Source organism: Hydrogenophaga sp. (genome assembly GCF_030373225.1).
Taxonomy (GTDB): domain Bacteria; phylum Pseudomonadota; class Gammaproteobacteria; order Burkholderiales; family Burkholderiaceae_C; genus Hydrogenophaga.
This window is the reverse complement of record NZ_JAUCZG010000029.1, coordinates 1-57671: the sequence shown is the minus strand read 5'-3', so window position 1 is coordinate 57671 and position 57671 is coordinate 1. Positions and strand designations below refer to the sequence as shown.

Genomic DNA, 57671 nt, shown 5'->3' with positions numbered 1-57671 from the left:
TCTAACCGAAATCCGTCCTGAAGACTTCGGGTTGAGTACCGGGGGTGTTTTGCCAGAGGGGCGGTTCCGGCCGGTTTCTCTGTGCGCTGAAGCGACGCGTCAGAGCGCAAGCGTGTTCGGTGCTGTGCAAACTTTGTCGGCGGCCGATCAGCGCGCTGCATTGAAGGGCTTGGCGCACTTCGTGAAGCTGTCCCATCTGGGTAAGCCGTTCAACCAGCTGGTGGATGAGAAGGCGGTCCATGAAGCGTTCGAGCCGTTTTACTGCGAGGTGACCAAGCGAAAAGAGACCGTCTGGCGGTACAGGCATGGCGATATCCGCATCCTGTTTTATTACGCCAGCGGCAAGGTGGTTCTGTTAACGGACGTGCTCGCAAAGCGCAAGGACAAGTTGTCCGGGAAAGAACAGAACAAGGCCGAGCGGGCCGTGGTGGATTTTCTGGAGGCCTCCCAATCTGCGGGTGGCATCCAGTGGGTTGAATGACTGATTGATCGAAGCGAGAACATGACATGGCACACAAACCGCTGTTTGGCGACCTGATTGCTGCCCACAAAGGGCTGGCCGATGAGCTGAAGGCCGTGGACGTGGCGGCCGACCTGACCCTGCTGCTGAATCACGCTGACGTGTCGCGCGCTGACCTGGCCCGCAAGCTGGGGTGGAGCCGGGCGCGCGTGTCGCAGGTGCTCTCCGGGCAAGAAAACATCACGGTGCAAACGATTGCCACTGTGGCTGGTGCACTTGGGTACACGTTTGATACGGTGTTTCGGAAGGCGGATGTATCGTCCGCATCGCAACCCTGGACCCAGCGCACGGCGCTGACCCTGGAGATGCAGGACGAGCCCGACATTCAGTCCTGGATGAGTCGCAAGACCATGAAGCCTGTTCAGCAGCGCTTCCACGGCGCGTATGAGGTTCAGCACATGGGCTTGACGTTCGACGCCTCGAACCACGAATTCATGGTGCTGGAGGAAGCCTGTGCAGCTTAGTCCTTTGCAACTGCTGGAGTACGTTTTTGACGGTGTCTCCGTACAGCCTGTTCAGGGCTACAAGGCCGATCCGGATGCCTCCCCAACCTTGGTTTTTTTCCCGGGAAAGCTGAACATCTCAGCCGAGGTTGGTATCGAGCTGTTTGCTGAGGAAGAGCGGTATTCCGACTACGGTGTCCGCCTGTTGCTGAAGGTTGGCCCCAAGGCCGACGAACAGGCGCCTTACGTGGTTCAGGTCAATGCGCGTGGGTTGGTTCGCATGCATCTGGTCCAAGCGGAAGGGCAGGCCGAAGAAAGACGGGTACGTGCGATGGTGAATGGTGTGTCCCTGCTTTTCGGTGCTGTTCGGGAATTGGTCGTGACCATCACAAGCCGCTCGGTACATGGGCCATTTTTGCTGCCGTCTGTGTCGTTTGCCGACTTGGCTTCGCCCAAAGGAGAGCGGGTCGCCAAGCTGGTTGCTCGCAAGCCCGCAGTCAAACGAGCCAAAAAGGCGCCTCAGTCCTCTAGCGATTGAAGGGCAGAGTTCCCCTGAGCTTGGCAGATGGTTTGAATAGGGCTCGCTGGCGATAGAATTTGTTCGCAATTCGCGAATAAAGACTAATGCTGCTGAAACCCCAAGACTTGTTGGTTGCGCTCAAGCTGGTTGCCATTGGCAGCGAGCGGTGGACCTACGCGCGGTTGGCCAGAGAACTGGGGCTGAGTGCGTCCGAGGCGCATGCGGGTGTGCAACGGTGTTTGCGATCCGGATTGCTGCTGGAGAACGGCACGGCGGACCTGTCGGGTGAGGGGGCTCGCTCGGAGCTGCTGGGCCAGGACATTCATCCGGTGAAGCAGCGGCGGCACCGGGGGCTTCAGGCAAATGCTTCTGGCAATCCGGTTCGTCCCCACGACCGCTTTCTTGCGGAGTTCGTCATTCACGGCGCGCGCTTCGTCTTTGTGCCAGACCGCATGCCAATGGCTGTTGGCGTTCCAACCAGCCACAGCGCCCCCGCTTTTGCAGGCGTGTTTGCACCTGGCTCCAACGACTACGTATGGCCTCACCCGAACGGCCAGGTTCGAGGTCTGGGTATTGAGCCCTTGCATCCCAACGTGCCGTTTGCGGCAACTAGCGACGCCAGGCTCTATGAGATGCTGGCCCTGTTCGACGCATTGCGCGTTGGGCGCGCCCGAGAACGGGGCATGGCGATGGACAGGCTGGCCGCTATCCTCGACCCGAACGCGCCCAGATCACCCAAGCCCGCCCCAAAGGGCTGAAACCGACATGAACACCAACACCCACTCCCTCGTCCAGAAGCTCTGGAACTACTGCAACGTGCTGCGCGACGACGGCATGAGCTATGGCGACTACGTGGAGCAGCTCACCTACCTGCTGTTCCTGAAGATGGCCGATGAGCGCAGCAAACCGCCGCACAACCAGCCGAGCATCGTGCCCGAGGGCTATGGCTGGCCGTCGCTGCTGGCGCGTGATGGTGATGCGCTGTTTGACCACTACCGCCACACGCTGGACCGGCTGGGCATGGAGCGCGGCACGCTGGGGCTGATCTTCGCCAAGGCGCAAAACAAGTTTCAAGACCCGGCCAAGCTGCGCCGTGTGGTGGCCGACCTCATCGACACCGAGACCTGGACCATCCTGGGCGCGGACGTGAAGGGCGATGCCTACGAGGGCCTTCTGGAGCGCAACGCGCAAGACACCAAGAGCGGCGCGGGCCAATACTTCACGCCGCGCGCGCTCATCCAGGCCATGGTGGACTGCATCGCACCGCAGCCGGGCGAGTCGATCTGCGACCCGGCCTGTGGCACCGGCGGCTTTTTGTTCACCGCGCACAACCACATCACCGCGCACCACAAGAACCTCACGCGCGACCAGCTCAAACACCTGAAGGAAAAGGCGTTCACCGGCTACGAGCTGGTGCAGGCCACAGCGCGTGTGTGCGCCATGAACCTGATGCTGCACGGCATCGGCTCTGAAAAGTCGGTGCCGGTGGTGGTGGGTGATGCACTGGGAACCGACCCCGGCGCGCGCTTTGACGTGGTGCTGGCCAACCCGCCGTTCGGCAAAAAAAGCAGCACCGTGATCGTGGGTGAAGACGGCCGCACGAGCACCGAGAAAGACATCATCGAGCGCGACGATTTCTGGGCCACCACGAGCAACAAGCAGCTCAACTTTGTGCAACACATCAAGACGCTGCTGGCCACCAACGGCCGGGCGGCGGTGGTGCTGCCCGACAACGTGTTGTTTGAAGGCGGAGCGGGCGAAATCATCCGCCGCCGTTTGATGCAGGAATGCGACCTGCACACGCTGCTGCGCCTGCCCACCGGCTTGTTCTACGCGCAGGGTGTTAAAGCCAACGTGTTGTTCTTCGACAAGAAGCCCGCCAGCGAAACGCCTTGGACAAAGAAGCTCTGGATCTACGACCTGCGCACCAACCAGCACTTCACACTCAAGACCAACCCGCTCAAGCGCGAGCACCTGGACGAGTTCGTTGCGCTCTACAGCGCGGCCAACCGCAACCAGCGCGCCGCTACCTGGAGCGCAGAGCCTTCGACAGGCTCAGGCCGAACGAGGCCGGAAGGCCGCTGGCGCGCCTACACCTATGAAGACATCGCAGCGCGTGACAAGGCGAGCCTGGACATCTTCTGGCTCAAAGACGACTCGCTGGCCGACAGCGACAACCTGCCAGCGCCGGGCGTGATCGCGCAGGAGATCGTGGAAGACCTGCAAGCCGCGCTGGAGCAGTTCAAGTTGATTGCGGGCGACCTCGGCGTCGAGCTGGCCGAAGCATCTGACGGACGCTGAACGATGGCCATCTTTCCCCAGGGACTCACCCACATTGACAAGCGATGTGCGAACGCGGGCGAGCGCCTGGTGTTGCACCAGCTCAAACGCAGCCTGTCCGACGACTACATGGTCTGGCACGACGTGCCGCTGGGCCCCAAGGCCAGGCAGCCCGACTTTGTGGTCTTGAGCCCGCGCCAGGGCATCCTGATCCTGGAGGTGAAGCACTGGAAGCGGGCCACGCTGTCCAAGGCCAACCGCGACAGCGTGGAGCTCAAGACCGAGCGTGGGCTGGTTACCGAGGCCAACCCGCTGCGCCAGGCGCGCGACTACGCCATGGAGCTGGTGGACCTGATGGCGCGCGACCCGTTGCTGGTGCATGCCGACGGTCCATTCAGGGGCAAGTTGCTGTTTCCTTACGGCTGGGGCGCTGTGTTTTCGGGTTTGGCCGACAAGGATGTGGCTGGTCTGGAATTTCACAGTCTGTTCCCCAGGAACCAGGTGCTGATGCGGGACGATCTGGACGAGGCGGTGGATGAAGCCAGCTTCCAGAGCAAGCTCTGGGGCATGTTCACGGTGAACTACCCGCACACGTTGTCGCTGCCGCAGCGCGACCGCGTCCGCTGGCACCTGTTTCCTGAAATCCGCGTGCAACAACAGCCTTCCCTGCTTGAAGACGGGGAAGCTTCGCCTGCACTGGCATTGCCCGACCTGATGCAGGTGATGGACCTGCAGCAGGAGCAGGTGGCGCGCACCCTGGGCGAAGGGCACCGGGTCATCCACGGCTCGGCCGGGTCGGGCAAGACCATGATCCTGGTGTTCCGGGCGCAGCAACTGGCGGCTGCGGCGCAAGCCGACCGACCGATCCTGGTGCTCTGTTTCAACCGCACGCTGTCGCAACGCATCGAAGGCCAGTTGCGCCTGCGGGGTGTGGACGAGCGCGTGGCGGTGCGCACCTTCCACAGCTGGTGCCAGGACTTGGTGCGCGCCTACCAGCTGGAGGTACCCGCTGGTTTGTCGGGCAGCGCCTATTTCGAAGCCCTGGCCGACACCGTCAACCGCTCGGTGGCCTCGGGCTTGGTGCCGGCGGGTCAGTACACGGCGCTGTTGATCGACGAGGCACACGACTTTGAGGACGCCTGGTTGCAGATGGCCGCGCGCATGGTGACGCCGGCCACGAACTCGCTGCTGGTGCTGTACGACGACGCCCAGTCGATCTACCAGAAGAAGCGCCGCAAGTTCAACTTTGCCAGCGTGGGCATTCAGGCCCAGGGGCGCACCAGCGTGCTCAAGCTCAACTACCGCAACACGGCGGAGGTGCTGGCGCTGGCCATGCACTGTGCGCAGAGTTTGCTGTCCGATCGGGCTGAAACCGACGAGGCGGTGCAGTCGGTGCTGCCCGCAAGCGCTGGGCGGCGCGGGCCAGTGCCGGTGCTGATGCTGGCGGGTAACGCGCGTGAAGAGGCCGAACTGGTGGCCGAGCGCATCGAGCAGGCGCTGGCCGCAGGGCGGGCACTGGACGACGTGGCGGTGCTGTTTCGCATCAAGCGGCACATGGACGATGTGGCTGCTGCGCTGCGGCGCAGGCGCATCGCAGTGCAGTCCATGAACGACCAGAACTTCAGGGCGTTCAACTGGACCAGACCGAGCGTCAAGCTGTTGACGCTGCACAGCGCCAAGGGGCTGGAGTTCCCGCTGGTGATCGTGGCCGCACTCGATGCCATGCCCTTCAAGGACGAAGCCATTGAAGAAGAAGTCCGGCTGCTCTATGTGGGCATGACCCGGGCCACGCACGAACTGGTGTTGTCAGCGGCGGGCCCGTCTGCCATGGTGCAGCGGGTACAAAACTCGCTGGAAGCGGTGGCGCAGCAGTTCGGTGCTCCCTGACCCGGCCACTGACCTGTTCCGAGGCAAAAAAAAGGGAGCCAGCGGCTCCCTTTTTCTTGAGCGACCCCGCCTTACAGCGTGTCGATGAAGCTGCGCAGCTTGTCCGAGCGGCTGGGGTGCTTGAGCTTGCGCACCGCCTTGCTTTCGATCTGGCGGATGCGTTCGCGGGTCACGTCGAACTGCTTGCCCACTTCTTCCAGCGTGTGGTCGGTGGACATCTCGATGCCGAAGCGCATGCGCAGCACCTTGGCTTCGCGGGGCGTGAGGCTGTCGAGGATTTCCTTGACCACTTCGCGCAGGCCGGCCTGCATCGCCGCCTCGATGGGAGCGGTGTTGGCCTGGTCTTCGATGAAGTCGCCCAGGTGCGAATCGTCGTCGTCGCCGATCGGCGTTTCCATGGAGATCGGCTCCTTGGCGATCTTCATGATCTTGCGGATCTTCTCTTCCGGCATCTCCATCTTCTCGGCCAGGATGGACGCATCGGGCTCGAAGCCGAACTCCTGCAGGTGCTGGCGGCTGATGCGGTTCATCTTGTTGATGGTCTCGATCATGTGCACCGGAATCCGGATGGTGCGCGCCTGGTCGGCGATCGAGCGGGTGATGGCCTGGCGGATCCACCAGGTGGCATAGGTCGAGAATTTGTAGCCACGGCGGTATTCGAACTTGTCCACCGCCTTCATCAGGCCGATGTTGCCTTCCTGGATCAGGTCGAGGAACTGCAGGCCGCGGTTGGTGTACTTCTTGGCGATCGAGATCACGAGACGCAGGTTGGCCTCGATCATTTCCTTCTTCGCGTCGCGCGAGGTGGACTCGCCCGAGTTCATGCGCTTGTGGATGTCCTTGAGGTGCGCCAGCGGCACGACCACGCTGCTCTGGATGTTCATCAGGCCGGTCTGCAGTTCCTGCACCGGCGGGATGTTGCGCTCCATCACCACGCTCCAGGGCTTGCCGGCCGCGGCCTGCTTCTCCACCCATTTCAGGTTGAGCAGGTTGGCCGGGAAGTCGGCAATGAACTTCTCCTGCGGCATGCCGCACTTGTCCACGATGATGCGGCGCAGCTCGCGCTCTTTCTTGCGCACGTCGTCCACCTGGTTGCGCATGGTGCTGCACAGCTTCTCGATGGCCTTGGCGGTGAAGCGGATCGACATCAGCGTTTCGGTGATGGCCTTCTGCGTCTTGAGGTAGGTCGGCGTGCCGTAGCCTTCCTTGTCGTAGGTCTTGTGCAGCTTCTCGAACAGCGTGCGCATGGTGTCGAAGCGGGTGAGGGCTTCGCGCTTGAGTTCTTCGAGCTTGCGTGTGAGGGCCTTGGAGCCGCCCTTGCCGTCGTCGTCGTCGGCTTCGTCGTAGTCGTCGAAGTCTTCCTCGGCCACGTAATCGTCGGCTGCGTCGGCGTCGGCAAAGCCGTCGACCACGGTGGAGATGACGACCTTGCCGCTGCGGATGTCTTCGGCCATCACCAGGATCTCGGCGATGGTGGCCGGGCTCTCGCTGATGGCGGCCATCATGTCGTTCAGGCCGCCTTCGATGCGCTTGGCGATCTCGATCTCGCCTTCGCGCGTGAGCAGCTCCACCGTGCCCATTTCGCGCATGTACATGCGCACCGGGTCGGTGGTGCGGCCGAACTCGCTGTCGACGGTGGACAGCGCGGCTTCGGCTTCTTCTTCGGCTTCTTCTTCGGTGGCGGCGGTGGGGCCGGTGTTGTTCAGCAGCAGGGTCTCGGCGTCGGGCGTCTGTTCGTAAACGGCCACGCCCATGTCGTTGAGCAGCGAGACCACCACTTCAAGCGTTTCGGCCTCGACCAGCTTGTCGGGCAGGTGGTCGTTGATTTCGCCGTGCGTGAGGTAGCCGCGGGTCTTGCCCAGCTTGATCAGCGTCTTGAGGCGTTCGCGGCGGTTGCGGGCCTCTTCTTCGGACAGGACGGTTTCGTCCAGGCCGAATTCCTTCATCAGCGCGCGCTCCTTCGCCTTGCTGATCTTCATGCGCAGGGGCTTGACCTTTTCGGTCGTGGTCGACGTGGCGTCCACCGCTTCGACTTCGACCTCACCGGTCAGGTCGTCTTCGATGTCGCTCAGGTCGGCGTCGTCGATGTCGCCACCGCCGGAGGACTTGCCCTTGGCGTCGGCCTTGGGCTTGCGGCCGCGTTTGGCGGCTGGCTTGTCGTCACCGGCAACAGCGGCCTTGGCCGGACGGCCTGGCTTCTTCTTCGCTGGCGCGTCGTCGAGCAACTCGGTGTCGGGTGCCTTGGCAACGGTTTTTTTGGCGGGTGCGGCCTTGGCGGCGGCTTTGGCGGGGGTCTTGTCGGTCACTGCAGGGGCTTTCTTCGGAGGCAAAGCCGGGGCGGTGGCGCGTGTGGGTGCCTTTTTGGCGGGTTTTGTGCTGGACGAGACGGGCGTGCTGGATTTCTTCGCGGGCATGAGGACCTCAGAAAAATGTCGAACTTGGAACCGGCAGAACACACAAAAAACGCCTGAAGGCCGCGCGGCGCGGTCCGTCCCGGTGATTTTGTTGGGCACAACGCCTGCCTTTCGCCGGAAAGGGCAGGCCTGCAAGCTGTTGGGGCGAACATTTGGTGTGCAGTCCTTGCGGGGTTCCGTCAGGCCCGGGTCGGGTCGCTGAGGTGGCCAGGAGGAGTGTCCTTGCAGCCCTTGTCAAAGGGCCGGGCCGATGCCGGAGGTGCTGCTGTCGCGCTTGCGGTGCAAAGCCGCGGATTATACCCCGCGGGCCGCTTTTGGCTAGTTGGCGGCGCTGGTTTTCAGTGCGGCGAGCTGGTCCCGGACCCGTTTGTAGTCGCTCAGGGCAGCCGCGTCGCCCTCGGCCACCCGGGTGGCCAGCTGGCTCGCCTGCTCTTCCAGCGCGTCGCGGCGCAGGCGGTTCATCACGTCGGTGAGTTCCGATTGCTCGGAGGCGGGGTCGTCACTGGGCGGCACCTGCTCCACCTGGGTGCAGCCGAACGCCTCGTGTTCGTGCCCCCGCAGCGCTTCGCGCAAGGCGGCCCAGGGCTGGGGGCCGTGTTCGTGCAACTGGGCCTCGAGCCAGGCGAACAGCGCTCCGTGCGGCGCGGGCAGGTGGGCCAGCAGGCTGTGGTCGTCGGCCGACAGGCCGTCCCACGCCTGCGCGTTGGACAGCAACAGGGCCACCGCGCGGTCGGCCCGGCTGCCACCCGCACGGCGCGTGCCGAGCATGCGCGGTGGCGGGGGCGGGGCCTTGCGCCATTTTCCGTAGCCCTTCCTGCCGTGGCCGCCGCTGTCGCCGCGGTAGCTGCCGGCGCTGGATTCGTAGCCCCCGGCGGAGGCCTCGAACGAAGGGCTGCCGTCGTGGCCCGGGTCGCCCGACGCCGGCGCCGGGGTGTGCCCGCCTGCCCGGGCCGTGCGCGAACCAGCGCCGGTCTGCTGCCAGAGCTGCAGCAGGTCGGCGCTGCCGATGCCGATGCCGCTGGACAGCTCGCCGATCAGCTGGCGCTTGAGCGCGCCATCGGGCAGGGCGCTCCAGAGGGGTCGCGCCTGGCTGGCCATGCGGGCGCGGCCTTCGGCGGTGGACAGGTCGCAGTCGGCGCTGGCCGCTTCGATCAGAAAACGCGAGAGCGGCACCGCCTCCTTCACGCACTGGGCGAAGGCGGCTTCGCCGTTGGCGCGCACGAAGCTGTCGGGGTCGTGTTCGGCGGGCAGAAAGAGGAACTTCACGCTGCGCGTGTCGGTGGCCAGGGGCAGGGCGGCGTCGAGCGCCTTGCGTGCGGCCCGCCGGCCGGCGTTGTCGCCGTCGAAGCTGAACACCACGCTGTCGGTGAAGCGAAAGAGCTTCTGCACATGGTCGGGCGTGCAGGCCGTGCCCAGCGTGGCCACCGTGTTGGCAAACCCGAGCTGGGCCAGCGCCACCACGTCCATGTAGCCCTCGGTCACCAGCGCATAACCCGCCACACGGATGGCGGTGCGGCCTTCGAACAGACCGTAGAGTTCGCGGCCCTTGCTGAACACCGGGGTTTCGGGCGAGTTCAGGTACTTGGGCTCACCCTTGTCGAGCACACGACCGCCAAAGCCGATGCACTCGCCCTTGACGTTGCGGATCGGGAACATGATGCGATCGCGAAAACGGTCGTAGCGTTTCGACTGGCCGTCAGCCCCTTTTTCGTCTTCGTGTTCGATCACCATGCCGGACTCGACCAGCAGCGGGTCCTGGTAGTCGGGGAACACGCTGGCCAGTGCGCGCCAGCCTTCTGGCGCGTAGCCCAGGCCGAAGGTCTTGGCGATCTGGCCCGAGAGGCCGCGGCCCTTGAGGTAGTCGACCGCGCGCGGCGCAACCTTGAGTTGTTTCGCATAGGCCTGCGCGGCCTTCTCCAGCACGTCGGTCAGCGTGACCTGCTTCTGTCGCTGCTGTGCGGCGCGCTCGCGGTCTTGTGGCGAGGCATCGTCTTCGGGCATCTGCATGCCGGTTTGCTGGGCCAGGTCTTTCACTGCCTCGATGAAACTCATGCCGGCGTGTTCCATCAGGAAGCCGATGGCATTGCCGTTGGCCCCGCAGCCGAAGCAGTGATAGAACTGTTTGGTCGGGCTGACGCTGAACGAGGGCGACTTCTCGCCATGGAACGGGCACAGGCCCATCAGGTTGGCGCCGCCCTTCTTGAGCTGCACGTAGCGACCCACCACATCGACCACGTCGACGCGGTTGAGCAGTTCCTGGATGAAGGTCTGGGGGATGGCCACGGGAGTATTCTCTCGCACGGGCCAAAGAGCCATCCACCCCAGGAGACAAACCGCCATGACCAGCATCTTCGACCAGGACCTGCCGCGCAACGAGGCCAACTTCGCGCCGTTTTCCCCGCTGTCGTTCATCGAGCGAACCGCCGAGGTCTACCCGGATCGCCTGGCGGTGGTGCACGGCGAGTTGCGCCAGACCTGGGGCGAGACCTTCGCGCGCTGCCGGCGCCTGGCCAGCGCCCTGCAGCGCGCCGGCATCGGCAAGAACGACACCGTGGCGGTGATGCTGCCCAACACGCCGCCCATGGTGGAGGCGCATTTCGGCGTGCCCATGGCGGGAGCCGTGCTCAACGCGCTCAACACGCGGCTGGACCCGGAGGCCATTGCCTTCATGCTCGACCACGGCGAGGCGAAGGTGGTGATCGTGGACCCGGAGTTCTCGCTCACGCTGAAGCAGGCGCTGACGATGCGCCGGTCGGGCGCACCCCTGCTGGTGATCGATGTGGAGGATGCGCTGTTCACCGGCGCGTCCGAGCGCATCGGCAGCAGCACCTATGAAGCCTTTCTGGCCGCTGGCGACCCGGCGTTTGCCTGGAGCCTGCCGGCCGACGAGTGGGACGCCATCGCGCTGAACTACACCAGCGGCACCACCGGCAACCCCAAGGGCGTGGTGTATCACCACCGCGGGGCGGCCATGAACGCGGTGTCCAACGTGATGGAGTGGGACATGCCCAAACACGCGGTGTACCTCTGGACGCTGCCCATGTTCCACTGCAACGGCTGGTGCTTTCCGTGGACGGTGGCCGCGCGCGCAGGGGTCAACGTGTGCCTGCGCCGGGTGGAAGCGCAGGCGATCTTCGATGCCATGCGCCGCCACGGGGTGACCCACTACTGCGGCGCGCCCATCGTGCACGGCATGCTGGTCAACGCACCGGCGGCCATGAAGCTGGGTCTGCCGGCCGGGGTGAAGGCGATGGTGGCGGGTGCTGCGCCGCCGGCTTCGATGATCGAAGGCATGGAGCAGATGGGCTTTGACCTCACCCATGTTTATGGCCTCACCGAGGTCTACGGGCCGGCCACGGTGTGTGCGAAGCACGAAGCCTGGGACACGCTGGACATCGGCGAACGAGCCCGGCTCAACGCGCGCCAGGGTGTGCGTTACCACCTGCAGCGCGACGTTCGCGTGCTCGATCCCGAGACCCTGCTGCCGGTGCCGCAGGACGGCGAGACCATGGGCGAGATCATGTTCAAGGGCAACATCGCGATGAAGGGTTACCTGAAGAACCCGAAGGCGACCTCCGAGGCCTTTGCCGGCGGCTGGTTCCACAGCGGCGACCTGGCGGTGCAGTACGCCGACGGCTACTTCAAGATCAAGGACCGCAGCAAGGACATCATCATCTCCGGCGGTGAAAACATCTCGTCGATCGAGGTGGAGGACGTGCTCTACCGCCACCCCGCGGTGCTCGCAGCGGCGGTGGTGGCCAAGGCCGATGCGAAGTGGGGCGAGACGCCCTGCGCCTTCATCGAGCTCAAGGCCGGGGCCGACACCACGGCCGAGTCCATCGTGGCGCATTGCAGGCTGCACCTGGCCGGCTTCAAGGTGCCGCGCGCGGTGGTGTTTGGCGAATTGCCCAAGACCAGCACCGGCAAGATCCAGAAGTTCGAGCTTCGCAAACGGGCGGGCTCGGCCGCCGCCATCGACGTCTAGTCGCCGGCAACGACGCCCTCGCGGCGCGGATCGGCGCCACCCAGCCACGCGCGGTTGCGCCGAACAAGGGCTTGCGCACCGCTGGTGAGTTCGCCCTGCTGCACGGTGTGACCACGCTGCTGCAAAGCCTGCAGTGTTGCTTGCGGGAAGCGGCCTTGCTCCAGCACCAGCGGCCCGCCCAGCGTGCCGAAGTTGGGCAGATCCACGGCGGCCTGCGGCGTCAGGCGCCACTGCAGAACACCGTGCAACACCTTGGCCGTGTAGTGAATGATGAAGGCGCCGCCGGGGCTGCCGGTGCTCATGAGCAGCTCACCCGAGGCCTTGTCGAACACCAGCGTGGGCGACATCGAGGAGCGCGGGCGCTTGCCGGGCTCGACCCGGTTGGCCACTGGCCGGCCTTGCGCGTCGCGCGGCGCAAAGCTGAAGTCGGTGAGCTGGTTGTTGAGCAGGAAACCCCCGCTTCGGCCCGGGTCGGTGGTGACCATGAGGCGCGAGCCGAAGGCCGATTCGATGGTGGTGGTCATGGCCAGCGCGTTGCCGAAACCGTCCACGATGCTGATGTGGCTGGTGCCGTGTTCGGCCTGGTCGGGCATGGGCGCCCAGCTGCTGCGCAGGCCACCAGGCTGACCCGCGGGGGCTGCGGGCATGCGCGTGCCGCTGATCAGCCGGGCCCGATCGTCGAGGTAGGGCGCATCGAGCAGGCTCGTCCACCGGCCGGCCGGCGGCGCCACGAAATCGGGGTCGCCGAGGTATTGGGCGCGGTCGGCGAATGCCAGCCGTGAGGCCTCGTTGTAGCTGTGCAGCCAGTCGGCATCGGGCAGGCCATCGATCAAGGGGGACGTGCCCTGGGGTGTGCGCGCCAGCAGTCCGAGGATCTGCCCGATGGCCAGGGCGCCGGAGCCCGGCGGCGGGAAGCCACAGATGCGAAGCACGCGCAGCGCGGCCGCGTGGTCGTGGCAGATCGCCTCGCGTTCGCGCGGCCGGTAGCCCTTCAGGTCGTCCAGGCCCAGCGTGCCCGGATGCCGGGGGTGCCGGCGCACCTTGTCGACGATGGCTTGCGCGAGCGGACCTTCGTGCAGCGCGACCGGGCCGGTGGCTGCGATGTTGCGCAGCACCTGTGCCAGCTCGGGGTTGCGCAGCCGGTGGCCCGCCGGGTGCGGCTGGCCATCGGCCCGGTAGAAGTAGCGGGCGGCCACCGGGTCGGTCTTCAGTGTTGCGTCGGCCGCCAGCAGCGTGTGCAGGCGCGGGCTGATCGAAAAGCCTTGTTCGGCCAGGGCAATGGCCGGCTCGAACAGGCGCGCCCAGGGCAGTCTGCCGTGCTGCCGGTGGGCCAGCGCCAGCATCATCACCGTGCCCGGCACACCGACCGAGCGCCCGCTGTTCACAGCCTGCATGAAGGGCATCGGTTCGCCCTGTTCGTTCAGGAACAGCCGCTCGTCCACCGCAGCGGGCGCGGTTTCGCGTCCGTCAAAGGCCTGCAGTGTTCGCCCGTCGTGGTGCAGCAGGAAGGCGCCCCCGCCGATGCCGCTGGACTGCGGCTCCACCAGCGTGAGCACCATCTGCACCGCCACCGCAGCGTCCAGCGCGCTGCCGCCGGCGCGCAGGATGTGCGCGCCCGCCTCGGTGGCCAGCGGGTTGGCCGCGGCCACGGCCTGGCGCTGCAAGGTCCAGCCGGGCTTCGCCGTGCGACCCGATGCGGCCTCGGGCTGCGCAAGGCCTGGAGGGCCCACGCCGCCGGGCGGCAGGGCACAACCGGCGAGCAGGCCCACGGCCATGCACAGGACGGCGACAGACCGGGGCCATGGGGTGCTGCTCAGCGATGTGTTCATGCGGTGTGATTTTCAGCACGGAGTCTGCACTGGCGTGTCGCATCGGTGCTGCGCACGCCATCGGATTTGCGAAAAATCAAACCCGGCCCGCCAGCGGCCTCCTACATTGAAATGAAGCAACCGCCTGTTTTCAAGTGAAAGGACCCTTCAGGTGTCACCCGATTCCATGTCGTTCTCCCCGGTTTCCGATGCCCAGCCCGAGCCGTGCGCGCGCAATCTTCCGGAGCTGGTCGCGGCCGTCGAGGCGGTGCGGCGCCGTCCGGTGATCGACCTGGGTCAGGCCCTGGTCGAGTTGCGCGCCATCGACCCCGACACGCTGGCCAGGCTCAGGCGTGACGATCCGGAGCGTCTGCGCGCACGGGCGCACGAACTGGTCGAGCAGGTGCTCGTCAGCGAGGACGATTTTCAGCGCGCCATGGCGCGCGTGGCCGGGGTGGTGGAAGTCGATGCAGCCCGCTTCGAGCTGGACCGGCATGCCTTCGAGGTGTTGTCGATGCGGGAAGCCCGCTGGCACGACGTGCTGCCGCTGGGGCCGGCGCTGGACCACTTTGTCGTGGCTTCGTGGAAGCCGACCAGCACCGACCTGCAGCGCCAGTTGTCCACGGTGACCAGCCATGCCGTGCTGCTCGTGTGGGGACAGCGCGAAGCCATTGAGGGCCGGCTCGCATGAGCCGCGTGCCGTTTGAAGCGTCCCGCCAGGCGCAACACACGCGCGAGGGCGCGGCGCGAAGTCTGGAGGCGCTGGACGACGCTGCGCGAGCGCTTCGGGCTCAGCCGATCCTCGATCTGGGCCACGCACTCGCCGCATCGGGTTGCCTGGCGCCGGAACGGGTCGACCTGCTGCGGGCGGAAGATCCCTCTCTGCTGCGTTCCCGCTCGCACGAACTGGTCGACCGGGGACTGATCAGCGACGAACAATGGCACCACGCCATGGCCCTGGTGGCCGGTGTGGTGGCGGTGGACCTCGCGGGCTTCGACGCCTCGACCACCGCCTTTGCCGAACTGCCGTTGCCAAGGGCTTGCGAGCTGGAGGTGGTTCCGCTGGGCATGGCCAACGAACAGTTCGTGGTGGCGGCCTGGAATCCCACCAGCGAAGACTTGCGCCGCCGCCTGGTTTCGCTCACGGGCCACACGGTCTGGCTGGTCTGGGCGCAGCGTGCCGCCATCGTGCAGCGCCTTGAGCGCCAGACGCTGCAGGAGCGGGGGCTGAGTGCCGGCGTTGCCGCGCCGATGGGCATGGCGCGCGACGCCCACACCGGGATGAGCGTCGAAGAACTCGTGATGCAGGCCATGAGCGAGGTCGACACCAGCGGGGATGCCGAGCAAAGCGGCAGCGGGGCCGAATCGGCCGGCATGGTGCGGCTGGTCAACGAAATGATTGCCGAAGCGCGGCGTGTGCAGGCCTCCGACATCCACATCGAGACCAATCCGGGCGATGCGCTCACGCTGATCCGGTTCCGGCGCGACGGGGATCTTGAACCGTATCTCTGGTTGCCCTCCCGCCTGCGCGGCCCCCTGGTGTCGCGCATCAAGATCATGGCCCGGCTGGACATCGCGGAGCGGCGCCGACCGCAGGACGGCAAGATCGATTTTTCGCTCTTCGGCGGTGTGCCCCTGGAGTTGCGGGTGGCCGTGCTGCCCACGCACGACGGACTCGAAGACGTGGTGCTGCGCCTGCTGGAGTCGGCCAAGCCCCTGCCGCTGGCCCGCCTGGGGCTGCAGCCGCGCGACCTCGACCTGATCTCGGGCTTTTCGGCGCGCACCTTCGGACTGGTGCTGGCGGCCGGGCCCACCGGATCCGGCAAGACCACCACCCTGCATTCGATGCTGGCGCAGATCAACACCGCCGAGCGCAAGATCTGGACCGCCGAAGACCCGATCGAGATCACCCAGGCCGGCCTTCGGCAGGTGCAGATGAACGAGAAGATCGGCCTGAACTTCGCCACCGCCATGCGCAGCTTCCTGCGCGCCGACCCCGACGTCATCATGATCGGCGAGGTGCGCGACGCGGAGACCGCCAAGATCGCGATCGAGGCGTCGCTCACTGGCCATCTCGTGCTCTCCACGCTGCACACGAACAACGCCTGTGAAAGCGTGGTGCGACTGCTCGACCTGGGCATGGACCCGATGAACTTCGGCGATTCGCTGCTCGGCATCGTGGCCCAGCGCCTGGTGCGCAGCCTGTGCCCGGTCTGCGCAGAACACCGGCGCTTGAGCGCGTCCGAGTGGGACGCGCTGCTCGACGAATACCGCGAAGGCAGCCAGCTGACCCGGGAGCAGGCGCTGCAGCGTCTGCTCGCGGCAGCGGGGGTGGACTCACCCGACGGCGTGCAGGTGGGTCACGCGGTGGGTTGCGAGCATTGCAAGTCGAAGGGCTACAAGGGACGCACCGGCGTGTATGAAATCCTGCAGAACCACCGCGAGATCCGTTCGCTCATCCAGGACCGTGCACGCCCCAACGTGATCTTTGATGCGGCCGTGGGCCTGGGCATGCGCAGCCTGCGCCACGATGCGCTGGAGAAAGTGGTGCAGGGGCGCATCGATTTCAAGCAGGCCCGCACCGCCTTCCTCTGACGAGGTCCGGGGAGGGCCTGACGGTGGGCGCGCGTCAGCGGGGCGCCAGACGGATCGCGCCGTCCAGGCGAATCACCTCACCATTGAGCATGTCGTTTTCGATGATGTGTCTGGCCAGCTTGGCATAGTCGGCCGGCGTGCCCAGGCGGCTGGGAAAGGGCACGCTGGCGGCCAGGGCGTCCTGCACTTCCTGCGGCATGCCGAACAGCATGGGCGTGCCGAAAATGCCGGGCGCAATCGTCATGTTGCGGATGCCGTTGCGCGACAGGTCGCGCGCGATCGGCAGCGTCATGCCCACGATGCCGCCCTTGCTGGCCGCATAGGCCGCCTGGCCGATCTGTCCGTCGTAGGCCGCCACGCTGGCGGTGGAGATCATCACGCCGCGCTCGCCGGTGGCCTCGGGTTCGTTCTTGCACATCGCCTCAGAAGCGAGGCGGATCATGTTGAAGCTGCCCACCAGGTTGACCATGATGGTCTTGGTGTAGACGCCCAGGTTGTGCGCGCCGTTCTTGCCCACGGTCTTTTCGGCCGGTGCGATGCCCGCGCAGTTGATCAGGCCCATCAGCTTGCCCATCGACACGGCCTGAGCCACCACGGCCTGTCCGTCGGTCTCGCTGCTCACGTCGCACTTGACGAAAACACCGCCGATTTCGCCGGCGACCGCTTCGCCTTTCTCGACCTGCATGTCGGCGATCACCACCTTGCCGCCGTTGGCGGCGAGCATGCGCGCCGTGCCCTCGCCCAAGCCCGATGCGCCGCCGGTGACGATGAAAACCTTGCCTTGAATGTCCATGGTGTGCTCCTGTGGTGGTGGGTGTTTGACGTTGACGTAAACGTCAATCAGCAGGCGATTATGCGGCAGGCTGGCGTCACGAGACTGTCACCGTTCGGGCCTAGCCTGATGACCTTTGTTCTCACGGAGTCTCCATGTTCGACCGACAGGACGAGTTGCTGCGCCGCATTCACAACGATGTGATGGACGGCTACGACGAAGAGCTGGAAATGGAGATCGAAGACCGGGTGGACGAGCCGCAGGATGCCGAAGCCCTGAGGGAGCACAGGGCGGCCCGCCAGCAGTACTTTCGCGAACTGTTCCGCCTCCAGGCCGAACTGGTGAAGCTGCAGGACTGGGTGGTGGCCACCGGGCACAAGGTGGTGATCATCTTCGAGGGGCGCGATGCCGCGGGCAAGGGCGGTGTGATCAAGCGCATCACGCAGCGACTCAATCCGCGCGTCTGTCGCGTGGCCGCGCTGCCCGCACCCAACGACCGGGAACGCACCCAGTGGTACTTCCAGCGCTACGCCGCGCATCTGCCGGCAGCGGGTGAAATGGTGCTGTTCGACCGCAGCTGGTACAACCGCGCCGGCGTCGAGCGGGTCATGGGTTTCTGCAGCGAAGAGCAGTACGAGGAGTTCTTCCGCTCGGTGCCCGAGTTTGAAAAGATGCTCGTGCGATCGGGCATCCAGCTCATCAAGTACTGGTTCTCCATTTCCGACGAAGAACAGCACCTGCGCTTTCTCGGCCGCATCCACGACCCGCTCAAGCAATGGAAGCTCAGCCCGATGGACCTGGAGAGCCGCAGCCGCTGGGAGCTCTACACCCGGGCCAAGGAGGTGATGCTCGAGCGCACCCACATTCCCGAGTCTCCGTGGTGGGTGGTGCAGGCCGACGACAAGAAGAAGGCCCGGCTGAACTGCATCCACCACCTGTTGAACCAGATGCCTTACGGCGAAGTGGAGCGCCCCGCCATCACGCTGCCCGAACGCGTGCGCCACGAGGGCTACCGGCGCCACCAGGTGCCCGGCGAGATCCACGTACCGCAGGTCTATTGAGGCACCTTACCTGTAGCCGACGCGGTCCAGCATCTGCTGAACCTTGGTCATGTTCTTCGCCACCGCGGCCAGCGGCACGGTCTCGGCCTTGAAGTTGTCACCGCCCATGGCCTTGATGGCGGGGTTGGCAATCGTCAGGCCCTTGACGGCCGGGAACTCGTTGTTGCCGTTGGCGAAGTAGTCCTGGGCGAACGGGATGGCCAGGAATTCCATGAACTGGATGGCGTTGTCGCGGTTCCTGGCGTGCTTGGCGACCGCTGCGCCAGCGATGTTCACGTGGGTGCCGCTGGTGGCCTGGTTGGGGAACACCACGCGCACCTTTTCCATCACGGCGCGGTCTTGCGGCTTGTCCGATTTGATGAGCCGCGCAATGTAGTAGGTGTTGGTCAGGGCCACGCCGCATTCGCCGGAGGCCACGGCCCTGATCTGGTCGGTGTCGCCACCCTTGGGCGCGCGGGCCATGTTGTCCACCACGCCCTTGAGCCAGGCTTCGCCTTTCTGGTCACCCATGCGTTCGACCATGGTCGAGAACAGCGACAGGTTGTAGGGGTGAGAGCCCGAGCGGGTGCAGACCAGGCCCTTGAGCTTGGGGTCGGAGAGCTGCTCATAGGTCGCCACGTCGGCAGCCTTCACCCGCATCGGGTCATAGACGATCACGCGGGCGCGGGTCGAAAATCCGGTCCAGGTCACGCCGCCTTCGCCCGGCGCGGCACGCAGGTTGGCGGGAATGGCCGCGTCGAGCCTGGCCGAGCGGATGGGCTGAAACAGGCCCTGGCTGTCGGCCGACGCCATGCGGGCTGCGTCAACCAGCAGGATCACGTCGGCCGGGGAAGCGGCGCCTTCGGCGCGCAGGCGGGCAATGATGCCGGCGTCGTCGGCGTCGACGCGATTGATCTTGATGCCGGTGGTTCGGGTGAAGGTGTCGTACATCACCTCATCGGTCTGGTAGTGGCGCGCCGAATAGAGGTTGAGCACCTTGTCCTGAGCCGCTGCCTGCCCTTGCAGGCCGAGCGTGGCTGCCAGCGCAGCCAGGGCAATCGAGAGTTTGCGGAACGCGGTCATGGAGATCCCCTTGGGAGTTGCAATGAAGGAAACAAGCGGTGCGGCGCCGTTTTCGGCTGTCGGGCTTGCGGGATAATGGAATGATGGTAACATTAACGCGAATTGTTCTCAATAAGTATTGCGCCCGTCGGAGTCTCCCGTTTTGTCTGGTGTTTCTTGGCGCCTGCAGCACGGTGCAGGGGCCGGTCGCGCCGCCGCCATCACCCGCGGTGCAGGCGCCTGTGGCCGCGCCCGTGGCCATGCGGGCGCCCCGCCTGGGACTGGCGCTGGGCGGCGGTGCGGCGCGTGGATTCGCCCATGTGGGCGTGATCCAGGTGCTGGAGGAAAACGGCATCCGGCCCGATCTCGTGACCGGTACCTCGGCCGGCAGCCTGGTGGCCGCGCTGTATGCCAGCGGCAAGACGCCGACCGAACTGGAGCGGGTGGCCATGGGCATGGACGAGGTGACCTTGACCGACTGGGCTTTGCCCATCCTGGGACGTGGCCTGTTGCGCGGCGACGCGCTCGCGCGGTATGTGAGCCAGGCGGTGGACGGGCGGGTGATTGAGAGCATGGCGCTGCCCCTGGGGGTGCTCGCGACCGACCTGGCGACCGGGCAGGGGGTGCTGTTCCGCCGGGGTGATGTGGCGCAGGCGGTGCGCGCGTCGAGCGCGGTGCCGGGCCTGTTTGCGCCGGTGGGCATCGCCGGACGGGAATATGTGGACGGAGGCCTGGTTGCGCCGGTGCCGGTGCAGCAGGCGCGCGAGATGGGCGCCGAGGTGGTGGTGGCGGTGGACATCTCCAGCGCACCCGAAGGCAATGTGGCCATGGGCAACATCCGCGTGTTGTTGCAAACCTTCGCCATCATGGGTCAGAGCATCAACCGCCATGAACTCGCCACCGCCGATGTGGTGGTTCGCCCTGCGCTGGCCGGCGTGGGTGGCGCCGACTTCGCCGCGCGCCAGCGCTCGATCGAGGCGGGCCGCGCGGCCATGCAGGCAGCGCTGCCGCAACTCAGGACGCAGCTGGCCCGCCTGAAACCGGTCTTTGGTGCCCGGCCATGAGCCCATGCACCGGGCTTGCAATGCGGGACACACAGAAAAAAAGCCCCCAGCCTTGCGGCGGGGGGCTTAAGGGGTCCGATGAAATCGAATTTCGAAAAGGACCCGAGGAGACAACCAGAAGAACGGGTTTGATCTGAAACCTGTTCCCGTGAGAGTCAGGCAGATCGTGCGCTGATCCTATTGGGAGACCCGGCGCGAAGGCCAGGGTCGCCGATCAACGGCACGATCGACCGCTTGTTCAGCGCTTTTTGGCAACCGTCTTCGACGCGTTCACGGCGGTGGCCGTCACGGTGTTGAAGTTGGCTTCGGCCATTTCGGTGGCTTGCTTGACAGCCTTCTGCACCGATTCCATGGCGTTGTTGGCGGCGGAGACAGCGCTCTTCATCACGGCCACGGCGGTTTCGGAACCGGCAGGCGCGTTCTTGGAGGCGTTGTCGACGACAGCCATGAATTTCTTCTGGGTGTCGCTGGCCTGGGCTTCAGCGGCCTTGCCGAATTCGGCGGTCGTGCCCTGGGCGATGTCGTACAGGTGGCGGCTGTAAGCCACGGTCTTTTCGGCCAGAGGCTGCATCAGGCTGGCTTGCAGGGTCAGCAGTTCCTGGGCGTCCTTGACGCTCAGCAGTGCCTGGGTGCTGTTGGCGGACTCGGACAGGGCAGCCTTGGTGGCTTGCACGTTGAGTTCAACCAGCTTTTCCACGCCTTCGAAGGCTTTCTGGGTCAGACCGAAAATGGTCTCGATGTTGGCTTTCTGGGCGGCAATCATTTGTTCGGCGGTCAGCATATTCGTACTCCTAAACTTGGGTGAAACAGGGTTTAGTTGAGGGCTGCGGGGAACAGGCGCTGTCTGGACGCTTTTGTTTTTGTTCACATTGCTGCACTGCAACATGAGCGCAATTATAGGGATAACCCGGTGCCACGCAAGCGTTTTTTGTTGCGCTGCACCATTCTAGATGGCGCGGCCTAATTGCACCCGCGCGCCCGGTGATGACCCGGGCCGGACACAATCGCCCGATCGTTCCGAACACCGCGCACCGTTTTGCAAGCCTTCTACGCCGATCACTTTGTTCTGCCCTTGCCGACGGGGCACCGGTTTCCGATGGCCAAGTACGCGCGGCTGCGGGAGCGCCTCGCCCGGGAGCTGCCGCAGGTGGCCCTGCTGGAAGCCCGGGCAGCCAGCGATGGCGAACTGGCGCTGGTGCACACGCCCTCTTATATAGATGCGGTGCGCACTGGCACCCTGGCACCAGCCCTGCAGCGCGAGATCGGTTTTCCATGGAGTCCGGCCATGGCCGAGCGCGCACGGCGTTCGGTGGGCGCCACGGTGCAGGCCTGTCGCCGTGCGATGGCCGGCAGCGGTCTGGCCGCCAACCTTGCCGGCGGCACCCACCACGCCCATGCCGACAAGGGCAGTGGGTTCTGCGTGTTCAACGACGCCGCCGTCGCCGCGCGGCTGATGCAGGCCGAGCACGCCCGCTCCCATCGGGCGCGCGGCATGTTGCGCGTGGCCATCGTCGATCTGGACGTTCACCAGGGCAATGGCACCGCGAAGATCTTTGCGCACGACGATTCGGTGTTCACGCTGTCGCTGCATGGGGCGAAGAATTTTCCGTTTCGCAAGGAGCCCGGCGATCTGGACGTGGAATTGCCCGATGGTTGCGGCGATGCAGAGTATCTGGAAGCCCTGGAGCGCGCGCTGGAGGAGATGGAGCGCCGGTTCGAGCCCGGGCTGGTGATCTACCTCGCCGGCGCCGACCCCCACGAAGGCGACCGCCTGGGCCGCCTCAAGCTCAGCTTCGACGGACTGGAGACGCGCGACCGGCGCGTGCTGGACTGGGCCTGGACGCGCCGCGTGCCCCTGGCTTTCGTGATGGCCGGTGGCTACGGCACCGACATGGAGGCCACGGTGCAGGTGCAGATGAACACCTATCGCACGGCCCTGGGGTACGCGGCGCGCTGGCAGTCCGCGTCGTTGGCGGCGATGCCGGGCGCGACAGTGGGTGCGGCTGCGCGCTGGCACAATGCCGCGCCATGAGCAGTTCCGCACCGGCCACGCGCCCGCAACCCTTGCCGCGCAGCGCCTATCGCGTGCTGCGTCCGATCACCACCCGCTGGGCCGACAACGATGTCTATGGCCATGTGAACAACGTGGTGTACTACAGCTGGTTCGACACCGCGGTCAACGCCCACCTGATCGAGCAGGGCGCGCTCGACATCCACCATGGGCCGGTGATCGGCCTCGTGATCGAGACGCAGTGCAACTACTTCTCGCCGCTGGCCTTTCCTCAGACCGTGTGGGCGGGCCTGCGGGTGGCGCACCTGGGAAAGTCCAGCGTGCGCTACGAGGTGGGGCTGTTTGCCGATGGCGAGGACCTCGCGGCCGCATGCGGCCATTTCGTGCATGTCTATGTCGACCGCGTCACCCGCCGGCCCGTGCCACTGCCTGCACCCCTGAAGACAACCCTGGAGACCCTGTCATGAGCCAGAACCCCGCAGCGAGCGTGATCGATGCCCACAGCGTCGACGCCGCGATCACCAGCCGCATGTCGGCACGCGCCTTCCTGCCGCAGCCGGTGCCGCGCGCCACCATCGAGCACCTGCTGCAGGTGGCCAGCCGTGCGCCCTCGGGCACCAACACCCAGCCCTGGAAGGTGTATGTGTTGCAGGGCCAGAGCCGCGACGCGCTGGTGGGCAAGGTCTGTGCCGCCCACGACGCGCTGCGTGCCGATCCGTCGCTGGCCGCCCAGTACCGCGAGGAATACGACTACTACCCCGAGAAATGGGTCAGTCCCTACATCGACCGCCGCCGTGAAAACGGCTGGAGCCTTTACGGCCTGCTGGGCATCACCAAGGGCGACAAGGACAAGATGCATGCGCAACACCAGCGCAACTACCGCTTTTTCGACGCTCCGGTCGGCCTGATGTTCACGCTGGACCGGGTCATGGGCCGAGGATCGCTGGTGGATTACGGCATGTTCCTTCAGAGCATCATGGTCGCTGCGCGCGGCCACGGTTTGCACACCTGCCCGCAGGCTGCATGGAACGGCTTTGCGAAGATCATCCTGCCGCACATCGGCGCCGGTGAGGACGAAATGCTGGTCTGTGGCATGGCCCTGGGCTTCGCCGACCCTGACGACAAGGTCAATGGTTTTCACACGCCGCGCGAGCCGGTCGGGTCTTTCACGACCTGGCTGGAGTGACCGCGCCTTTCTTTTCCTTTTCTTTTCAATCACAGGAGACACCATGATCACCACCCCCAGCGGCCTGCAATACGAAGACACCGTGGTCGGCAACGGCGAGGTCGCCAAGGCCGGGCGTCCGGTGCAGGTGCACTACACCGGCTGGCTGTTCAACGACGGCGTGCAGGGCGCCAAGTTCGATTCCAGCAAGGACCGTGGCCAGCCGTTCGAGTTCGCGCTCGGCGGTGGACAGGTCATCAAGGGCTGGGACGAGGGCGTGCAGGGCATGGCCGTGGGTGGCACGCGCCGCCTGGTGATTCCGGCCGCGCTGGGCTACGGCGCGCGCGGTGCGGGCGGTGTGATTCCACCGAACGCCACGCTGCTGTTCGAAGTCGACCTGCTCGCGGTGTGATCGCCATGGCAACCGGTACCGGCCGAGCGGCCGTCTTCGTCTCCCGCAAGGTCTTTCCCGAGGTCATCGCGAAACTGGGCGAACACTTCGACGTCGAGATGAACGACGCCGACGATGTGCTCACCCCGGCGCAACTGTCGCAGCGCCTGCAGGGCAAGGTGGGGGTCCTCACCACCGGCAGCGAGCGGGTGGACGCCGCAATCCTGGCGGCCAACCCGCAACTGCGGATCGTGGCCAACATCGCGGTGGGCTACAACAACTTCGACATGGCCGCCATCAACGCCGCCGGCGTGCTGGCGACCAACACGCCCGACGTGTTGACCGAGACCACCGCCGACTTCGGTTTCGCGCTGCTCATGGCCACCGCGCGGCGGGTCACCGAGAGCGAGCATTTCCTGCGTGCCGGCCTGTGGAACAAGTGGAGCCTGGACATGTTTGCCGGCGCCGAGGTGCACGGCAGCACGCTCGGCATCCTGGGCATGGGGCGCATCGGTCAGGCCATTGCACGGCGTGGCGCGCACGGCTTCGGCATGAAGGTGATCTACCACAACCGATCCAGGCTCGACCCTGCGCTGGAGGCCGAATGCAAGGCCAGCTACGTGGACAAGGACAGCCTGCTCAAGACCGCCGACCACGTGATGCTGGTGTTGCCCTACAGCGCCGAGGCCCACCACACCATCGGTGCGGCCGAGATCGCGCAGATGAAGCCCACCGCCACGCTGGTCAACGTTGCGCGTGGCGGCATCGTGGACGACGCCGCGCTGGCGCTGGCCTTGCGCAACCGCGTGATCGCGGCCGCCGGGCTGGACGTGTTCGAAGGCGAGCCCAAGGTGCATCCCGACCTGCTGACCGAGCCCAACGTGGTGCTGACACCGCACATCGCCAGTTCCACCATGGGCACCCGCATGGCCATGGCCATGCTGGCGGCCGACAACGTGATCGCCTTCCTGACCACCGGCCAGGCGCTGACGCCGCTGAACGCCGCAACGGTCAACCGGGCCTGACGCCGGCATGACGAGCGACACGCTGCTCTGGGGCCTGATCGCCCTGCTGGTGCTCAACACCGCGCTGGTGGTCTGGTTGCTGTTGCGCAAGGCGCCGGTGGATGCCGAGGCGCTGGCACACCGGCAGCTGCTGCTGGCCCAGTTGCAGCAGCAGGGGCAGCGTGTGGAGCGCATCGAGGCAGAGCTGCGCCGCGAGATCAGCGAATCCTCGCGCGGTGGGCGCCAGGAGATCCAGCAGACCCTGGCCACCTTCCAGGAAACGCTGACGGGTCAGGCGGCCGAGACCACGCGCACGCAGAACGCCCAGCTCGACGGTTTTGCGCAGCAGCTCGTGCTGCTGCGTGGCACCCTGGGCGACACGCTCACCCGCACCTTGCAGGACATGGGCGAAGGCAACGCGCGCCGCCTGGCCGAGATCCGCACCACGCTCGACGCCCAGTTGCAGCAACTGCAGCAGAGCAACGCGGCCAAGCTCGACGAGATGCGCGCCACGGTCGACGAAAAACTGCAGAGCACGCTGCAGGCGCGCCTGGGCGAGAGCTTCAAGCAGGTGGCCGACCGGCTGGAGCAGGTGCACAAGGGCCTGGGCGAGATGCAGACGCTGGCGCAGGGCGTGGGTGACCTCAAACACCTGCTGACCAATGTGAAGACCCGGGGCATGTTTGGCGAGGCGCAACTCGGGGCCTTGCTTGAGCAGGTGTTTGCGCCCGACCAGTACGCCACGCAGGTCATGACCAAACCGGGCAGCCGTTTCACGGTGGACTTCGCGATCAGGCTGCCAGGCCGCAGCGAAGACGGTGCGCCGTGCTGGCTGCCGATCGACGCGAAGTTTCCGAACGAAGACTACGAGCGCCTGCTCGACGCGCAGCAGCGCGCCGACGCCGATGGCGCCGAGGTGGCTGCGCGCGGGCTGGAGCAGCGCATCAGGCTGGAGGCCAGGTCGATGGCCGACAAATACCTGGAGCCGCCCCACACCACCGACTTTGCCATCCTGTTCCTGCCCACCGAAGGCCTGTACGCCGAGGTGCTGCGCCGCCCCGGCTTGATGGAAGTGCTGCAGCGCGAATACCGCGTCACGCTGGCCGGCCCGACCACGCTGATGGCGATGCTCAACTCGCTGCAGATGGGCTTTCGCACGCTGGCGCTGGAGAAGCGCTCCAGCGAGGTGTGGCAGGTGCTCGGTGCGGTCAAGACCGAGTTCGGCAAGTTCGGCGACGTGCTGGCCCGCGTGAAAAGCCAGACCCAGACCGTGCTCAACACCATCGACAGCGCCGAAACACGCAGTCGCGCCATGGGCCGCGCACTCCGGGCGGTGGAGGCGCTGCCGCAGGACCAGGCCAGCGCCTTGCTGCCGCTGGACCCCACCGACCCCGGAGACGCTTGAATCCCACGCTGCGGTCCGAGCTCGCGCGGCTGATCACGGCGCAGATCTGTCTGCACGCCTGCATGACCGGCTTTCGCATGGCCGCTCCACTCATGGCGCTGCGCGAGGGTTACAGCCCGGTGGCGGTCGGCATGCTGCTGGCCTTGTTTGCGCTGGCGCCGGTCTTCATGGCCTTGCCGGCCGGTCGTTACGCCGACCGGCGCGGCCTGAAAAAGCCCGTGGCCATGGCGGTGGGCATCGCCTCGGCCGGGGCCGCCGTGTCGGTGGCATTCCCGGTGTTCGGTGTGCTGTGCCTCACCGCCCTGAGCTGTGGTGCCGCCACGGGCCTGGCCATGATCGCGCTGCAACGCCATGTGGGGCGGCTGGCGAACAACGCCACCGAACTCAAGCAGGTGTTCAGCTGGATGGCGATCGGCCCGTCCATCTCCAACTTCCTCGGGCCGTTCGCTGCCGGCGTGATGATCGACAGCTTCGGCTTTCGCGCCGCCTTTTTGTTGCTCGCGCTGTTGCCCTCGCTGGCCTGGGTCTGGGTGCGTCACACGGTTGAACACGAACCGGTGGCGCCCGAACTGCGGCAGTCCAGCGGGTCGGCCTGGAACCTGCTGAAGGACAAGGGTTTTCGCAAGCTGATGCTCATCAACTGGCTGCTGTCTTCGTGCTGGGACGTGCACACCTTCCTGGTGCCGGTGCTGGGCCACGAGCGCGGCCTGAGCGCCACGGTGATCGGCTCCATCCTGGGCGCCTTCGCACTCGCGGCCACCGCCATCCGCCTGCTCATGCCCTGGCTGGCCGCGCATCTTCGCGAGTCGGTGGTGATCGGCTCGGCCATGGTGGCCACGGCGCTGCTGTTTGCTGTGTACCCGCTGGTGCAGGCGGCCTGGGCCATGGCCACGCTGTCGGTGCTGCTCGGTCTGGCGCTGGGCTCGGTGCAGCCCATGATCATGAGCACCTTGCACCAGATGACCCCGCATCATCGCCACGGCGAGGCGCTTGGCTTGCGGGCGATGGCCATCAATGGATCGAGTGTGGTGATGCCGCTGCTGTTCGGCTCGGCCGGTGCGCTCGTGGGCGTGGGTGCGGTGTTCTGGATCGTGGGCGCCGTGGTCGGTCTGGGGTCACCACTGGCCTGGACCTTGCGTGCGGTGCTGCCTGCCCCGCCGCAGCGCGTCGGCCCATGAGTCGCCGCCGCTCTCCAGGGACATGCCCTGACCCGTCCGGGGTGCGACAGAAACCACCTTTTAGAATCGTCGGCTAACCTGAAAGACGTGCCGTGCTGCTGATCATTGTCCTGCTGCCACTCCTGTTGGGTACCCTGGCCACCTTGTGGCTGGGGTCCAAGTCCCGTTTGCTCACGGCCCTGGCGGCCGGTCTGGTCACGCTGGCCAGCCTGGCCCTGCTCGTGTCCCACGCGCCGACCGTCATGGCCGGCGGCGTGGTCATGAACAGCTGGCAATGGGTGCCCGAGATCGGACTGAACCTGGTGTTCAAGCTCGACGGGCTCTCGATGATGTTCGCGGGGCTGATCCTGTTCATCGGCCTGCTGATCGTCATCTACGCGCATTTCTACCTGAGCCCCAAGGACTCGGTGGCCAAGTTCTACAGCGAGATGATGCTGTTCATGGCCGCCATGCTCGGTGTGGTGCTGTCCGACAACCTGCTGCTGCTGGTGGTGTTCTGGGAGCTCACCAGCCTGTCGTCATTTCTGCTGGTGGGCTTCTGGAGCCACCGCGCCGACGCCCGGGCGGGCGCCCGGCAGGCGCTGGCCGTCACCGGTGGCGGGGGTCTGGCCATGCTGGGCGGCTTCGTGCTGCTGGGCCAGATCGCCGGCACCTACGAGATCAGCGCCATGCTGGGCATGGTGGCGCAGATCCAGGCCGACCCGATGTTCGTGCCCGCGCTGCTGCTGATCCTGCTGGGCTGCTTCACCAAGAGTGCGCAGTTCCCGTTTCATTTCTGGCTGCCCGACGCCATGGCCGCGCCCACGCCGGTCTCGGCCTACCTGCACTCGGCCACCATGGTCAAGGCCGGCGTGTTCCTGCTCATGCGGCTCTATCCCATCCTGGCGGGATCGGGCTGGTTCGAGGTGATCGTCACCACCACCGGCCTGGTGACCATGATGTTTGCGGCCTTCATCGCCATCTTCAAACACGACCTCAAAGGCCTGCTGGCGTATTCCACGGTGAGCCACCTGGGCCTCATCACCTTCCTGGTGGGACTGGGCTCGCCGCTGGCGGCCGTGGCCGCCGTGTTCCATGTGCTCAACCACGCCACCTTCAAGGCCTCGCTGTTCATGATCGCCGGCATCGTCGACCATGAAACGCACTCGCGCGACATGCGCCAGCTCGGTGGCCTCTACAAGCTCATGCCCTGGGTCGCCACGCTGTCGATGGTGGCCGCAGCCTCCATGGCCGGCGTGCCGCTCACCAACGGCTTCCTGTCCAAGGAAATGTTCCTGACCGAAGCGGTGGTGGGCACGGCCGGGGTGTGGGCCTGGCTGGTGCCGGCGGCTGTCACGCTGGGCAGCATCTTCAGCGTGGCCTATTCGGTCCGATTCATCCACGACACCTATTTCAATGGCCCGATCGGGGAGGTTCCGAACAAGCACCCCCACGAGCCGCCGCTGGGCATGAAGCTGCCCTCGATGCTGCTGGTGACCCTGTGCATCGTGGTCGGCCTGCTGCCTGCGCTCACCTTCGGTCCGCTGGTCGACGTGGCCGCCACTGCACTGGCCGGAAAGCCCCTGCCCGACTACAAGCTCTCGATCTGGCACGGCTTCAACCTGCCGCTGCTGATGAGCGTGATCGCGCTGGCTGCGGGCACGGGCCTGTATGCCTGGCTCGCACGCGGCAAGTGGCTGCACCGGATCAGCTCCGAAGACTGGTTCGGTCCGGCGACCGGGCGCCAGATGTTCGACGGCTTGATCGACGGGCTGTTTGCGCTGTCCGGACGCATCTCGATCCGGCTGGAGAACGGTTCCTTGCAGCGTTACGTGGCCTGGCTGCTCGGTGCAGCGCTCGTGCTGGCGGCCATCCCGCTGGCCGGCAGCAACATCGGCACCGGTGATCGGGTTCTGCTGTCGGCGCCGCCGCTGGCCATCGCTGTCTGGCTGCTGCTGCTGGCCACCTGCGTGGCGATCGCGCTCACGCACCGCGAGCGTTTTCAGACCGTGGTGCTGGTGGGTGTGGTGGGGCTGGTCACCGCGCTCACCTTCGTGAGCCTGTCCGCGCCCGACCTGGCCTTGACCCAGCTCTCGGTGGAGGTGGTCTCGACGGTGCTGCTGCTGATGGGCCTGGCCCTGCTCCCGCAGCATTCACCGAAAGAGACCAAGGCGGTGCATCGCGCCGGTCACGCGGCGCTGGCGCTGGCCGCCGGGGCGGCCATGGCCGGCATCGCGTGGGTGATCCTCACGCGCGACTTCGAGTCCATTTCCTGGTACTTCCTGGAAAAATCGATGCCGGTGGGCGGCGGCACCAACGTGGTCAACGTGATCCTGGTCGACTTCCGGGGCTACGACACCTTTGGCGAGATCACCGTGCTGGGCATTGCAGCGCTGGGTGTGCTGGCGCTCATGGAAGGCATGCGCACACGGCGCCCACTGAGCGACCCGGACGGGCGCCCATGGACCTTTGCCGCGCAGCCGTTGCTGCTGCGCGTGGCGGCTTCGGTGGTGCTGCCGTTGGCGCTGGTGTTCACCGTCTACATCTTCATGCGGGGCCACAACCTGCCTGGCGGCGGCTTCATCGCCGGTCTGATCACGGCGGTGGCGCTGGTGCTGCAGTTCATGTCGCTGGGCCAGGCCCGTGCCGAATCGCTGCTGCAGGCCCGTGCCGGACGCCGCTTCGTGCTCTGGATCGGCTCGGGTCTGGGCATTGCCGGGCTGACCGGCGTGGGCGCCTTCCTGTTCGGACGGCCGTTCCTCACCAGCGCCCACGGGCACCCCCATGTGCCCCTGCTGGGTGAGCTGCCTTTCGCTTCGGCCGCGTTGTTCGATCTGGGCGTCTACCTCACCGTGGTGGGAGCAACACTGCTGACCATCTCGGTGCTGGGCACTGTGTCGCGCGAAGGGGCCGCGCCTGTTCAACCTTCCGGGAGCGCTGCATGAGCATGGAATTCCTCTTGGCCAGCGGCATCGGTTTCGTGACCGCCTGCGCGGTCTACCTGATGCTGCGCGGGCGCACCTTTTCGGTGGTGCTCGGTCTGTCGCTGTTCGGCTATGCCGTCAACATCTTCCTGTTTGCGATGGGCCGCCTGTGGACCAACGCCCAGCCCATCCTGGTCGGCGAAGGGCCGGTGGCCGATCCGCTGCCGCAGGCGCTGGTGCTCACCGCCATCGTGATCGGCTTTGCCACCACCGGCTTCGTGATCGAGCTGGCACTGCGCAGTCGCCACGAGAGCGGCACCGACCACGTCGATGGCCGTGAACCCGGAGGGCGCAGCTGATGTGGGATGCGATCAGTGCTTTCTGGCTGCAGCACGCACCTGTGCTGTCGGTCTTGCTGCCGACCTTCACCGCGGTGGCGCTGTTGCTCATCGGCGATCCGTCGGGCGTGTCGGCGCAAGGGGGTGGTCACGACGACACCCGCCTGCGCTGGCGCCGCGGCCTTTCCATGGTGTCGATGGTGCTGGGTGCCTTCATGGCCGCCAGCCTGGTGGTGCACGCCTCGCATGGCGAACTGCTGGTGTACCAGCTGGGCGAGTGGCCGGCGCCGTTCGGCATCGTGCTGGTGCTCGACCGCCTCTCGGCGATGATGGTGTTGCTCACCTATGCCGTGGCTGTGCCCGCCATGTGGTACGCCACCGGCGGCTGGGACACCCGCGGGCGACACTTCCATGCGCTGTTCCAGTTCCAGCTGATGGGCTTGTGCGGCGCCTTCCTCACCGGTGACCTGTTCAACCTCTTCGTTTTTTTCGAGGTGCTGCTGATTGCCTCGTATGTGCTGCTGGTGCACGGGCAGGGCAGGGAGCGCTTTCGCATGGGCGTGCACTACGTGGTGCTCAACCTCGCGGCCTCGGGCCTGTTCCTGATCGGGCTGGGCATGGTGTATGCCGTGACCGGCACGCTCAACATGGCCGATGTGGCGTTGCGTGTGGGGCAACTCACGGGCGACAGCGCGCTGATTGCGCGCGCAGCAGCACTGGTGCTGCTGGTGGTGTTCGGCCTGAAGGCGGCCATCGTGCCGCTGTATTTCTGGCTGCCGGCCACCTACGCCTCGGCCAGCGCGCCGGTGGCAGCGCTCTTCGCGATCATGACCAAGGTCGGCGTCTACAGCATCATCCGTGTGCACTGGGGCGTGTTCGGTGTGGAGGCGGGCGAAGCCGCGCTGGCCGCGCAAGGCTGGCTGCTGCCGCTGGCACTGACCACCAGCGTGCTCGGGGTGCTGGGCGCTCTGGCGGCGCACACCATGGCCCGGCTGGTGGCCTACCTCACCGTGTCTTCGGTCGGCACCATCCTGGCGGGTGTGGGCCTGTTCACGCCGGCCACGCTGTCGGCTTCGCTGTACTACACCTTGCACAGCACGGTGGTGATCGCCGGCTTGTTCCTGCTGGTCGAGCTCATGGCCTCGCAGCGCGGTGAGGCGCGCGACAAGCTGCAGCCCGCGGTGGCGCTGCGCGAGCCGCTGCTGCTGGGCCTGATGATGATCTTCGGTGCCGCCTCGGCCGCCGGACTCCCGCCGCTGCCCGGCTTTCTGGGCAAGCTGATGGTGCTGGAGAGCACGGCGGGCCTGCCGGCCCAGCCCTGGGTCTGGACGGTGGTGCTGGTGGTGGGCTTTTTCTCCATCGTGGGCCTGGCGCGCGCCGGGGTGGTGGTGTTCTGGCACGTGCAACCCGCGCAGGACGACCCCCGCACATCGGGCTCCAGCCTCAAGCTGCTGTCGGCGGTGTGGGCCATCATGCTGATGACCGTGGCCATGGCCGTGCTGGCCTCACCCATCAAGCGCTACACCGATGCCGCCGCTGCCCAACTCGCCGATCAGGCCTTGTATGTGCGCGCCGTGCTCGGCAGCGATCGCGCGACCCAGCCCACCACGCGCCCCTATGACGGCGTGCGCCCAGCGCCGAGCGTCAAGCCCAAGGAGGAACGCCCATGACCGCCCCCACCACCCGCGAGTTGCCCGTGCGCAAGGCCGGCTGGTTCTCCCACCCGGTGCTCTCGGTGCTGCTCGGTGCGAGCTGGCTTGCACTCTCGCACAGCCTGGAGCCGGTGCACCTGCTGTCGGCCCTGCTGATCGCACTGCTCCTGCCGCGTTTGTTGCACCGCTTCCTGACGCCGGCAGACGCCATCGACTGGCTGGCGGCGATGCGCCTGAGCGCGGTGGTGCTCAAGGACATCGTGCTGTCCAACATCACGGTGGCCAAACTGGTGCTCGGACCCATGAGCCGACCGCAGCCGGCATGGTTGCCCGTGCCGCTGGCCACCGGGCATCCGCGCATCAACGCGCTGTTTGCCACCATCATCACCACCACGCCGGGAACGGTGTCCTGCGTGGTCGACGAGCAGCGCCGGGTGATCCTGGTGCACGCGCTCAACTGCGACGACCCGCAGGCCATGATCGACGACATGAAAAACCGCTATGAAGCGCCGCTGATGCAGATCTTCGGTCAGCAGGCGCGCACCGGGAGCGCCCCATGAACATCCTCGACATCGCCCTGAACATCGCTCTCGCGGCGATCACCGTGTCGCTGCTCCTGTGCGGGTGGCGCCTGTTGCTCGGACCCGAGGTCACAGACCGACTGCTCGCGCTGGACACGCTCTACCTCAACACGGTGGCCCTCATCGTGGTGCTGGGGCTGCGCTGGAGCACGCCCCTGCTGTTCGAGGCCGCCCTGCTGGTGGCCATGCTCGGTTTCGCTTCCACCGTGGCGCTGGCGCGCTACCTCAGCCGCGGCGACGTGGTCGAATAAGGAGACAACATGCATCCCCTGATCGAATGGACGGCCGCCGCCCTCGTCGTCATGGCCGCTTTCTTCCTGCTGGTGGGGGCCATCGGCCTGGCGCGCCTGCCCGACTTCTACATGCGCCTGCATGCGCCCACCAAGGCATCGACCCTGGGCGTGGGCGGTGTGCTCGTGGCCTCGATGCTGGTGTCGGCGGCGCAGGGCAGGGCGGGCGTGGCCGAACTGCTGATCACGCTGTTCGTGTTCATCACGGCGCCGGTCTCGGCCAACCTCATGGCCCAGGCGGCGCTGCACCTCAAGCTGGCATCGCGCGCGCCGGTGCCGGGCGACGCGGTGCCCGAGCGGCGGGAAGGCTGAAGCCCAGGCCGGCGAGGTAGGCGTCCACCGTGTGGCGCCCGTTTTTTTGCAGGTCGAACGCCTGCGGGTCGAGCAGCCAGTTCTGGATCAGCCCGTCCACGATCACGTGCAGTCCGAGCGCGGCCACGGACGGCGGCATCGGCAGCTTGATGGCCTCGCGGCGCACCGCCTCGCGAAGGGCTTCTTCGGTCATCGCCACGCACTGGTTGCGCACCTGCAGGTGGCGCTCCCGCACCGCCTGCATTTCGCTCACGTACTCGACCTTGTGTGTGGCCACTTCGAACACGCGACGCGTCTGCTCGTCGGTGGCGGTCTGGCTCAGCGCATTCATCATGGAATCGCGCAGCAGCAGCAGCGGGTTGTCGGAGCTTTCGGCCGAGCGCGCCGTGCAGGCCAGCGTGCCTTCGAGCGGCATGGTGACGCGCTCCATCATCGCGTTGAAGAGGTCCGCCTTGTCCTTGAAATGCCAGTAGATGGCACCGCGCGTGGTGCCGGCGGCCTCGGCGATGTCGTTGAGCGACGTGCGCGACACGCCATGCGCCTGAAACAAATGCTCCGCAGCATCCAGCAGACTGTTGCGCGTCGCCTGTGCATCGGCTTTGGTGCGTCGAACCATGGTGTTTGTCTCCGGATTGCATGACCTGGGGGCTGGGTGAGACTATACATACATTCTTGTATGTATGTATACTTCGCCATCTTGCGCTTCACCGGGCTGTCGATGAGTTCCCATTCGCGCGCGTCTTTTCATTTCTATCCGAGGACCTCCATGCCCGCCTTGAGCCCTGTCAAGTCCGTGCCCGTTTTGCGCAACCGCCCGGTCTCGCAGACCCGGTCACGGGTGGCGCGGGCCTTGTCCCTGGTGGCGCTGTCCGCCGTGCTGGCAGCCTGCGGCAAACCGGCAGCACCTGCGGGGCCGGCCGGCGCGGGCATGCCCGCGCCCGAGGTGGGCGTGATCACGGTGGCGCCGGGTGACGTCGGGCTGGTGACCGAGCTGCCGGGTCGCCTGGAAGCGTCCCGCGTCGCCCAGGTGCGGGCCCGCGCGGCAGGCATCCTGCAGGAGCGACTGTTCCGCGAAGGCAGCGACGTCAAGGCCGGGCAACCGTTGTTCCGCATCGACGCGGCGCCCTACGCCGCCGCCCTGATGAGCGCCCAGGCCGGACTGGCGCGTTCCCAGGCCAACCTCGTGCAGGCGAGTGCGCTGGCCGAGCGCTATGCACCCCTGGTGAAGGAAAACGCCATCAGCCTGCAGGAATACGCTGGCGCCGTGGCCGCGCAGAAGCAGGCCGAAGCCGATGTGGCTGCCGGCAGGGCAGCGGTGCAGACCGCCAGCATCAACCTGGGTTACGCCCGCGTGACCGCGCCCATCTCGGGCCGCATCGGCCGCGCGCTGGTGACCGAAGGCGCGCTGGTCGGCCAGGGCGAGGCCACCCAGCTGGCCGTGATCCAGCAGATCCATCCGATGTATGTGAACTTCACCCAGTCGGCCGCCGAGGTCTACCAGCTGCGCAAGGCCATGGACAGTGGTCAGCTCAAGAGCGCCGGTGCACAGGCCGCCGCCGTGCAGCTGGTGATGGAGGACGGCAGCGTGTTCGAGCAACCGGGCCGCCTGCTGTTCTCCGACCTCACCGTGGACAGCGCCACCGGTCAGGTCACGCTGCGCGCCGAGGTGCCCAATCCGGACGGGCGTCTGCTGCCGGGCCTGTATGTGCGCGTGCGGCTGGAGCAGGCGACCGCGGGCAATGCGATCACGCTGCCGCAGCAGGCAGTGACGCGTTCGGCCCAGGGCGACACCGTGTCGGTGGTGGATGCCGAGGGCAAGATCTCCAAACGCAGCATCACCTTGAGCGGTCAGCAAAACGGCCGCTGGGTCGTGCTCGGCGGCTTGAAGGCGGGCGAACAGGTGATGGTCGACGGCTTCCAGAAGCTGCAGATGATGCCGCCCGGCACGCCGGTGAAGGCCGTGCCCTGGCAGGCGCCGGGCAGCGCGGCGCCTGCGCCTGCGGCGTCCGCCCCGGCGCCTGCGGCGGCGAAGTAAGGAGCGCCTGACATGGCGAAATTCTTCATCGACCGACCCATCTTCGCGTGGGTGATCGCGCTCTTCATCATGGTGATGGGCGGGGTGTCCATCACGCAGCTGCCGATCGCGCAGTACCCGCCGGTGGCACCCCCATCCATCGTCATCAACGCCACCTACCCTGGCGCATCGGCCGCCACGCTCGAGAACAGCGTGCTGTCGGTGATCGAGCAGGAAATGAACGGCTCGCCGGGGCTGATCTACATGGAGTCGGTGGCGCAGGCCAACGGCACCGGCAGCATCACGCTGAGCTTCGAGACCGGCACCGACGCGGCCCTGGCGCAGGTGGATGTGCAGAACCGCCTCTCGCGGGCATCACCAAGGCTGCCGGCGGCGGTGACGCAGCAAGGTGTGCGGGTGGACCGCTCGCGCAGCAACTTCCTGTTGTTTGCCATCCTCTCCAGCAGCGACCCGGCCTGGGACCCGGTGGCGCTTGGCGACTACGCCTCGCGCAGCGTGGTGCCCGAGTTGCAGCGCCTGCCCGGTGTGGGCCAGGCCCAGCTGTTCGGCACCGAGCGCGCGATGCGCATCTGGATCGACCCGGCCAAACTGCTCGGCTACAACCTGAGCGCGGCCGATGTCACCAGCGCCATCCGGGCGCAGAACGCCCAGGTGTCGGCGGGAGAAATCGGCGCCTTGCCCAACGTGGGCGGCCAGGGCATCGCGGCCACGGTGGTGGTCAATGGCCAGCTCGCCAATGTGGAACAGTTCGGCAACGTGGTGCTGCGCGCCACCGCCGATGGCGCCACCGTGCGCCTCAAGGACGTCGCGCGCATCGAACTCGGTGCGCAGGCCTATGCCACGTCGGCACGCCTGAACGGCAAGCCCTCCACCGGCATCGGCGTGCAGCTCTCGCCCAGCGGCAACGCGCTGGCCACGGCCGACGCGGTGCGCACCAAGATGACCGAGCTCGAGCGGTTTTTCCCGGCCGGCATGACCTGGGCGATTCCCTACGACAGCTCGCGCTTCGTGAAGATCTCCATTCAGCAGGTGGCGATCACGCTGGCCGAGGCCATGCTGCTGGTGTTCCTGGTGATGTACCTGTTCCTGCAGAACTTCCGCTACACCGTTATCCCCACCATCGTGGTGCCGGTGGCGCTGCTGGGAACCTTTGCCGTGCTGCTGGCAATGGGCTTCTCCATCAACGTGCTGACCATGTTCGGCATGGTGCTGGTGATCGGCATCGTGGTGGACGATGCGATCGTGGTGGTGGAGAACGTCGAACGCATCATGAGCGAGGAGGGCCTGCCACCGCTGGAGGCCACGCGCAAAGCCATGACGCAGATCTCGGGCGCCATCATCGGCGTGACCGTGGTGCTGATCTCGGTCTTCGTGCCATTGGCATTCTTTGCCGGCTCGGTGGGCAACATCTACCGCCAGTTCTCGGCCGTCATGGGCGTGTCGATCGCGTTCTCGGCGTTTCTTGCGCTCTCGCTCACGCCCGCGCTCTGCGCCACGCTGCTCAAACCGGTGGAAGCCGGTCACCACCACGAGAAGAAGGGCTTCTTCGGCTGGTTCAACCGCGGCTTCGCGCGCACCGCCAAGGGCTACGAAGGCGGCGTGGCCATGCTGCTGCCGCGCGCTGGCCGCACCCTGGTGATCTACCTCGCCATCGTGGCCGCGGCGGTGGTGGTCTACATGCGCCTGCCGACCTCGTTCCTGCCGGGTGAAGACCAGGGAACGATGCTGGTCAATGTGCAGTTGCCACCGGGCGCCACGCAGGAGCGCACGCTGGAGGTGATCAAGCAGGTCGAGGGCTTCATCCTCAACCAGCCCGAGGTGCAGAGCATGGTCGGTGTGCTGGGCTTCAGCTTCTCGGGGCAGGGCCAGAACGCGGCACTGGCGTTCATCACGCTCAAGGACTGGGACGAACGCACCGCACCGGGCAGCTCGGCGCAAGAAGTCGCCGGCCGGGCGTTCGGCGCGCTCTCGGGTGTGCGCGATGCGTTCATCTTTCCGCTGAGCCCACCCCCCATTCCCGAACTGGGCTCGTCGTCCGGCTTCAGCTTCCGGTTGCAGGACCGTGCGGGCCTCGGGCGTGAGGCGCTGCTCAGTGCGCGCGGCCAATTGCTCGGCCTGGCCTCGCAGAGCAAGGTGCTCACGCAGGTGCGTCCCGACGGGCTGGAAGACGCGCCGCAACTGCAGATCGACATCGATCGCGACAAGGCGAATGCGCTGGGTGTGGGGTTCGACGCCATCAGCGCGGCCATCGGCACGGCGCTGGGCTCGACCTATGTGAACGACTTCCCCAACGCCGGGCGGCTGCAACGCGTGGTGGTGCAGGCCGACGCGCCGGCCCGCATGCAACCCGACGATCTGCTGCGGTTGAACGTGCTCAACAACAAGGCGCAGGCCGTGCCGCTGTCGGCGTTTGCCACCACCGAGTGGATCACCGGCCCGATGCAGACGGTGCGCTACAACGGCTACCCGTCGATGCGCATCAGCGGCAGCGCAGCACCGGGCTCCAGCACGGGTGCCGCGATCGCCGAAATGGAACGGCTCGCTGCCCAGTTGCCACAAGGCATCGGCTACGAGTGGACGGGTCAGACGCGCGAGGAAAAACTCGCCGGTTCGCAGGCGATCGTCCTGTACGCGTTCGCCATCCTCGCGGTGTTCCTGTGCCTGGCCGCCCTGTACGAGAGCTGGACCATTCCGCTCTCGGTGATTCTGGTGGTGCCGCTGGGCGTGATCGGGGTGCTGCTCGCCACCTTGCTCAGGGGCTACTCCAACGACGTGTATTTCCAGGTGGGACTGATCACCATCATCGGCCTGTCGGCGAAGAACGCGATCCTGATCATCGAATTCGCCAAGGACCTGCAGGCGCAGGGCAAGGGTGTGATCGAGTCCGCGCTGGCCGCGGCCCACCTGCGCTTTCGCCCCATCGTCATGACCTCGCTGGCCTTCACGCTGGGCGTGCTGCCGCTGGCCCTGGCCTCGGGTGCCGGCTCGGCCAGCCAGCGTGCCATCGGCACCGGCGTGATCGGCGGCATGCTCACCGGCACCGTGCTGGCGGTGGTGTTCGTGCCGATCTTCTTCGTGGTGGTGCGCACCCTGTTCAAAGGCAGCGAACGCCAGAACCGCCGCGACGCCGAACAGGCCGCACAGCATGGAGTGCATTGAAATGACCCACCTTCGCATGGGAGCCCTGAGCCTGGCGGTGCTGGCGCTGTCCGGATGTTCTTTCACGCCGACGTACGAGCGCCCGGCAGCCCCCGTGGCAGCCACCTTCCCCGGGCAAGCCACCCCCGCTGCGACGCAGGCCGACAACATGGCCTGGCGCGACTTCATCGGTGACGCCCGGCTGCGCGACCTGGTGGCGCTGGCACTGGCCAACAACCGCGACCTCCGGGTGGCCACGCTCAACATCGAGCAGGTCCGCGCGCAATACCAGATCCGCCGTGCCGACCAGTTCCCGTCGGTGGGCCTGGCGGCCGCCGGCAACCGCCAGCCCGATGGCAATGGCGGCATCGCCAACACCTACAGCGTGGGCCTGGCGCTGAGCAACTGGGAGATCGATTTCTTCGGGCGCATCGCCAGCCTCAAAGAGGCGGCGCTGGCCCAGTACCTGGCCAGCGAGGAAGCGCGCCACGCCGCACAGACCAGCCTGGTGGCGGCGGTGGCCAGCACCTGGCTGAGCCTGCAGGCCAACGAAGAGTTGCTGGCCTTGACCGAACGCACCGTCGCCACCCGCGAAGACTCGTTGCGCCTGAGCCGGCTGCGCTTTGACAACGGCGTCACGTCCGCGCTCGATCTGCGGCAGGCCGAGTCCCTGACCGCGGCGGCGCGGTCGGCGCTGGCGCAGCAGCGGCGTTCCCGTGCGCTCGACCTGAATGCGCTGACCCTGCTGGTGGGGCAGCCGCCGCCGGCGGCGCTGCTGCCTGCGGTGCGCCCGCAGAACCCTGCTTCAAGCGACACCGGTGTGGCCGTGCCGGCCGAACCCGTGGCTGCGGCACCGATGCTGCGCGATGTACCGGCCGGTGTGCCGTCCGACCTGCTCAACCGCCGGGCCGACATCCGCCAGGCCGAACAACAGCTGATCGCCGCCAACGCCAACATCGGTGCCGCGCGCGCCGCGTTCTTCCCGCGCATTTCGCTCACCGCCAGCGCGGGCACGGCCAGCAGCAGCCTCTCCGGCCTGTTCGAGAGCGGCTCGTGGGGCTTCACGCTGGCGCCCCAGGCACTGCTGCCGATCTTTGATGCCGGGCGCAACAACGCCAACCTGGGTGCGGCCAGGGCAGCACGGGACATTGCCGTGGCGCAGTACGAGAAAACGATACAGACCGCGTTTCGGGAAGTGGCCGATGCCCTGGCCGGCAACGCGACGCTGGGCGAGCAGCTCGCCGCCCAGCAGGCGCAGGCCACGGCCGAGGCCGAGCGTTTTCGCCTGGCCGAGCTGCGTTACCGCAACGGGGTTTCGAGTTTTCTCGACGTGCTCGATGCGCAACGTTCGCTGTTCAGCACCCAGCAGGCGCTGGCGCAAACCCGCCTGGCGCAGCAGCAGAACCAGGTGGCGTTGTACAAGGCGCTCGGAGGCGGCTGGACCGGGGAGTGAACCCCCTGCGCCGCTGACGCGGCGTTCTGGCCGGGTGATCGGCACGCGAAGCGGGTTGGCGTCTACACCTTCAGATCGTAGAACTTCACGATGGCATCCCAAGCCACCTTGGGATTGTCCACGTACTCGAACAGCTCCAGGTCTTCGGGCGAGATCGCGCCTTCTTCCACCAGCACATCGAGGTTGATCAGTCGCTTCCAGTAGTCCGATCCAAACAACAGGATCGGCACCGGCTTGGCCTTTTTGCATTGCACCAGCGTGATCACCTCGAACAGCTCGTCGAGCGTGCCGAACCCGCCCGGGAACGCGAGCAGTGCCTTGGCGCGCATCATGAAATGCATCTTGCGCAGCGCGAAGTAGTGAAACTTGAAGCTGAGCTCGGGTGACACATAGGGATTGGCCGCCTGCTCGTGTGGCAGCGCGATGTTCAGGCCCACGTTGAGTGCACCTTCGTCGTGGGCGCCACGGCTGGCCGCTTCCATGATGCCGGGGCCGCCGCCCGTGCAGATGTACAACTGGTCTTCCTTGGGGCAGTTCGCGCTGTGGCGTGCCACGGTGCGGGCGAACTCGCGGGCAGCGTCGTAGTAGTGCGCGTTGCGCACCATGGCCTTGGCACGTGTGATGTCGGCCGCTTCGCCACTGCGCTCGGCGCGAACCAGCATCTCCTGCGCTTCACCACTCTCGCGAAAACGCGCGCTGCCGAACACCACGACGGTGTTTTCGATGCCGGCGTCGCGTTGCGCGAGGTCCGGCTTGAGCATCTCGAGCTGGAAGCGGATGCCGCGCGTTTCGCGGCGCAGCAGAAATTCGGGGTCGGCAAAGGCCAGCCGGTAGGCGTCGGCCTGCAGTGCATTGCCTTCGTTCGACTGGGTCTGCAACTCGGCCCAGGCGTCGGCGAGTCGTCGTTCCTTGATGTTCTGTTTTGTTTCCATGGTGGCTCCTTGAGTCTTGAGTGTGCGCCGGACAGATGACTACAGCCCCAGCGCGAGTGCCAGCGGCACGAACAGGATCGCCAGCGCATTGCCCAGCATGATCATGGCGCCGACCTTCTCGGGCTCCTGGTGGTAGCGCTCGGCGAGCATGAACTGCATCACCGCCGGGGGCAGGGCGGCAAACAGCAGCAACTGGCCGCGCGCCGCGTCCTCCAGGCCGAGCGCCCAGGCCAGTGGAATGCCGATGGCCAGTCCGATCATGGGTCGGGCCAGCGCGCCCAGCAGTCCCAGCGCAAGACCCGAGCGGGTGAGCGAGGTGAGCCGCACCCCGAGCGCGAACAACATCATCGGCAGCAAGGCATCTCCCAGCAACTTCAAGCCCGAGATCACCACCTCGGGCGGGCGAACATCGGTCAATGCGCTGATGAAGCCCAGTGCGGTGCCGATCATGAGCGGGCTGGTGAGCAGGTCGCGCGTGCGGGCCAGGCGGCTGGTGATGCGTGCACCCAGCGAAAAATGCAGCAGGTTGCTGATCGAGAACAGGGCCACCGCCGCACCGAAGTTCGCCGGGCCGAAGGCCAGCAGCGCCAGTGGCAGGCCCATGTTGCCGCAATTGTTGAACATCACCACCGGCACCAGCGTGCGCGGCTGGGCGCCAAAGGCCCGCGCCAGCGGCCACGCCAGCAAGCCACTGCCCAGGATCAGCACCGCACCGCCCATGAGCAGGGCCGTGTGGTCGGCCATGCGGAAGTCGCGCGACGCCAGGGCCGAGTACACCAGCAGCGGGGCCAGCACATCGAGCGCAATGCGGTTGAAGGTCGACATGTCCGGCACGCCGCGGCGCGCATAGCCGTAGCCGATGGCCACGATCAGAAAGACGGGAATGATGACGTCGGCGATGCGGGCGATCAGGTCCATGGCGCAATGTGTTGGGTGAAAACGCAAGAGGCTCCCGCAGGAGCCTCTTGAGACGGACGATCAGCGTGTGATCAGACCCGTTTTCTGTATTCACCCGTGCGGGTGTCGATCTCGATCTTGTCGTCCTGCGCCACGAAGAGCGGCACCGCGACTTCAAAGCCGGTGGCGATCTTGGCAGGCTTGAGCACCTTGCCGGACGTGTCGCCCTTGACGGCGGGCTCGGTCCAGGTGATCACGCGCTCGACGCTGGTGGGCAGTTCGACCGAGATGGCCTTGCCGTCGTAGAACACCACTTCGACCGTCATGCCGTCTTCGAGGTAGTTCAGGGCGTCGCCCATGTTTTCGGCTTCCACCTCGTACTGGTTGTAGTCGGCGTCCATGCACACATACATCGGGTCGGCGAAGTAGGAGTAGGTGCACTCCTTCTTGTCCAGGATGATCTGGTCCATCTTGTCGTCGGCCTTGCACACGACTTCGGTGGCCATGTTGTTGAGCAGGGCCTTGAGCTTCAGGCGCACGGTGGCAGCACCACGACCACCACGGCTGTATTCGGTTTTGAGGACGATCATCGGATCCTTGCCGTGCATGATGACGTTGCCGGCGCGGAGTTCTTGAGCGATTTTCATAAGGGTTCCAACGGTTGGGCCGCGTGCTCCCTGCATGGGCTGGACGCCCGGGGGCTGAGCTGATGACTGCGATCTGTGCGGCGAGGCAGATGGCTGGCGGAAGCGGTGGCCGGCGGTTGGACCGGGCCGGATTTCCGCAAAGCCTCGGATTTTATCGCTTTTCCCGCACGAAGCCGGTCAGTTGGCTGCAGAGGTCGGATTGGGCGAGCAGTCGCTGTCGTGCCGCCTGCACGCAGCCGCGCCACTCGTCGAGCGCCGCGGCATCGGGCCACACGGCAGCGGCATCGCCGATGCCGTTCCATGCATGGTGCAGGGCGCGCAGCGCGGGCGGCGCTTGCAGCCACTCGAGAAAAGCCTCGAGCTTGGCATGGTGCGCATCGTCGTGCTGCGGGTAGATCTGCCAGACGAAGGGCTGGCCGGCCCAGAGGGCTCGAACCAGGGAGTCCTCGCCGCGCACGAAGTTGAGGTCGCAGGCCCAGAGCAGGTGGTCGAAATCGGTCTGGGGGAGCAAGGGCAGGGCGTGCAGCGGCCCGGCCGTTGCGGCGCGAGTGGCCTGCCATGCGCGCCCGGGCGTGACCAGCCACTGCCAGGTCTGCGGCGCCCGCGCCGCCTGACGAAGCACCTCGGGCAGGGCGGCGGGCTCGTAACAGAACAGGCTCGCGCAGGGTGGCGAGGCTGGCAGGCCCAGGCCGCGCAGCCAGGCCCGGGCGTCGAACACGGCCTGCCGTTGCAGCAGGTCCGGCTCGCGCAGCAGACCGCCCGTGCGCGCGGTGAAGCCGGGGAAGAAGAACCATTTGCCGAGGCCACGCAGCGGCCAGCTCATGACCGGGGAGGGCAGGCGGTGCGAGCGTTCCACCCAGGGCTCGGCACTGAGGTATTCGAGGTTGATCCACACCGGAGGGCGCGCACCGCCGGCCAGCCGCGTGGCCAGGTCGTCGATGCATTCGGGCGGCGGATCGCAGCCAAAGGCTTCGATCCAGACATCGGCCGGGGGCGACCGGGCCATCAAGCCGTCGGGCAGCGGCGTGGTCCAGTGCAGCACCTCGATGCCATCGACTCGCCCTTCGAGGGCGCCGGGCGCCATCCAGGACAGCGAACGGGGATCGTCGAGCCACAGGCGAACCTGTTCACCGCGTCTGGCGAGCTGCGCCCCCAACCGCCAGCACACGCCCACGTCGCCGAAGTTGTCGATCACCCTGCAAAAAATGTCCCAGCGCATGGCCGCCATTGTCGTGGCAAGGCAGGCCCGGGCTTTGCCGCGCACAATACGCGCCCATGTCAGACACCCATTCCGAACAACTGCTCAGCGAAGTGGCCGCGCTGCCCGGGCTGCCGGGCGTCTACCGTTACTTCGACGCCCAGGGCCAGTTGCTCTACGTGGGCAAGGCGCGCAACCTCAAGAAGCGCGTGTCGAGCTATTTCCAGAAGAGCCACGACGGCACGCGCATCGGCCACATGATCGGCAAGATCGTGCGCATGGAGACCACGGTGGTGCGCTCGGAGGCCGAGGCCCTGCTGCTGGAAAACAACCTCATCAAGACGTTGAACCCCAAGTTCAACATCCTGTTCCGCGACGACAAGAGTTACCCCTACCTGAAGATCACAGGCACGCGCGAGACCTTTCGCACCTCGGCAAAGATGCCCTCGCCCTCGCTGGCGTTTCCGCGCATGGCCTACTACCGCGGCGTGGTGGACCGGCGCCACAGCTACTACGGCCCCTACCCCAGCGCCTGGGCAGTGAAGGAGTCGATCACGCTGCTGCAGAAGGTGTTTCGCCTGCGAACCTGCGAAGACACGGTGTTTGCCAACCGCACGCGGCCCTGCCTGCTCTACCAGATCAAACGCTGCAGCGGTCCGTGTGTGGATCTGGTCGACAGCGAGGACTACGCACGCGACGTGCAGGACGCCGAGCGCTTCCTGCGCGGCGAAACCCAGGCCGTGCTCGATGCGCTGGAGCAGCGCATGCTGGTGCATGCCGAAAAGCTCGAGTTCGAACAGGCAGCCGAACTGCGCAACCAGATGACCGCGCTCGCGCGCGTGCTGCACCAGCAGACCATGGACAACCTGTCCGACAAGGATGTGGATGTGCTGGCCGTCAAGGTGCACGGCGGGCGCGCCTGCGTGAACCTGGCCATGGTGCGTGGCGGCCGTCACCTGGGTGACCGGCCGTATTTCCCGGCGCATGTGGACGACGCCACCGCCATCGACGATGCGATGGCCGACGAGGGCGATGCACCGGCGGGCGACCCGGCGCAGCGCGTGGCCGTGCGGGTGCTCGAAGCCTTCATTGCCCAGCATTACCTGGGCATTGCCATGCCGCACATCCTGGTGACCAGCCACGCGGTGGGCAAGCCGCTGCTGGAGGCGCTCTCGGAGCAGACCGGTGTGAAGGTGAACGCGGTGCACAACCCGCGCGAGCACCGCCGCATCTGGCTGGAGATGGCGCAAAAGAATGCCGACATCGCGCTGGCCCGGCTGCTGGCTGAAGAGGGCAGTCAGCAGGCCCGCACGCGCGCGCTGGCCGATGCGCTGCAACTGCCCGACGACCAGCTCGATGCCCTGCGCATCGAGTGTTTCGACATCTCGCACACGGCGGGCGAATCGACCCAGGCGTCCTGCGTGGTGTTCGAAGGCCACAAGATGCAGAACAGCCAGTACCGCCGCTACAAGATCGAAGGCATCACGCCGGGCGACGACTACGCCGCCATGAAGCAGGTGCTGCAGCGGCGCTACGGGAAGATCGCCGAGGCGATGCGCGCGGAGGACGCGTTGCAGCCTGCTCCTGCCGCTGCTGACGCCGAGCCGGTCGAACCCGTTGCCGATGAAGCGGTGGAGTCGGCAGCTGAACCCGTTGCCGGACCGCGCATGCCCGACCTGGTTCTCATCGACGGAGGCAAGGGCCAGGTGGGCATGGCGCGCCAGGTGTTCGAGCAGCTCGGTCTGGACCTGTCGCTCATCGTCGGCGTGGAGAAAGGGGAGGGCCGAAAGGTGGGTCTGGAGGAGCTGGTGTTTGCCGATGGCCGCGCGAAGGTCTACCTCGGCCACGACTCGGCTGCCCTGATGCTGGTGGCGCAGATCCGCGACGAGGCGCACCGCTTTGCCATCACCGGCATGCGGGCACAGCGCGCCAAGGTGCGCACCGGCGGCAGCAAGCTCGAGGACATTCCGGGCGTCGGTCCCAGGAAGCGCGCCCGCCTGCTTCAGCGCTTCGGCGGTGTGCGTGGGGTGGCCTCAGCCAGTGTGGACGACCTGAGCACCGTGGAGGGCATTTCGCCCGAACTCGCCGACGCGATTTACCGGGCCCTGCGCTGAAGCCGCTCAGTGGCAGGCGAGGTCGGGCCGCTCCCGCGGCAGCAGTTCGGCCGGCACGGTGACTCCCCAGCTCGAGAGGCCGGGCCATGAGAGCTCACTGATGTCGGCGCTCTGGATCGGCCGGTCCTGCCACCAGGCTTGTGCGCCATGCGGCGTGCAGGTGGCACCGCGCCAGGTCAGCACGCTGCGGCCGTGGGGCCCTGTGCGCCGCGACAGGCTGCGCGCGGTCTGCCGCGCGAACAGACGCAGCATCGCTTCGCGCAGACCCAGCGACTGGCCGAACGGCGACACCCAGTCGATCAGCCAGAGGCGGTCTCCGCTGCGCCAGTCGGCAGGTGCCATCGGCGCAGCCGGCTCGGCGATGTAGCGGCTCTCCGCCCTGGCACTCAGGCAGGCGTACAGCAGCAAGGCGACCGGATCGCGATCGCCTGTTGGCGTGCGGGCACTGACCAGCACGTACTGGCCTTGTTGAACCGGTTCCAGCAAGCGGTTCTGAAGGTGCTTGATCGACAACTGGCGCTGGCGCGGCAGGTGCATCCAGAGCCACACGGCCGCTCCGAAGGCCTCGCTGGTGCGGTTGGCCTCGCCGGTGAGTTGGGGCGCCTGGAACAGGTAGGTGATGGACATGGTCGGTTTCTCGGGTCGCGCTGGGGTGAGAATGGATTCCAAAGTACTGCAGGAGAGCGCGCCGATCTTATCGACGCCTCTGATCAAGGAAATACCCAAGAGGCATTAGGAGGATCGCCGGAGGGACTGAGACCGGTGCTTGGGTCGCGCCGCGTGCCGGCGCTGGGGCAGCCCGCATAATCCAACGATGTTTTTCAACCTCCCCACCCTGCTCACCTGGGCCCGCATCGTGGCCATCCCGTTGATCGTGGGGGTGTTCTATCTGGACAGCATCAGCGTGGCGCAGCAGAACTGGATCGCCACCGTCATGTTTGTCGTGTTCGCCCTGACCGACTGGGCCGACGGCTACCTGGCGCGCAAGCTCAACCAGACGTCGGCCTTCGGTGCCTTTCTCGATCCGGTGGCCGACAAGTTCCTCGTGTGTGCAGCCTTGCTGGTGCTGGTGCACCTCGAACGCGCCGATGTGTTTGTGGCGCTCATCATCATCGGCCGTGAAATCGCCATTTCCTCGCTGCGCGAATGGATGGCCATCATTGGCGCCACCAAGAGCGTGGCGGTACACATGATCGGCAAGGTCAAGACCACCGTGCAGATGGTGGCCATTCCTTTCCTGCTGTTTGACGGAACGCTGTTCCGCCTGATCGACACCCATCTCTGGGGCACCTGGCTGATCTGGATCTCGGCGGTGCTGACGGTCTGGTCGATGGTTTACTACCTGAAGAAGGCCATCCCCGAGATTCGCGCCAAGTCGCGTTGAGGGCCAGGCGATGAATTCCCCGACGCAAGACAACGCGTGGTTGCGCGCGATGCCCTGGGTGTTCGTGCTGATCTGGAGCACAGGGTTCATCGTTGCGCGCTACGGCATGCCGCATGCCCCGCCGATGAAATTCCTTGCGGTGCGTTATGCACTGTCGATCGCCTGCTTCCTGCCATGGATCGTGCTGGCCGGCGTGAAATGGCCTGCCACCCGCGCCCAGTGGTTTCACCTGGCCGTCACCGGCGTGTTGATGCATGCCGGCTACCTGGGTGGGGTGTGGGCGGCCGTCAAGGCCGGCATGGGCGCCGGTCTCTCGTCGCTGATCGTCGGTCTGCAGCCGGTGCTCACCGCCATCTGGCTGTCGAGCACGGGCTCGCGCGTGAACAGCCGCCAGTGGCTCGGGTTGCTGCTGGGTTTTGCAGGGCTGGTGCTGGTGGTGTCGCGCAAGTTCGGCGATGGCGGCCCGGGCGATCAGGCCAACTGGTTCAACCTGTCGCTGGCGGTGATGGCGCTGCTGGCGATCACGGTGGGCACGCTCTACCAGAAGCGCTTTGTGGCGGCTTGCGACGTGCGCACCGCCAACGCCGCGCAGCTTATGGCGGCCTTGCTGGTCACCTTGCCCCTGACCCTGCTGGAGGCCGAAGCCATGCAGTGGAACGCCGAGCTCTTTGGCGCGATGGCCTGGTCGGTGCTGGGCCTCACGCTGGGCGGCAGCTCGCTGCTCTACATGCTGATCCAGCGCGGCGCTGCGGCTTCGGTCACCAGCCTCATGTACCTGGTGCCGCCGTGCACCGCGCTGATTGCCTGGCTGTTGTTCGCCGAACCCATCACCGCGGTCACGCTGGCCGGTACCTTGCTCACGGCGTTCGGCGTGAGCCTGGTGGTGCGCGCTTCGCGCTAGGGCTGCGCCGCGCCGGCTTCCAGGGCTCGGTGCGGAAGTGCTCGGCAAGAAAGTCCACCAGCAGTCGGATGCGCCGGGGGGCTTGTGCCCGGTAGGGCGCGAGCCAGTGGATGTCGGCGTCGGGCATGGCGTGACCGGGCAACACCCGCACCAGCGCCCCGCTGGCCAGCTGGGGCGCGATGTCCCACAGGCTTCGCAGCATGATGCCGTGGCCGGCCAGGCACCAGTCGCGCACCAGTTCGCCGGAGTTGCTCGACAGCGGGCCCTGCACCGGCACATGCTTCACCTGAGGATCACCGCGTGCCTGCAGCCGCCAGTGGTCAAAGCGCTGCCCGGGCCCGCCGCCGTTTTCGCGGACCACCAGACAGGCGTGGCCGGCGAGATCCTGCAGGGTGCCGGGTGTGCCGTGTTGCTCCAGGTAGGCGGGCGCGGCCACCAGCACGCGCTGGTTCGTGGCCAGCCGGCGCGAGACCCATTCGGCGGCGCGATCGCCGGGTGCGTTCCACAGCCAGATGGCGCCATCGAACCCGTCCACGGCCAGGTCGGGCAGCTGTTCGGTCAACTGCACCTGCACCTGCACGCCGGGGTGGCGCGCCTGGAATGCGGCCAGGGCAGGGCCCACCCAGAGTCGGCCGAAGCCCAGTGTCGCGGCCAGGCGGATCGGCCCTGAGGGTTCGCGCTGGCGCTCGCGCAGCTCCGCTTCCACCTCGTCGAACGCGCGCAGCAGGTGAGCGGCGCGTTCACACAGCGTGTCGCCCTCGGCCGTGGGACTCACGCTGCGCGTGGTGCGCTGGAACAGGCGCACGCCGAGTTGCGCTTCCAGCGCGGCCAGCCGCTTGGTCACGACCGAGGGCGCCACCCGCATCGAACGGGCGGCCATCACGAGGCTGGCATGTTGCCGCACGGCGAGCACCAGTTCCAGGTCGGGGCGGTCCAATTGTTTCCTTTTCAGAATGAATGGATTGCCGAATTATTGCCCACTGCGTGGATATGCTTGGTGCACTCCCATCCAACCCGAGGTAGCACCCATGAGTCAGCATCGCATTGCCGTCATCGCCGGAGACGGCATCGGAACCGAAGTCGTGCCCGAAGGCATCCGGGTTCTGGAGGCCGCTGCAAGCCGCTTCGGCATCGATCTCCAGTTCGACCATTTCGACTTCTCGAGCTGCGACTACTTCGAGCGACACGGCAAGATGCTGCCCGACGACTGGAAGGACCAGATCGGAGGTCACGACGCCATCTACTTCGGCGCGGTCGGCTGGCCCGACAAGGTGCCCGACCACATCTCCCTGTGGGGCTCGCTGCTGCTGTTCCGCCGCGAGTTCGACCAATACGTCAACGTGCGCCCGGCGCGCCTGATGCCCGGCGTGATTGCCCCGGTGGTGCGTCGAGACGGCAGTGCGCGCGCGCCCGGCGAGATCGACATGGTCATCGTGCGAGAGAACACCGAAGGCGAGTACAGCAGCATCGGCGGGCGCATGTACCCCGGCACCGAGCGCGAGATCGTGATGCAGGAAACCGTGATGTCGCGCATCGGTGTCGACCGCGTGCTGCGCTACGCGTTCGAGACCGCTCGTTCGCGCCCGAAAAAACACCTCACCAGCGCCACCAAGAGCAACGGCATCGCCATCACCATGCCCTACTGGGACGAGCGCGTGGCCGAGATGGCCAAGGCCTACCCCGATGTGACGGTCGACAAGTTCCACATCGACATCCTGACCGCGCATTTCGTGCAACGGCCCGACTTCTTCGACGTGGTGGTCGGCAGCAACCTGTTCGGCGACATCCTGTCCGATCTCGGGCCCGCCTGCACCGGCACCATCGGGATCGCGCCGAGTGCCAACCTCAATCCCACGCGCCGGCACCCGTCGCTCTTCGAGCCGGTGCATGGTTCGGCACCGGACATAGCAGGGCGCGGCATTGCCAATCCGATCGGGCAGATCTGGTGTGGGGCGCTGATGCTCGACTTCTTGGGTCACAAGGCGGCGCACGATGCCGTGATGGGTGCCATCGAGTCGGTGCTGCTGCCCGACAGCGGCGCGCCACGCACCGCCGACCTGGGCGGACGGGCCGGCACCTCCGATGTCGGTCGCGCCATCGCGCAGGCGATCAAGGGCTGATCGCACCGGCTGTGCGCGAGAGTGGCGGCAGTGAAAGCGTCTAGAATCTCGCCTCTTGAGCCACCGGGGTGGCGCACGCCGCCGCTGTGTATTGACAGGGGTTGCGGGCCATGGGTCTAATCGCTTTGCGTGTGTCACGGTCATCTCTCGTGACCCAGCATCCAACAGACCCAGTCCCACGGCAGCCATCCGCGCCGTTTCAGGACAAGCTTTGTACCTGCGGAACAACTCATCTCAATCCAAGAGGGGCCATTTGTGAACAAAACAGAACTCGTCGAACACATCGCCAAGAACGCCGACATCTCCAAGGCGGCCGCCACGCGTGCACTCGACTCGACCATCACCGCCATCCGCACCACCCTCAAGAAAGGCGGCACCGTGTCGCTCGTGGGTTTCGGTTCGTTCGCCGTCACCAAGCGCCCCGCCCGCAAGGGTCGCAATCCGCGCACCGGCGACGAGATTAAAATCAAGGCCGCCAAAGTGCCGAAGTTCCGCCCGGGCAAGGCCCTCAAAGACGCACTGAACTGAGGTGCCCGCTTTTCGGTGGGGTGCTTAGCTCAGTCGGTAGAGCGGCGCCCTTACAAGGCGTAGGTCGGCGGTTCGACCCCGTCAGCACCCACCACCATCAAAAAGGCGAACCCGGGTTCGCCTTTTTTGTTGTCGGCACCGGCGACACTTTTCATTCTTTTTGAAGCAGCAGGGTTCCAGGCATGTTCGATACCATCCGCAACCACAAGAAGTACCTCATGGGCTTCTTGATGATCCTGATCATTCCTTCGTTCGTTCTCTTCGGCATCGAGGGCTACACCCGCTTTGACGGCGAAGGCGAGCCTGTGGCAACGGTGGATGGCGAAGACATCACCAAGACCGAATGGGATCAGGCGCACCAGCTTGAAACGCAACGCGTGCGTGAAGCCATGCCCACCCTGGACGCGCGGCTGCTCGAGAGCGACGAAGCCCGTTACGCCACGCTGGAGCGCCTGGTGCGCGAACGCGTGTTGGGCGTGGCAGCGCAAAAATTCAACCTGTTCACGAGTGATCAGCGCCTGGCGCGTGAGCTGCAGCAGAACGAAGCCATTGCGACCCTTCGCAAGACCGACGGCACGCTGGACGTGGAGGCCTATCGCGCGCTGTTGGCGCGCCAGGGCTTGACGCCCGAGATGTTCGAGGCGCGGGTCCGGGCCGACCTGTCGCAGCGCCAGGTGTCCCAATCCATCTCGGGTTCGGGCTTTGCGCCCACGGGCCTGGCCAACGTTTCCTTGAATGCATTCTTTGAGCGCCGCGAGGTTCAGGTTGCGCGCTTCAATGCCGCCGAGTTTGCCGCGAGCGTCAAACCCACCGATGCCGAGATCGAAGCTTTCTACAACGCGAACGGCCCGCTGTTCCAGGCGCCCGAGCAGGCCGACATCGAATACCTGGTGCTCGATGCAAAAGCCCTCCAGTCGACGCTCGCACTCAATGAAGCCGATGTCCGCGCCTACTACGATCAAAACGCCGGTCGCCTCGCCGGCGCCGAAGAGCGCCGTGCCAGCCACATCCTGCTGACGGTGCCTGCGGGCGCACCCGCAGCCGACAAGGAAGCCGTGCGAGCCAAGGCAGCCGCCTTGCTGGAACAGGTGCGCAAGAATCCCGAAACCTTTGCAGAAGTGGCCAAGGCGCAATCACAGGATCCCGGCTCTGCAGCGAGCGGAGGCGATCTCGACTTCTTCGCACGCGGCGCGATGGTCAAGCCGTTTGAAGATGTGGTGTACGCGCTGCCCAAAGGCGGCATCTCCGATCTGGTGGAGACCGAGTTCGGCTTCCACATCATCCAGCTCACCGACATCAAGACACCGCCCCAGCGCAGTTTTGAGTCCATGAAGCCGGAGATCGAGGCCGAGCTGCGGCAGCAGCAGGCGCAGCGACAGTTCGCCGAGGCCGCCGAAACCTTCAGCAACCTGGTCTACGAACAGGCCGACAGCCTCAAGCCGGCGGCAGAGCGCCTCAAGCTTGAAATTGCAACAGCGCAGGGCGTGCAGCGACAGCCCCAGGCCGGAGCCACCGGCGTGCTGGCCAACGATCGATTGCTGGCCGCCTTGTTTGCGCCGGATGCCGTCGAGCAAAAGCGCAACACCGAAGCCGTTGAAACCGGCTCCAGCCAGCTGGTCTCGGCGCGCGTGGTGAAGCACTCACCCGCGCGCACGCGGCCTCTGGACGAAGTGCGCGATGCGGTGCGCACCCGCCTGGTCGCGCAGCGCTCGGTGGAACTGGCGCGGGAAGAGGGCGCCCGTCAACTGGAGGCCTGGAAGGCCGGTGGCGCTCCCAGCGGGCTGTCTGCCGTGCAGACCGTGTCGCGCGAGAACCCGCAAGGCCTTGCCCAGCCAGTGCTGCTTGCAGCCCTGAGTGCCGATCCGAAGAGCCTGCCGGCCTGGGTCGGTGTGCCGATCGAGCGCGAAGGTTATGCGATCGTGAAGGTGGAAAAGGTGCTGCCGCGCGTGACGCGCGAAGCGCAGGCGCTGCAACAGGAAGTTCAGCAATACAGCCAGTGGTGGGCCACGGCAGAAAGCCTGGCTTACTACGAGACCCTCAAGGAGCGTTTCAAGGTCCGCATTCTGGTGGACGAGCCCAAACCCGCAGCGGTGGCTGCCCGTTGAGCCAGACAGCACCGTTGCCGGGGCGACTCGAGTTCGGGCTATAATTTGCCGCTTGCGGTGGCTGTAGCTCAGTTGGTAGAGTCCAGGATTGTGATTCCTGTTGTCGTGGGTTCGAGCCCCATCAGCCACCCCATATAATTCAACGACTTAGCCCGGTTTCGACCGGGCTTTTTCGTTTCTGGCGATTCCGTGTAGCCACGGTGTAGCCAGCAGTACCGGGTTTTGTAAAGAGTATCCAGCGTGTGAGGCCTCGCCCGGACGCAGCCTGCGTACTCGCGGTGCGTACCACGCCCGTAGCGCCCAATGGGCAGCGGGGGAACCCACGCTACTACAGCGCCTAGACTTGGACAGTTTTGTCCACCAGATATCCCGTGGTTGGCAGCAAGCGCCCATGAGCCGATTTCGCACTAACCGTGCTCACTAACCGCACCCGATGGTGAGCCTCAGTACATGAAAAAACCTGAAGTGTGGCTGGGCATGAAGAAGGACCTCAGCGCCATCGCGAATGTACGCAAAAGTCAGCACGAGACGCATCTTGGCTGCCCGTCTTGGCCCTCTGCAGCCCCTCTGGCGATTGCTTCCACTGAAGCGCATACTTCGCAACAAGTGGGCTATCTGCAGACCTCTTCAGCAAAGAGCCGTAGTCCTCTGCCGGAACAACCTTCTGCAACCCCAGATGGAAAATCTCATGGAACAGCGTGGCGTAAGCCTCCCCGAAAGAGCCGATGTTGTCGGTGAAGAGGTAAATCTTGCCACCGAAGAGGGCGCCGCTGGGACTTGTCCCGACTGGTTCCCGGAGCCCAGGCAGTTGGCTTGGGCTTGCGCGAACATGGACCGGGAGACTCTCTTTGGAAACTTTCTGAAGCTTGTCAACAAGCCGCTGAATCTGGTCAGGGGTTGGCTTCGGGCCTGATGCCGGGGCCAGCAGGCCCTGACTGAACACCACATCTGCTTCGTTGCCCTCGGGTGCACCGGTCTGCGCGAGGTTGGTGCCCGTTTTGGGCTTCCCGCCCTGCTTCATCAACCCGGAGAAGGTCACGCCGCGCGGCTTCTCCACCAGGCGCTCGGCGTTTCGTTTGCCATCCTTGTCCAGAGGCATGAACAGCATCACCTCTCGGCCATCCGCGCCCACGGCCTGCATGTAACTGCCGTCCTTGAACCCAGTCAGCTGGTACACCTCGCCCTCGAAGTCCACCATGATCTGTTCGCCGGCCTCAACCCTGGCCTGGTACAGCGGGCGCTTCTTGTCGCCCTGGATGTAGCGATTGGGCCGTTCGCCGCGGCGGATGTCAGCCTGCTGCTCGGCAAAGGAAACTTGCGAGCGCAGCCACTCCATCACGCTCTTTGCCTCGGCCAGCTTGCTAGTGTCGATTTTCTTGCCGGCGATCTTGAGCTTGGTGTCGTACTGCCCTTTCAGAGAGTCCAGGCGGCGCTTGCCCTCGACGCCAAAATCCTTCGCCATGGAGAGCAGCGAATCGGGCGCCAGCGCATTGGCCAGCTTCGATGAAGCATCGGCGGCCTTGCCTTCTCCCCATGCGTATGTTTCAAACCCGGAGCCGTTCCAGGCCTGCAACACCCATTGGTCTTCGGCCAGCAGGCTTTGCCGCACCCGCAAGCGCAGCGTGCCAAAATTGAACTCATACCCGGATGGCGTAGCGTTCCCCAACGCGGCCTTGATGGCGCGGGCATAACCCGAAGCATCCTGCATACCCTTGCTCAACAGACCCGGCATACTCGGCGTGGCAGGCATCTTGGGCTTGTCGCCGCGCTCTAGCGGGGTCAGCGATTCCCACTCTTTCAGCGCCCGCTCAGCTGCGGGTTTGCGCGCCAGGTACTCGCCATAGGCCTTCTCGTACTTCTGGCGCTCCACGGCTTCCACGGCTTGCAGTTCAGCTGCGGTGCCTTTCTGGCCCGCCACCTCCACGGTGGACACGTCAGCCGCCTCGGCATAGTCAATGGCCTTCTGTGCCGCTGCTACGTCTTCATCGTAGGTTCTCAGGAACCCCTGCGCCTGGCTGCGTGCCAGCAGTTCGCCGCGCGAGTCGGTGTCCAGAAGATCCACCTCACGCTCGGCTTCCAACTTGAGCTTGAACACCGGATTGCCGGTGGACTGCGCCATGAACTCGGCGTACTGGTTGGAGTCGCTGCCTTCCTCGTCGGTGTGGTCCAGGCCGGCATTGCGGAATTCCTCGATGGCGCGTGACTTGCGCTCCAGCACCTGCCACATGACGGCATCGCTTGTGCCGGCGGTGGAGTAGGCGCGAATGTCCACCTCGAACCCATCCGGGTCGCGCTCGTACAGCGCGTTTTGCTGCCGGATGATCCGACCCTCGCGCTGCTCCACGTCGGAGGGGCGCCACGGCGCGTCCATGTGATGCAGGGCCACCAGGCGGCGCTGCGCGTTGGTGCCGGCGCCCATCTTGGCAGACGAACCCATCAGCACGCGGATGTTGCCGTCGTTCACGTCGGCAAACAACTTGGCTTTCTGCTCGGGGGTGTTGTAGTCATGGATAAAGGCGATCTCGGCTTCCGGGATGCCCTTTTCCACCAGCACCGCGCGCATGTCGTCGTAGACCGAGAAACCCACGTCAGCCGTGGTCATGGTTGCGTCCACGTCCTCTAGGCCAGTCAAGTAGGCCTCCATCTTCTCCGCAATCTCTGTGTCTGTGTTCGGGCTTTCGATCACCTCTTGGGCCATGCCTTCTAGCAGGCGCCACTGTTCAATAAACGTCGGCAGCGCCGTGACGCGGGCCAGCAGGCGCTTGCCATCAGCACCACCACCAAACAACTTCTCAACGCTTTCGCGGATCAGGCTTCGGGCCTCCTTCACGGCGTTCTTGGCCGGCGTTGACAGGTCGCAGAAAATCAGCTGCGCGCCGCGATCTTTCTCCCAAGCCTTCCATGTGTTGAACACGTTGGCTGCGGCCCGCATCACCTTGCCGTTCGCATCGCGCGGCGCGGTTGGGTCAACAATACGGATGTCCAGCGACATCTTGCGCGCGTCGGTGAGCACATACAGCGGGTTGTCGATCCTGGCGTACTCCTTGTTTCGCTTGTTGGCCTCGATGGCCTGCATACGCGCAACCAAGTAATCCATGTAGGTGGACTGCGCCTCGGTGATCGGACCCGACTCCAGCAACCGGCCGCCGCTCTTGACTTTGGGCACCGGGAAGTCTTCGCGCAGGGTCGTTCCATTCTTGGCGTTCTTGCGCCGGATGTCCTCCGCATGGATGCGCTTGAGGTCGGCCATGCTGATGACATCGGCAAACTGCTCGTAAAGCTGCTTGAGCGCGCTCAGGTTGTTCAACCCGGCCAGCACGCGGCGTGGCTTTAGCTTCTGCGTGGCGGTGTACTCCAGTTTGGTTTCGGTGCGCGCGTAGGCGCCCGACCACGAATCAAAGTTCAACTGGTTGCGGTCCACAAGATCCTTGTGCGCCAGGTACTTCATCATCGTGTAGAGCTCGACCAGCGAGTTCGACACGGGCGTACCCGTGGCGCCCGTCACCGCGCCACCTCGGGCCAGCAGCCCGCGAATTTTCAGGTACAGGTCAAAAGCCTTTTTGGAGCCTTTGGGGTCGTTCATGCCGACCACGCGCTCGCCGGCCGTCGAATACTCAAGATTCTTGAACTCGTGCATTTCATCGACGGCGAGGTAGTCAACACCCATTCTCTCGAAGTCGATGCCGATTTCATCCCGGCGCACATCCCGAAGTGCTTTCAGCTTGCCCTCGTACTTTTGCAGCTTCTCTTGAATCTGCGTGAGGGTGCGACCGCTCTCCTTCTTGGCCTTGAGTTCGTTCAGAACGTCCTGTAGTTCTTTGATCTGCTCATTGATGACCAATTCCTGATCGGCCGTCGGCGTTTCGATGAACGCCAGGGACGAGTGACCGATGATGACCGCATCGAAGTCGCCGGTGGCAATGCGCGAGAACAGCCGACGGCGGCGGTTCTTGGCGAAGTCATCAGGCGTGGCGGCCAGGATCTTGGCCCCTGGATACAGGGCGTAGAAGTCGCGGGCCCACTGCGTCACCAAATGGTTGGGCACCACGATCATGGGCTTGCGGGACAGGCCCAGCCGGCGGCGCTGCATGGCCCCGGTGATGACAGTGAAGGTCTTGCCGGCACCGACCACATGGTCCAGCAGCACGGTCGGCGCCTGCACGATGCGCCAGGCGGCATTCTTCTGCGTCGTGCGCAGTTCAATCGACGGGCTGGCGCCCACCGCACGAAGGTACTTGTTCCCGTCGTACTGGCGCGCGACGTGGGTGTTCATCTTCTCGTTGAAGGCGTCCACCACCTTCTGCACGCGGTCGTCGTTTGACCAGGCCCACTCGTTGAAGACCTTGGCCATGCGCTCGACCAGCAAGGTCACCTCCTTGGTGGCTGGCTCGTTCTTGATGCGCTCGCCCTTGCTGCCTGTGTTCCAGATGGTGATGGGCTTGCCGCTGGCGGCCGAATTGAACAGCTCCACCACCGACTTATTCGAGTTTTTGAATTGCGTGGCGAACTCGGTTTCGCTCATTCTGTCGCCCGACCCAATAATAATGGGCGGATTCAAAAGTGAAGTGCAACACCTGCCACCGAGTAAGGTCAGCAGAT

Annotated in this window: 47 protein-coding genes and 2 tRNA genes (1 of these 49 running past the window's edge); 35 read left to right on the top strand and 14 right to left on the bottom strand. The window is 65.9% G+C overall.

Features of this window, described 5'->3' with window-relative positions; translation table 11 throughout:
* The 6 genes from QUV35_RS15115 to QUV35_RS15090 all read left to right on the top strand — a co-directional run.
* Window positions 1–481, top strand: the 3' portion of a protein-coding gene (locus tag QUV35_RS15115) for a hypothetical protein (RefSeq protein WP_300875814.1). 20 nt of this gene lie to the left of the window's left edge; 481 of the gene's 501 nt are visible here — the last part of the coding sequence; its start codon lies off the left edge, out of view; the stop codon is at window positions 479–481.
* 26 nt (window positions 482–507) lie between these two features.
* Window positions 508–984 carry a helix-turn-helix transcriptional regulator gene (locus QUV35_RS15110; protein ID WP_300875811.1) on the top strand — a complete coding sequence of 159 codons (477 nt, stop codon included), beginning with the start codon at window positions 508–510 and terminating at the stop codon, window positions 982–984.
* A 4-nt stretch (window positions 985–988) separates the two neighbouring features.
* The gene (locus QUV35_RS15105) at window positions 989–1501 is read left to right on the top strand and encodes a protein-export chaperone SecB (RefSeq protein WP_300875808.1); all 513 of its coding nucleotides are present in this window, start codon (window positions 989–991) and stop codon (window positions 1499–1501) included.
* 86 nt (window positions 1502–1587) lie between these two features.
* A complete protein-coding gene (locus tag QUV35_RS15100) occupies window positions 1588–2241 on the top strand; it encodes a hypothetical protein (protein WP_300875806.1) in 654 nt (217 codons plus the stop codon).
* Between the two features lie 7 nt (window positions 2242–2248).
* Window positions 2249–3784, top strand: a complete 1536-nt coding sequence (locus QUV35_RS15095) for a class I SAM-dependent DNA methyltransferase (protein ID WP_300875804.1) — start codon at window positions 2249–2251, stop codon at window positions 3782–3784.
* A 3-nt stretch (window positions 3785–3787) separates the two neighbouring features.
* The gene (locus QUV35_RS15090) at window positions 3788–5650 is read left to right on the top strand and encodes a 3'-5' exonuclease (RefSeq protein WP_300875802.1); all 1863 of its coding nucleotides are present in this window, start codon (window positions 3788–3790) and stop codon (window positions 5648–5650) included.
* Between the two features lie 71 nt (window positions 5651–5721).
* Here the strand turns inward: QUV35_RS15090 and rpoD are convergent, their stop codons facing one another.
* Together rpoD and dnaG are read right to left on the bottom strand one after the other, a co-directional pair.
* Complete coding sequence (gene rpoD / locus QUV35_RS15085; RefSeq protein WP_300875800.1) at window positions 5722–8064, bottom strand: RNA polymerase sigma factor RpoD; 2343 nt, start codon at window positions 8062–8064, stop codon at window positions 5722–5724.
* Window positions 8065–8382: 318 nt separating this feature from the next.
* Window positions 8383–10347 carry a DNA primase gene (gene dnaG, locus QUV35_RS15080; protein ID WP_300875797.1) on the bottom strand — a complete coding sequence of 655 codons (1965 nt, stop codon included), beginning with the start codon at window positions 10345–10347 and terminating at the stop codon, window positions 8383–8385.
* Window positions 10348–10402: 55 nt separating this feature from the next.
* Between dnaG and QUV35_RS15075 the strand changes: the two genes are divergently transcribed.
* The gene (locus QUV35_RS15075; protein ID WP_300875794.1) at window positions 10403–12049 is read left to right on the top strand and encodes an acyl-CoA synthetase; all 1647 of its coding nucleotides are present in this window, start codon (window positions 10403–10405) and stop codon (window positions 12047–12049) included.
* Here the strand turns inward: QUV35_RS15075 and QUV35_RS15070 are convergent.
* On the bottom strand, window positions 12046–13878 hold the full coding sequence (locus QUV35_RS15070; protein WP_300875791.1) for a gamma-glutamyltransferase family protein: 1833 nt from the start codon (window positions 13876–13878) through the stop codon (window positions 12046–12048). The genes QUV35_RS15075 and QUV35_RS15070 overlap by 4 nt on opposite strands.
* Before the next feature lie 151 nt (window positions 13879–14029).
* Between QUV35_RS15070 and QUV35_RS15065 the strand changes: the two genes are divergently transcribed.
* Both QUV35_RS15065 and QUV35_RS15060 read left to right on the top strand, forming a co-directional pair.
* Window positions 14030–14548: a hypothetical protein gene (locus QUV35_RS15065; protein ID WP_300875788.1), complete on the top strand. Its 519-nt coding sequence runs from the start codon at window positions 14030–14032 to the stop codon at window positions 14546–14548.
* Complete coding sequence (locus QUV35_RS15060; RefSeq protein ID WP_300875785.1) at window positions 14545–16452, top strand: GspE/PulE family protein; 1908 nt, start codon at window positions 14545–14547, stop codon at window positions 16450–16452. Before QUV35_RS15065 ends, QUV35_RS15060 begins: the two co-directional genes overlap by 4 nt.
* Window positions 16453–16486: 34 nt before the next feature.
* On the opposite strand, the gene QUV35_RS15055 is transcribed toward QUV35_RS15060, so the two are convergent.
* On the bottom strand, window positions 16487–17245 hold the full coding sequence (locus QUV35_RS15055; protein ID WP_300875782.1) for a 3-hydroxyacyl-CoA dehydrogenase: 759 nt from the start codon (window positions 17243–17245) through the stop codon (window positions 16487–16489).
* 134 nt (window positions 17246–17379) lie between these two features.
* Here QUV35_RS15055 and ppk2 point away from each other — a divergent pair, with 134 nt between their 5' ends.
* Window positions 17380–18285: a polyphosphate kinase 2 gene (gene ppk2, locus QUV35_RS15050; RefSeq protein ID WP_300875779.1), complete on the top strand. Its 906-nt coding sequence runs from the start codon at window positions 17380–17382 to the stop codon at window positions 18283–18285.
* A gap of 6 nt (window positions 18286–18291) precedes the next feature.
* Here ppk2 and QUV35_RS15045 read toward each other — a convergent pair whose 3' ends face one another.
* Window positions 18292–19347 (bottom strand): extracellular solute-binding protein, encoded by a 1056-nt coding sequence (locus QUV35_RS15045; RefSeq protein WP_300875776.1) that lies wholly within the window; start codon window positions 19345–19347, stop codon window positions 18292–18294.
* 239 nt (window positions 19348–19586) lie between these two features.
* On the opposite strand from QUV35_RS15045, the gene QUV35_RS15040 reads away from it, so the two are divergent.
* Window positions 19587–20390: a patatin-like phospholipase family protein gene (locus tag QUV35_RS15040; protein ID WP_300875823.1), complete on the top strand. Its 804-nt coding sequence runs from the start codon at window positions 19587–19589 to the stop codon at window positions 20388–20390.
* 238 nt (window positions 20391–20628) lie between these two features.
* Here the strand turns inward: QUV35_RS15040 and QUV35_RS15035 are convergent, their stop codons facing one another.
* Window positions 20629–21171 (bottom strand): phasin family protein, encoded by a 543-nt coding sequence (locus tag QUV35_RS15035; RefSeq protein WP_300875774.1) that lies wholly within the window; start codon window positions 21169–21171, stop codon window positions 20629–20631.
* A gap of 255 nt (window positions 21172–21426) precedes the next feature.
* Here QUV35_RS15035 and QUV35_RS15030 point away from each other — a divergent pair, with 255 nt between their 5' ends.
* The 13 genes from QUV35_RS15030 to QUV35_RS14970 all read left to right on the top strand — a co-directional run bounded on the left by QUV35_RS15030 (window position 21427) and on the right by QUV35_RS14970 (window position 33620).
* Window positions 21427–22422, top strand: a complete 996-nt coding sequence (locus tag QUV35_RS15030; protein WP_300875772.1) for a histone deacetylase — start codon at window positions 21427–21429, stop codon at window positions 22420–22422.
* Entirely contained in the window at window positions 22419–22868 is a 450-nt protein-coding gene (locus QUV35_RS15025) for a thioesterase family protein (protein WP_300875770.1), read from the top strand. Before QUV35_RS15030 ends, QUV35_RS15025 begins: the two co-directional genes overlap by 4 nt.
* Window positions 22865–23587: a nitroreductase gene (locus QUV35_RS15020; RefSeq protein WP_300875768.1), complete on the top strand. Its 723-nt coding sequence runs from the start codon at window positions 22865–22867 to the stop codon at window positions 23585–23587. Before QUV35_RS15025 ends, QUV35_RS15020 begins: the two co-directional genes overlap by 4 nt.
* Before the next feature lie 43 nt (window positions 23588–23630).
* Complete coding sequence (locus QUV35_RS15015; protein ID WP_300875766.1) at window positions 23631–23978, top strand: FKBP-type peptidyl-prolyl cis-trans isomerase; 348 nt, start codon at window positions 23631–23633, stop codon at window positions 23976–23978.
* 5 nt (window positions 23979–23983) lie between these two features.
* Window positions 23984–24982, top strand: a complete 999-nt coding sequence (locus QUV35_RS15010) for a D-glycerate dehydrogenase (RefSeq protein ID WP_300875764.1) — start codon at window positions 23984–23986, stop codon at window positions 24980–24982.
* Window positions 24983–24989: 7 nt separating this feature from the next.
* Window positions 24990–26366, top strand: a complete 1377-nt coding sequence (gene rmuC, locus QUV35_RS15005) for a DNA recombination protein RmuC (RefSeq protein WP_300875762.1) — start codon at window positions 24990–24992, stop codon at window positions 26364–26366.
* Window positions 26367–26374: 8 nt separating this feature from the next.
* Window positions 26375–27544, top strand: coding sequence for an MFS transporter (locus tag QUV35_RS15000; RefSeq protein ID WP_300875820.1), 1170 nt, complete (start codon window positions 26375–26377; stop codon window positions 27542–27544).
* 92 nt (window positions 27545–27636) lie between these two features.
* On the top strand, window positions 27637–30468 hold the full coding sequence (locus tag QUV35_RS14995; RefSeq protein ID WP_300875760.1) for a monovalent cation/H+ antiporter subunit A: 2832 nt from the start codon (window positions 27637–27639) through the stop codon (window positions 30466–30468).
* A gap of 2 nt (window positions 30469–30470) precedes the next feature.
* Complete coding sequence (locus QUV35_RS14990) at window positions 30471–30806, top strand: Na+/H+ antiporter subunit C (protein ID WP_300875817.1); 336 nt, start codon at window positions 30471–30473, stop codon at window positions 30804–30806.
* On the top strand, window positions 30806–32455 hold the full coding sequence (locus tag QUV35_RS14985) for a monovalent cation/H+ antiporter subunit D (RefSeq protein WP_300875757.1): 1650 nt from the start codon (window positions 30806–30808) through the stop codon (window positions 32453–32455). The genes QUV35_RS14990 and QUV35_RS14985 overlap by 1 nt, the downstream gene beginning before the upstream one ends.
* Window positions 32452–32997 carry a Na+/H+ antiporter subunit E gene (locus QUV35_RS14980; RefSeq protein ID WP_300875754.1) on the top strand — a complete coding sequence of 182 codons (546 nt, stop codon included), beginning with the start codon at window positions 32452–32454 and terminating at the stop codon, window positions 32995–32997. The genes QUV35_RS14985 and QUV35_RS14980 overlap by 4 nt, the downstream gene beginning before the upstream one ends.
* Window positions 32994–33269, top strand: coding sequence for a K+/H+ antiporter subunit F (locus QUV35_RS14975; protein WP_300875751.1), 276 nt, complete (start codon window positions 32994–32996; stop codon window positions 33267–33269). Before QUV35_RS14980 ends, QUV35_RS14975 begins: the two co-directional genes overlap by 4 nt.
* 9 nt (window positions 33270–33278) lie before the next feature.
* Window positions 33279–33620: a Na+/H+ antiporter subunit G gene (locus QUV35_RS14970; RefSeq protein ID WP_300875749.1), complete on the top strand. Its 342-nt coding sequence runs from the start codon at window positions 33279–33281 to the stop codon at window positions 33618–33620.
* Here QUV35_RS14970 and QUV35_RS14965 read toward each other — a convergent pair.
* Window positions 33559–34236: a TetR family transcriptional regulator gene (locus QUV35_RS14965; protein WP_300875746.1), complete on the bottom strand. Its 678-nt coding sequence runs from the start codon at window positions 34234–34236 to the stop codon at window positions 33559–33561. The genes QUV35_RS14970 and QUV35_RS14965 overlap by 62 nt on opposite strands.
* Before the next feature lie 150 nt (window positions 34237–34386).
* Here QUV35_RS14965 and QUV35_RS14960 point away from each other — a divergent pair, with 150 nt between their 5' ends.
* The 3 genes from QUV35_RS14960 to QUV35_RS14950 are packed head-to-tail and all read left to right on the top strand — an operon-like array spanning window position 34387 to window position 40246.
* Window positions 34387–35655, top strand: a complete 1269-nt coding sequence (locus QUV35_RS14960) for an efflux RND transporter periplasmic adaptor subunit (RefSeq protein WP_300875743.1) — start codon at window positions 34387–34389, stop codon at window positions 35653–35655.
* Between the two features lie 12 nt (window positions 35656–35667).
* Window positions 35668–38814, top strand: coding sequence for an efflux RND transporter permease subunit (locus QUV35_RS14955; protein WP_300875740.1), 3147 nt, complete (start codon window positions 35668–35670; stop codon window positions 38812–38814).
* Window position 38815: 1 nt separating this feature from the next.
* The gene (locus QUV35_RS14950) at window positions 38816–40246 is read left to right on the top strand and encodes an efflux transporter outer membrane subunit (protein ID WP_300875737.1); all 1431 of its coding nucleotides are present in this window, start codon (window positions 38816–38818) and stop codon (window positions 40244–40246) included.
* A gap of 62 nt (window positions 40247–40308) precedes the next feature.
* Here the strand turns inward: QUV35_RS14950 and QUV35_RS14945 are convergent, their stop codons facing one another.
* The 4 genes from QUV35_RS14945 to earP form a co-directional block, all read right to left on the bottom strand.
* Entirely contained in the window at window positions 40309–41178 is an 870-nt protein-coding gene (locus QUV35_RS14945; RefSeq protein WP_300875734.1) for a TIGR00730 family Rossman fold protein, read from the bottom strand.
* 39 nt (window positions 41179–41217) lie between these two features.
* On the bottom strand, window positions 41218–42096 hold the full coding sequence (locus QUV35_RS14940) for an AEC family transporter (protein WP_300875731.1): 879 nt from the start codon (window positions 42094–42096) through the stop codon (window positions 41218–41220).
* Window positions 42097–42167: 71 nt separating this feature from the next.
* Window positions 42168–42722, bottom strand: a complete 555-nt coding sequence (efp, locus tag QUV35_RS14935) for an elongation factor P (RefSeq protein ID WP_066271559.1) — start codon at window positions 42720–42722, stop codon at window positions 42168–42170.
* A 151-nt stretch (window positions 42723–42873) separates the two neighbouring features.
* The gene (gene earP, locus QUV35_RS14930) at window positions 42874–43941 is read right to left on the bottom strand and encodes an elongation factor P maturation arginine rhamnosyltransferase EarP (protein ID WP_300875726.1); all 1068 of its coding nucleotides are present in this window, start codon (window positions 43939–43941) and stop codon (window positions 42874–42876) included.
* Between the two features lie 56 nt (window positions 43942–43997).
* On the opposite strand from earP, the gene uvrC reads away from it, so the two are divergent.
* On the top strand, window positions 43998–46034 hold the full coding sequence (gene uvrC / locus QUV35_RS14925; RefSeq protein ID WP_300875723.1) for an excinuclease ABC subunit UvrC: 2037 nt from the start codon (window positions 43998–44000) through the stop codon (window positions 46032–46034).
* 6 nt (window positions 46035–46040) lie between these two features.
* Here uvrC and QUV35_RS14920 read toward each other — a convergent pair whose 3' ends face one another.
* On the bottom strand, window positions 46041–46661 hold the full coding sequence (locus tag QUV35_RS14920; protein WP_300875720.1) for a toxin-activating lysine-acyltransferase: 621 nt from the start codon (window positions 46659–46661) through the stop codon (window positions 46041–46043).
* 187 nt (window positions 46662–46848) lie between these two features.
* Here QUV35_RS14920 and pgsA point away from each other — a divergent pair, with 187 nt between their 5' ends.
* Window positions 46849–47418, top strand: a complete 570-nt coding sequence (pgsA, locus tag QUV35_RS14915) for a CDP-diacylglycerol--glycerol-3-phosphate 3-phosphatidyltransferase (protein WP_300875717.1) — start codon at window positions 46849–46851, stop codon at window positions 47416–47418.
* Window positions 47419–47428: 10 nt separating this feature from the next.
* Window positions 47429–48319: a DMT family transporter gene (locus tag QUV35_RS14910; RefSeq protein WP_300875714.1), complete on the top strand. Its 891-nt coding sequence runs from the start codon at window positions 47429–47431 to the stop codon at window positions 48317–48319.
* On the opposite strand, the gene QUV35_RS14905 is transcribed toward QUV35_RS14910, so the two are convergent.
* Window positions 48276–49256, bottom strand: a complete 981-nt coding sequence (locus QUV35_RS14905) for a LysR family transcriptional regulator (RefSeq protein ID WP_300875711.1) — start codon at window positions 49254–49256, stop codon at window positions 48276–48278. The genes QUV35_RS14910 and QUV35_RS14905 overlap by 44 nt on opposite strands.
* Before the next feature lie 91 nt (window positions 49257–49347).
* Here QUV35_RS14905 and QUV35_RS14900 point away from each other — a divergent pair, with 91 nt between their 5' ends.
* From QUV35_RS14900 to QUV35_RS14880, 5 genes are all read left to right on the top strand, one after another.
* Window positions 49348–50439 (top strand): tartrate dehydrogenase, encoded by a 1092-nt coding sequence (locus QUV35_RS14900; RefSeq protein WP_300875708.1) that lies wholly within the window; start codon window positions 49348–49350, stop codon window positions 50437–50439.
* Between the two features lie 255 nt (window positions 50440–50694).
* A complete protein-coding gene (locus QUV35_RS14895) occupies window positions 50695–50967 on the top strand; it encodes an HU family DNA-binding protein (protein WP_056273362.1) in 273 nt (90 codons plus the stop codon).
* 18 nt (window positions 50968–50985) lie between these two features.
* Window positions 50986–51061 (top strand) — tRNA-Val (locus QUV35_RS14890).
* Window positions 51062–51149: 88 nt separating this feature from the next.
* Window positions 51150–53072, top strand: coding sequence for a SurA N-terminal domain-containing protein (locus QUV35_RS14885; protein WP_300875703.1), 1923 nt, complete (start codon window positions 51150–51152; stop codon window positions 53070–53072).
* Between the two features lie 57 nt (window positions 53073–53129).
* Window positions 53130–53205 (top strand) — tRNA-His (locus tag QUV35_RS14880).
* A gap of 357 nt (window positions 53206–53562) precedes the next feature.
* On the opposite strand, the gene QUV35_RS14875 is transcribed toward QUV35_RS14880, so the two are convergent.
* Window positions 53563–57594, bottom strand: a complete 4032-nt coding sequence (locus QUV35_RS14875) for a hypothetical protein (RefSeq protein ID WP_300875701.1) — start codon at window positions 57592–57594, stop codon at window positions 53563–53565.
* Window positions 57595–57671 lie beyond the last annotated feature (77 nt).

Coding starts and splice junctions, on each gene's coding strand:
- rpoD (WP_300875800.1), bottom strand. CDS start 8,064: ATGCCCGCGAAGAAATCCAGCACGCCCGTCTCGTCCAGCACAAAACCC.
- QUV35_RS15095 (WP_300875804.1), top strand. CDS start 2,249: ATGAACACCAACACCCACTCCCTCGTCCAGAAGCTCTGGAACTACTGC.
- pgsA (WP_300875717.1), top strand. CDS start 46,849: ATGTTTTTCAACCTCCCCACCCTGCTCACCTGGGCCCGCATCGTGGCC.
- rmuC (WP_300875762.1), top strand. CDS start 24,990: ATGACGAGCGACACGCTGCTCTGGGGCCTGATCGCCCTGCTGGTGCTC.
- QUV35_RS15045 (WP_300875776.1), bottom strand. CDS start 19,347: ATGACCGCGTTCCGCAAACTCTCGATTGCCCTGGCTGCGCTGGCAGCC.
- ppk2 (WP_300875779.1), top strand. CDS start 17,380: ATGTTCGACCGACAGGACGAGTTGCTGCGCCGCATTCACAACGATGTG.
- QUV35_RS14940 (WP_300875731.1), bottom strand. CDS start 42,096: ATGGACCTGATCGCCCGCATCGCCGACGTCATCATTCCCGTCTTTCTG.
- QUV35_RS15015 (WP_300875766.1), top strand. CDS start 23,631: ATGATCACCACCCCCAGCGGCCTGCAATACGAAGACACCGTGGTCGGC.
- efp (WP_066271559.1), bottom strand. CDS start 42,722: ATGAAAATCGCTCAAGAACTCCGCGCCGGCAACGTCATCATGCACGGC.
- uvrC (WP_300875723.1), top strand. CDS start 43,998: ATGTCAGACACCCATTCCGAACAACTGCTCAGCGAAGTGGCCGCGCTG.
- QUV35_RS15060 (WP_300875785.1), top strand. CDS start 14,545: ATGAGCCGCGTGCCGTTTGAAGCGTCCCGCCAGGCGCAACACACGCGC.
- QUV35_RS15010 (WP_300875764.1), top strand. CDS start 23,984: ATGGCAACCGGTACCGGCCGAGCGGCCGTCTTCGTCTCCCGCAAGGTC.
- QUV35_RS15100 (WP_300875806.1), top strand. CDS start 1,588: ATGCTGCTGAAACCCCAAGACTTGTTGGTTGCGCTCAAGCTGGTTGCC.
- QUV35_RS15020 (WP_300875768.1), top strand. CDS start 22,865: ATGAGCCAGAACCCCGCAGCGAGCGTGATCGATGCCCACAGCGTCGAC.
- QUV35_RS14980 (WP_300875754.1), top strand. CDS start 32,452: ATGACCGCCCCCACCACCCGCGAGTTGCCCGTGCGCAAGGCCGGCTGG.
- QUV35_RS15040 (WP_300875823.1), top strand. CDS start 19,587: ATGCGGGCGCCCCGCCTGGGACTGGCGCTGGGCGGCGGTGCGGCGCGT.
- QUV35_RS15075 (WP_300875794.1), top strand. CDS start 10,403: ATGACCAGCATCTTCGACCAGGACCTGCCGCGCAACGAGGCCAACTTC.
- QUV35_RS15090 (WP_300875802.1), top strand. CDS start 3,788: ATGGCCATCTTTCCCCAGGGACTCACCCACATTGACAAGCGATGTGCG.
- QUV35_RS14900 (WP_300875708.1), top strand. CDS start 49,348: ATGAGTCAGCATCGCATTGCCGTCATCGCCGGAGACGGCATCGGAACC.
- QUV35_RS14945 (WP_300875734.1), bottom strand. CDS start 41,178: ATGGAAACAAAACAGAACATCAAGGAACGACGACTCGCCGACGCCTGG.
- QUV35_RS14920 (WP_300875720.1), bottom strand. CDS start 46,661: ATGTCCATCACCTACCTGTTCCAGGCGCCCCAACTCACCGGCGAGGCC.
- QUV35_RS14955 (WP_300875740.1), top strand. CDS start 35,668: ATGGCGAAATTCTTCATCGACCGACCCATCTTCGCGTGGGTGATCGCG.
- earP (WP_300875726.1), bottom strand. CDS start 43,941: ATGCGCTGGGACATTTTTTGCAGGGTGATCGACAACTTCGGCGACGTG.
- QUV35_RS14910 (WP_300875714.1), top strand. CDS start 47,429: ATGAATTCCCCGACGCAAGACAACGCGTGGTTGCGCGCGATGCCCTGG.
- QUV35_RS15070 (WP_300875791.1), bottom strand. CDS start 13,878: ATGAACACATCGCTGAGCAGCACCCCATGGCCCCGGTCTGTCGCCGTC.
- QUV35_RS14985 (WP_300875757.1), top strand. CDS start 30,806: ATGTGGGATGCGATCAGTGCTTTCTGGCTGCAGCACGCACCTGTGCTG.
- QUV35_RS14950 (WP_300875737.1), top strand. CDS start 38,816: ATGACCCACCTTCGCATGGGAGCCCTGAGCCTGGCGGTGCTGGCGCTG.
- QUV35_RS14975 (WP_300875751.1), top strand. CDS start 32,994: ATGAACATCCTCGACATCGCCCTGAACATCGCTCTCGCGGCGATCACC.
- QUV35_RS14990 (WP_300875817.1), top strand. CDS start 30,471: ATGGAATTCCTCTTGGCCAGCGGCATCGGTTTCGTGACCGCCTGCGCG.
- QUV35_RS15055 (WP_300875782.1), bottom strand. CDS start 17,245: ATGGACATTCAAGGCAAGGTTTTCATCGTCACCGGCGGCGCATCGGGC.
- QUV35_RS15110 (WP_300875811.1), top strand. CDS start 508: ATGGCACACAAACCGCTGTTTGGCGACCTGATTGCTGCCCACAAAGGG.
- QUV35_RS14970 (WP_300875749.1), top strand. CDS start 33,279: ATGCATCCCCTGATCGAATGGACGGCCGCCGCCCTCGTCGTCATGGCC.
- QUV35_RS14965 (WP_300875746.1), bottom strand. CDS start 34,236: ATGGTTCGACGCACCAAAGCCGATGCACAGGCGACGCGCAACAGTCTG.
- QUV35_RS15025 (WP_300875770.1), top strand. CDS start 22,419: ATGAGCAGTTCCGCACCGGCCACGCGCCCGCAACCCTTGCCGCGCAGC.
- QUV35_RS14960 (WP_300875743.1), top strand. CDS start 34,387: ATGCCCGCCTTGAGCCCTGTCAAGTCCGTGCCCGTTTTGCGCAACCGC.
- QUV35_RS15035 (WP_300875774.1), bottom strand. CDS start 21,171: ATGCTGACCGCCGAACAAATGATTGCCGCCCAGAAAGCCAACATCGAG.
- QUV35_RS14885 (WP_300875703.1), top strand. CDS start 51,150: ATGTTCGATACCATCCGCAACCACAAGAAGTACCTCATGGGCTTCTTG.
- QUV35_RS14875 (WP_300875701.1), bottom strand. CDS start 57,594: ATGAGCGAAACCGAGTTCGCCACGCAATTCAAAAACTCGAATAAGTCG.